The sequence below is a fragment of the Zoogloea sp. JDB1 genome, assembly GCF_056724025.1.
Map to the genome: position 1 here is coordinate 3,680,064 of NZ_CM161496.1, position 53,239 is coordinate 3,733,302.

The window sequence follows — 53,239 nt, forward strand, 5'->3', positions numbered from 1 at the left end:
GAGCCTCCCCGTGCAAACACCCAGGGAGGGCAGTCCATGCCCGCGCAGGGTAAGCCGGCGGCAACCGACGTGCACGTCCGCAAGCCCGGTCCGCATACGGGGCACTGAATCCCATTCACCATAGCTCGAACTGAGGAGCCCCATCATGAACAAGACCCTGATCACCGTTGCGGCGCTGGCTGCCGTGGGCGCGGCCTCGGGCGCCGTCGCCCTTTACGCCGGCGCCATCAACATCGCGGCCGATGAGCCGCATCATCCGCTGACCTACCGTTTGCTGGAGTTCGCCCGGGAACGCTCCATCGCCGTTCGGGCAGGAGACATCAAACCGCCCATCGATCTGGTCAATCCCGAACGGGTCCGCCGCGGCTCCGGCAACTACGACGCGATGTGCGTGGGCTGCCACCTGTCTCCGGATGCGGACGATTCGGAAATCCGCAAGGGGCTGTATCCGACGCCGCCCAGGTTGGCTGAGAAGCCGGCTGCCGCGCTCGATCCGCAATTTGCCGAGGCGCGCCAGTTCTGGATCATCAAGCACGGAATCAAAGCCTCCGGGATGCCGGCCTGGTCCAAGGGCGGGATGGAAGATGAGGCGATCTGGGATCTGGTCGCGTTCGTTCAGAAGCTCCCCGGGCTGACCGCTGCCGATTATCGGACCCTGGTTGCTTCCAGCGAGGGGCACAGCCATGGTGGGCTCGATGGGCATCACGATGGGCACGCGCATGGCGACGACCCTGGTCATCATGATCACGACGGTCCTGACCACGCCGACCATGCTGACCCTCGCGCGGAAGCGCCGACATCGGCGCCGCCCACCGAGAAGAAGGGCCACACCCATCCGCCCGGCTTCAAGCATAACCACTGACGCCGCGCCAAGATTACCGAAATGTAATTTTTGGGACAGCTTCCCGTCGGGGAGCGCTTGCCAAAATGAGTCATCCCATCACCCAAGGAATCGCCATGAAACTGCAGACACTGATCGTGTCCTCCGTCCTGAGCTTGATGGCAGGCTCGGTACTGGCTGGAGCGCCGGTCGATGTGTACAAAAGTCCGTACTGCGGTTGCTGCGGGAAATGGGTAGAGCACCTGCGCGCCCGGGGCTTCGAGGTCAGGACGCACGATGTGACCGACGTTCCGGGGCAGCGCAAGAAGCTCGGCATGCCGGAAGCCTACGGCTCGTGCCATACGGCCAAAGTCGGCAACTACCTCATCGAAGGGCATGTCCCGGCTGCTGACGTCGAGCGCTTGCTGAAAGAGAAGCCGCAAGCCATTGGTCTTGCCGTGCCGTCGATGCCGCCGGGCTCCCCAGGGATGGAGAGCGACCGGCCAATGCCCTACGAGACGCTGCTCGTGCGTACCGATGGCTCAAGCCGCGTGTTTGCCCGCCACTGATCATTCAATTGCGTTCATCTGGATCAAATCATGAAAACGACCCTTGGAATCGTCTTTGCCGTCCTTGTCGGCACCGTCAGTCTGCCGGCCTTTGCGGACAACGAAACGCCCGACGCGGCGGCCCACAACCATGCGGGCCACGGTATGGCTGCATCTCAAATGACCGAAGGTCTGGTGAAGAAGGTCGATAAGTCGGCCGGCAAACTCACACTGTCCCACGGCCCGCTGCCGAACGGCATGCCGGGGATGACCATGGTGTTCCGCGTGAAGGATCCGGCCTGGCTGGATCAGGTGAAGGCCGGGGACACAATCCATTTCATGGCAGAGCAGATCAACGGCGCCATGACCGTCGTGCACTTGCAGCGCGACTAAGTTGCTTCGCGATGTCGGAAGCGCGGGGAAGCACCCGCCTTCCAGGCGTCACCGTCCAGGGAGTGGAACATGAGAATACGAGGCAGGCGGATGCGGTGGGCCGCCATCGCGTTGTTGGGCGCATTCAGTTGGGTAGCTCAGGCACAGGAGGCCCCAATCGGCGCCGACGTGGATTCGCTGCTGAACTATGCCCGCAGTCGCAACCCCGACTACGCGGCGATGCGGTTTGAAGCTGACGCCGCCACAGAGCGCATCGTGCCCGCCGGTGCGCTGCCCGACCCGAAGTTCCGTACCGAACTGCGCGACATCACGCGCATGGGCGAACAGAATCCGGCGCTGCTGCCGGCCCAGGTCGGCAGCACGCGCTACCTGCTGATGCAGGACGTGCCCTGGCTCGGCAAGCGGGATCTGAAGCGGGAGATCGCTGAACTCGATGCCCGCGGCGCCGAAGGGCGTGCCAGCGGCACCTGGGCGGAACTGGCCGCCCGCATCAAGACCGCCTATTCGCAGCTCCAGTACGTCTATCGCAACGAGCAGCTGACCCGCGAAATCCTCGACCTGATGGTCCGTCTCGAGAAGATCGCCCAGGTGCGCTACGCCGGCGGACTGGCCGCTCAACAGGACGTGATCCGTGCCCAGGTCGAACAGACCAGCATGAAAAATGAGTTGGTCGCCCTGCAGAACGAACGTCGGCAACTGCAGGCGCGCCTGAATGCCCTTCTTGCAAGGCCGACTTCCTCTCCCTTGGCGGCCCCGGAGCGCCTGCGGACACTGCCCGCGCCCGCTCAACTCGATCCGACGACCCTGGAAGAGCGGGCACGGACGAAGAACCCACAGATCTTTGCCGACGAAGCCCGCATTCGCTCGGCGGAGAAGAGTCGCGAACTCACTTACAAGAACCGCTACCCCGACTTCACGCTCGGTGTCTCGCCAATCCAGTACCAGGGCGCGGTGCGTGAATGGGAATTGATGGTGGAACTGAACCTGCCGCTACAGCAGGGCAGCCGCCGGGCCCAGGAGCGGGAGTCCGAGGCCATGCTGTCTGCCGCCAAGGCCCGCCGCGACGCGACCGCCAATCAGGTGCTGGGTGATCTGGCCGAGAACCTGTCCGGTTTCGATGCGGCTCGCCGGACCGAGAACCTGGCCTCAACGAGCCTCTTGCCGCAATCTGAACTCACTTTCAAGGCGGCCCTCGCCGGGTACGAGACCGGCAAGGTGGACTTCGCCACTTTGCTCGACGCCCAGCGGCAGATCCGGCAGGCCCGACAGTCCCAAATCAAGGCCCAGGCCGAAGCACAGATACGCCTTGCCGACATCGAACGCATTCTTGGAGAAGACCTATGAAAACAGGCGCAGGCATTGCGGTCGGCCTTGCTGTCACGTTGGCTGCCGGCGGCGGTTACTGGTTCGGGCAGCGCCCCATGGCGAGCCATGGGGCGCCGGCAGCCTCAGTCGCAGCGGTCCCCGCGGAGGGCGCGAAGAAGGAGCGCAAGCTGTTGTACTACCGCAATCCGATGGGCCTGCCGGATACCTCACCGACGCCCAAGAAGGACCCGATGGGAATGGACTACATCCCAGTCTATGAAGGCGAGGCGGACGAGACGCCCGCAGCAGCCAGATGGATCAAGATCAGTACCGAGAAAGTGCAAAAGCTTGGTGTGCGTACCGAGGTCGCCGAACTGCGTTCTCTGGACCGCACGGTACGGGCCGCTGGCCGCATTGAGATCGATGAACGACGCAGTTTCGCCATCGCCCCGAAGTTCGAGGGCTACGTCGAGCGTCTGCACGTGAACGTGACTGGCCAGCCGGTCGCCCAAGGCCAGCCGCTGTTCGAGGTCTACAGCCCGGAACTGGTGTCCGCCCAACGGGAATACGCCATCGCCGCCCAGGGTGTCGAAGCGCTCAAGGGGGCCGGCAGCGAAGCGCAGAGCGGCATGAAGCAGCTCGCCGAATCCAGCCTGCTGCGCCTGCGCAACTGGGACATTTCGGAGGAGCAGATCCGCGCCCTCGCCAAGTCGGGCGCGACCAAGCGCACGCTGACCTTCCGCTCGCCGGTGGCCGGTATCGTCACCGAGAAGAAGGCGCTGCAAGGCATGCGCTTCATGCCCGGCGACACCTTGTACCAGGTGGCCGATCTGTCGTCGGTATGGGTCATCGCCGACGTCTTCGAGCAGGACATTGGCCAGGTGCGTAGCGGCGCGCTGGCCAAGGTGCGCATCAACGCCTATCCGGACAAGATCTTCGAGGGCAAGGTGAGCTATGTCTATCCGACCTTGAATGCGGAAACGCGGACCGTGCCCGTCCGGGTCGAGCTCGCCAACCCGGGGCAACTCCTGAAACCCGCGATGTTTGCGCAGGTAGAAGTGCCGGTGGGGGGCAAGGGCCAGGTCGTGACCGTGCCGAATTCGGCGGTGATTGATAGCGGCACTCGCCAGATCGTCCTCGTCGCCCACGGCGAAGGGCGCTTCGAGCCGCGGGACGTGAAGCTGGGTGGGCGTAGCGAGAACCATATCGAAGTGATGGATGGCGTCAAGGCCGGCGAAAAGGTGGTCGTCGCCGCCAACTTCCTGATCGATGCGGAAAGCAACCTGAAAGCGGCGGTCGGTGGCTTTGGTCATTCGGGCCATGGTGGTGCACCGAAGTCCGGAAAGGACGGCGAGAAGCCTGCGGCGGCGCCCCAAGCGGCCGGGCACCGGGCTGAAGGCACGGTGGACAGTGTCGATGCCAAGGACGGGACGGTCAGCTTGAGTCACGGCCCGGTTGCCAGCCTCAAGTGGCCGGCGATGACCATGGAGTTCAAGGTGGCCAATCCGTCGCTGCTCCAGGCCTTGAAGCCGGGCGTTAAGGTGGAGGTTGAATTCGTCGAGCGCCAGCCCGGCGAATGGGTCATCACCTCGGCGGCCCCGGCCGGCAAGGCGGCCGCCTCGGCGCCGGCAGCCAATCCTCACGCCGGCCACTGACACGGGATCCATCATGTTGGCCAAAATCATCGACTGGTCGGGCCGGAACCGCTTCCTGGTTCTGCTCGCCACACTGTTCATTCTCGCGGCTGGGGTGTTTGCGGTGCTGCGTACGCCCATCGACGCGCTGCCCGACCTCTCCGACGTGCAGGTCATCGTCTACACCGAATACCCCGGCCAGGCGCCGCAGGTGGTCGAGGACCAGGTGACCTACCCGCTCACCACGGCCATGCTGTCGGTGCCCAAATCGAAGGTCGTGCGCGGCTTCTCGTTCTTCGGTGCGTCCTTCGTCTACATCATTTTCGAAGACGGCACCGACATCTACTGGGCCCGCTCGCGGGTCCTCGAATACCTCAACTTCGCCGCGGGCCGCATGCCCAAGGGCGTGACACCCCAGATCGGCCCGGACGCCACCGGCGTCGGCTGGGTCTATCAATACGCGCTGATCGCCAAGGAGAAGACCCTTGCCGAGCTGCGTACGATCCAGGACTGGTATCTGCGCTACCAGCTGGCCAAGGCCCACGGCGTCGCCGAGGTGGCCTCCATCGGCGGCTTCGTGCAAACCTACCAGGTCACCGTCGATCCGGTGAAGCTGCGCGCCTACGGCATTCCGCTGATGAAGGTCGCCCAGGTGATCCGCGACTCCAACCGGGACGTCGGCGGCCGCGTGGTGGAGATGGCCGAGACCGAGTACATGGTGCGCGGCAAGGGCTACCTGCGCGGCAAGGCGGACATTGAACGGCTGGTGGTGAAGGCTGACAAGGGCACGCCGGTGCTGGTCCGCGACATCGCCCGCGTCGAGCTGGCGCCGGACGAACGCCGCGGCCTCACCGAGCTGAACGGCGACGGCGAGGTGGTGGCCGGCATCGCCATGGCCCGCTACGGACAGAACGCGCTGGAGGTCATCCACAACCTGAAGGACAAGATCGCCGAGATCGGGCCCGGCCTGCCGGAAGGCGTGTCGGTGCAGACCGTCTATGACCGCTCCGAGCTGATCCACCGGGCCATCGAGACCCTGAAGGGCACGCTGATCGAGGAGTCGATCATCGTGGCGCTAGTCTGCGTGGTCTTCCTGCTCCATGTGCGCAGCGCGCTGGTGGCGATCCTGATGTTGCCGGTGGGCGTGCTGATGGCCTTCATCGCGATGCGCCTGCTGGGCATGAACTCCAACCTGATGAGCCTGGGTGGCATCGCCATTGCGATCGGCGCAATGATCGACGCCGCCATCGTGATGATCGAGAACGCCCACAAGCACCTGGAGCGCCTGCCGGACGGCCACACCACGGCCGAACGTTTCGAAGCCATGCTGGCCGCCTGCAAGGAGGTCGGCCCGGCGCTGTTCTTCTCGCTCTTGATCATCACCGTCTCCTTCCTGCCGGTGTTCACGCTGGAAGGCCAGGAAGGCCGCCTGTTCTCGCCGCTGGCCTACACCAAGACCTTCTCGATGGCCGGCGCCGCGTTCTTGTCCGTCACCTTGGTGCCGGTGCTGATGCTGCTGTTCATCCGCGGCAAGATCATGCCGGAGGCCAAGAACCCGGTGAACCGGGTGTTGATCTGGCTGTACCGGCCCATCATCGCAGCAGTGATGCGCTGGAAGAAGCTGACCATCGTACTGGCAATGCTCGCCTTGGGCGTGTCGATCTATCCGGCCTCGCGTCTTGGCTCGGAGTTCATGCCGACCTTGAACGAAGGCACCTTGCTCTACATGCCAGCCTCCCTGCCGGGCATGTCGATCACCAAGGCTGCCGAGCTGATGCAGACCCAGGACAAAATCATCAAGAGTTTCCCGGAAGTGGAGTCGGTGTTCGGCAAGGCCGGTCGCGCCAACACGGCGACCGATCCGGCGCCGACGGAGATGTTCGAGACCGTCATCAACCTCAAGCCCCAATCCGAATGGCGGCCGGGCATGACCACCGACAAGCTGATCTCAGAAATGGACAAGGCCCTGCAGTTCCCCGGCGTCGCCAATGCCTGGACGATGCCGATCAAGGCCCGCACCGACATGCTGTCCACCGGCATCCGCACGCCGATCGGCATCAAGGTCTTCGGCAAGGATCTCGCTGAAATGGAGAAACTGGCCAAAGAGATCGAGGCGGTCGTCAAAACGGTGCCGGGCACCACCAGCGCCTTCGCCGAGCGCATCACCGGCGGCTTCTACCTCAACATCGAGCCCGACCGGGAGCAACTGGCCCGCTACGGCCTGGCCGTCGGCGACCTGCAGGATGTGATCGGCAGCGCGCTGGGCGGCGAGATGGTGACCACCACCGTCGAAGGCCGCGAGCGCTTCGGCGTCACGGTGCGCTACCCGCGTGAGCTGCGTTCCGACCCGCAGCAGATCGCCCGCGAAGTGCTGGTGCCGACCATGGGGGGCACGATGGTGCCGCTGGGACAGTTGGCGAAGGTCATGGTGGCGAAAGGCACCCCGGGCATCCGCACCGAGAACGCCTTGTTGTCGGCCTATATCTTTGTGGACATCCGTGACCGGGACATCGGCGGTTACGTGGCGGATGCCAAGAAGGCCGTCGCCGCGCAAATCAAGTTCCCGCCGGGCTACTACGTGACCTGGAGCGGCCAGTTCGAGTTCATGGAGCGCGCGATCGAGAAGATGAAGATCGTCATCCCGATCACGCTGCTGACGATCTTCCTGCTGCTCTATCTGAACTTCCGGCGCATCACCGAAACCTTGATCGTCATGCTGTCGGTGCCTTTCGCGCTGGTCGGTGGCGTGTGGCTGATGTGGCTGCTCGGCTACAACCTGTCCGTCGCGGTGGCGGTCGGCTTCATCGCGTTGGCTGGCGTGGCGGCGGAGACCGGTGTGGTGATGCTGATCTACCTGGATCACGCCTGGGAAGCGCTCAAGGCCCGCTGCCGCGAGGAAGGCCGCGCACCCCACGTGGGCGACCTGTACGAGGCGGTGATGGAAGGCGCCGTCGAGCGCGTCCGCCCGAAGATGATGACGGTCGTCGCGATCATGGCCGGCCTCTTGCCGATCATGTGGGGCACTGGCACCGGCTCGGAAGTGATGAGCCGCATCGCCGCACCGATGGTCGGCGGGATGATTTCCTCCACCGTCCTGACCCTCGCCGTGATCCCGGCCATCTACGCGCTGGTCAAGCAATGGCGGCTGGGACGTGGGCTGGAGGGGTAGCCATAAACAAGGAGGCTCAGATGAACGCGCGCACGCAAACCCAACGGGACCCAGTGTGCGGCATGACGGTGAGTGATGGCGCTCACACCACGGTCTACCATGGGGTGACCTTCCATTTCTGCTCGGCCCAGTGCCTGGCGCACTTTCTGGAGGCACCGGCCTTATTCGCCGGTGCAGTCCGCGGGGAGGATATTCGGGCCATGCCCAAGCGCCGCCTGTTGCGCATCGCGACGGGTGCAGCCCTTGACGAGACCTGCCGCCGACTCCAGGCAATGATGGGGGTGAGCGCGATTCGGGCCGAGGCGGATCGGCTGCACATCGACTATGACCTGCGCCGGGTGTCCCTTTCCCAGATCGAAGCCGAAATACAGGCGGCGGGCATCGTCCTGAAAGGTGGCCTACACGCACTGCGCCGTAGCCTGTGGCGCTTCACCGAGCACAATGAACTGCAGAACGCGGCCCGCACCGGGCCCCAGGCTTGCTGCAACCGGCCGCCCACGCCGCGCTGAGTGTGTCCTTCACTTTAGGAGGCCGTGATGATCGACTCCCGTGAATCGTCTCAAACTGGAACGGATGCCCAGGCCCACGTTCATCACCGCCGCGGTCGATGGATGTGGTGGCTGTTTGCCGCGATGGCCCTGTTCTACCTGTTGGCGGAACACCGTGCCCATCTGTTCGGCGTTCTGCCCTATCTGCTGGTGCTGGCCTGTCCCCTGATGCACCGCTTCATGCATGGGCACCATGGCCACAGGCATGACCATGTGGCCGAAGACAAGGGAGATCACCATGAACAGCCATGACGGTGATTATGGATTGTGGGCGCTGGTCGTCATCAATTCGCTTTTCTTCATCCTGTTTGCCGCGAGCTACTTCAAGCCGAAGAGCAAACAGGACTGGCGCACGCTGGGCCTGTTTTCAGCGTTTGTCGTCGCGCTGTTTACCGAGATGTATGGTTTTCCGCTGACCATCTATCTGCTCTCGGGTTGGCTCGCGGAGCATTTTCCCGGGATCAACTGGCTCTCCCATGATGCGGGGCATCTGCCGGAAATGATTTTCGGGTGGAAGGCCAATCCCCACTTTGGTCCTTTCCACATCCTGTCCAGCCTCTTCATCATCGGCGGTTTTTGGCTACTCGCGGACGCCTGGCCGGTGCTCTACGAGGCGCAGAAAGCCGGGAGACTGGCCTCCACCGGTCCCTATGGCCGCATCCGTCATCCCCAGTACGCCGCCTTCATCCTGATCATGATCGGCTTCCTGTTTCAGTGGCCAACCTTGCTGACGCTGATTCTCTTTCCCGTCTTGCTCGTGACCTATGTCCGTCTTGCCAAGCGGGAGGAATCGCAGGCGCTGGAGACTTTCGGCGATGCGTATCGCGACTACATGCGCAGAACCCCCGGATGGTGGCCGGCTTTCAAGGAGCGTCGGTCCCCCAACTGAATTCGACGCACACACATAAGGAGCTGCCATGACCTCCGCCGCTTCCGGGCATCGTCACGACCATGCCCACTCTCATTCCCCCTCTGGTCCCCACGCTACGGGGCCGGAGACAGCGACAGATCCCGTCTGCGGAATGAAGGTCAAACCCGAGTCGGCCTTTCAGAGCGAATTTGCGGGCGCGACCTATCGGTTCTGCAGCAGTCACTGCAAATCCCAGTTCGATTCCGATCCACCGCGCTACGTCCAGCCGCAGGTTGCGGCGCCGAAGGCGGATCCCGAGGCGGAATACACTTGCCCGATGCACCCGGAAGTCCGCCAGATCGGTCCCGGCAACTGTCCGAAATGCGGCATGGCGCTCGAACCGGTGATGCCGGAACTGGCGGCTGAAGACGATACCGGCGAATACCGGGATTTCCGGCGCCGCTTCTGGTCGAGCCTGCCGCTCACCCTGGTCGTGGTCGTGCTGGCGATGGCGGGACATCAACTGACCGATCTATCGCCCGCCTTGCGCAGCAGCCTGGAGATGGCACTCAGCATTCCCGTCGTCCTGTGGGCCGGCTGGCCTTTCTTCGTGCGCGGTGCGCAGTCGATGCTCCATCGCAGTCCGAATATGTGGACGTTGATCAGCCTCGGCACCGGCGCGGCCTTTCTCTACAGTGTCGTCGCCACGCTGGCGCCTGGACTTTTCCCGGAGTCCTTCATGGTCCACGGTCGGATCGGCGTTTACTTCGAAGCGGCGGTCGTCATCATCTCGCTCACGCTGCTGGGGCAGATGCTGGAGCTGCGTGCCCGCTCGCAGACATCGGCGGCGATCAAGTCCCTGCTGGGCCTGGCTCCGAAGACCGCCAGACGCATCCGGGCCGATGGCAGCGAGGAGGACATTCCCCTCAACCACGTCCATGTGGGTGATCTGCTGAGAGTCCGACCGGGCGAGAAAGTCCCGGTGGATGGCGTGGTGGTCGAAGGCGGCAGTGCGGTTGATGAGTCGATGCTCACCGGTGAGCCGCTGCCGGTCAGCAAGCGCGTGGCGGACACGGTGATCGGTGCGACGCTGAACACCTCGGGCAGTCTCGTCATTCGCTCGGAGAAGGTCGGTGCCCAGACCATGCTGGCACAGATCGTCCAGATGGTGGCGCAGGCCCAGCGCTCCCGTGCGCCGATGCAGCGGCTGGCTGACAGTGTGGCCGGCTACTTCGTGCTGGCCGTCGTCACCATCGCCGTTGTCAGCTTCTTCGCCTGGGGGCTGCTCGGTGGTGAGCAAGGTTGGGTCTTCGGGCTCATCAGTGCGGTGTCGGTACTGATCATCGCGTGTCCTTGCGCCCTCGGTTTGGCGACGCCGATGTCGATCATGGTGGCCACGGGCAGAGCCGCCACCCAGGGCATCCTGTTCCGGGATGCGGCGGCCATCGAGCATCTGCGCCGGATCGACACGCTGATCGTCGACAAGACCGGCACGCTGACCGAAGGGCGTCCCGCCTTCGAGCGTGCCATCGCTTTGCAAGGCATGGGCGAGGACGAGATCCTTCGCCTTGCGGCCAGCCTCGACCAGGGCAGCGAGCACCCGCTGGCCGATGCCATCGTGCGAGCGGCCCGCGAGCGGGGACTGACTCTCGATAAGGTCGATGCGTTCGAGTCATCGAGCGGCATCGGCGTCCATGGCATCGTGGGAGGCCGGCGCCTGGCGCTTGGCAATGCGGCGTTGATGGCACAGGAGGGCGTGGCGCTCGACTCCACCGCCGAGCTCGACGCCCTTCGCCACAGCGGTGCCAGCGTGATCCATCTCGCCCGTGACGGGCTCCTTATTGGCCTGCTCGCCGTTTCCGACCCGATCAAGGCGAGCACGCCGGAAGCACTGACGAGCCTGCGGACAGCCGGCTTGCGGGTGGTGATGGCGACTGGCGACGGCTTCACCACCGCACGTTCGGTGGGGGAGCAGTTGGGGATCGAAGAAGTCTATGGAGAGGTCAAACCGGCCGACAAGCTCGCCCTGGTGGCAAGACTGCAGCAAGAAGGACATGTCGTGGCGATGGCCGGCGACGGTATCAACGACGCACCGGCCCTCGCCAAGGCGGATGTCGGCATCGCCATGGGGACCGGCACCGACGTGGCGATGAACAGCGCCCAGCTCACCCTCGTTAAAGGTGACCTGAGAGGCATTGCCCGGGCCCGTGCGCTGTCGGTGGCTACCGTCCGCAATATGCGGCAGAACCTGGCCTTCGCGTTTCTCTACAACGCCCTTGGCGTCCCGATCGCCGCGGGCGTGCTCTATCCAGCCTATGGGCTGGTGCTCTCGCCGATGATCGCGGCGCTGGCGATGAGTTTGTCGTCGGTCAGCGTAGTGGGGAATGCCTTGCGCCTCCGGAGCGCGGAAACAGGCCCGCAGTCTTCCTGACATTTCGAGGACAGCGATGTAATGCTTGGGTCACGCCAGCGTCAGCCGGCCAGTCGCATACTGATCCTGCACATTCATACGGAGGTGACATCATGAAACGCAGTCTTAGCATGACACTCGCGGGTGTCGCACTGGTCCTGTCACTGGGCGCCTGTTCTTCGACGCCGATCACGCCCCCTGTCGCGGAGCTGCCCGAGTTCATCTCGAACGCGTCCACGCCGGCGGATCATCAACGCATCGCCGATTACTTTGCGAAGAAGGCGGCGGGCTACGACGCCGAAGCGAAGCAACACGACAGGATGGCTGTCGCGTATTCGGGGCGTCCCAAGGGCGACGCCGGGCTGTGGGCCTCTCACTGCAGTGCCTTGAGGCTGAAGCTCAAGGAAGCGGCCCAGGAGGCCCGAGTGCTGGAAAAGGCACATCGCGACGCGGCGGCCAGTCTGAGCCAATGAGGGCATGGTGCCCCGGCGGGAGGTGCGGCGGGGTCATCGAAAGCGAGGGGGAAGACCATGCAAGAATCGAATGAAGACCTGCGGGAGCGCCTGCAGGCCCAGTTGGACCTAGCCGCGGGTTTGTGCCGGCTGGGTTTTACTTACGGCGAGCAAGTCGCCACGTTATCCACTGAGGCCGTGCAGAAGTGGGTGCGCCAGGCGGATCACGATGCCGAGGCGCTGATACACGGGGACTTCTCCGTATTCCCGGAAAAGGGTCGGATTGCCGTGGATCACTGGACGGCGCTGCTGTCCTGCACGCTGGAGTTTCAGAAAGCCGTTCTGGCGGCACTTCCAAAGCGCGAGTGAGCATGTGGCGGTCTGGCAACCTGACAAGAATGTAATCGTTGGGTCATGTCTCTGACGGCTAGAAAAGCACACACTGGGCATGTCGGACTCGCCCACCGGCTTCACGAATTTTTTGGATACCCACTTTTGGAGATGCTGTCATGAAACTCAATACCTTCCTTTCGACCGCCCTGATCGCCACCGTCGCAGCCCTGTCCTTTGGCGCGCAGGCCGCAGATGCCGACAAGGCGCCGGCCGAACAAACTGAAAAGCCTGCACCGAAGAAGGTGAAGCCCCATTCCCACATGACCGAGAAGACCGGCGTGCCGGCTCCGACCTCCGAAGCCACGGCTGACAAGCCGGCTCCGGCGAAGGATGCGAAGCGTCACAACCACCAGCGAGACGCTAAGTAAGTTAATCGTTCAGAGGCCCCTCTTTAGGGGCCTCGGTGTTTCCAAAATGAAATCGCACGTCCACGATGAACACGGGAGCCGGTGTTCGTGCCGCATCCTGGCCGAAGCGGTCGGCTGCAAGCCTGAAGCCATCGCCTTTTCGTTCTGCCAGGCGGTGTTGATGAAACGCTGGGTCGTGGAGTGCAACCATGGCTGCATGGACAAGGCGCCGGCACCAAAGCTCAGCAGTAAATGGCACGAGACCGGACCGATCGACCCGGTGAAGGCCATCCTGATCATGAACGAACAGGAGTAAACGGTCATGCCTCTCGTCACTGGCGTCGGGAGTTCTGGATCTGTTCCTGCCGTCGAGAATGGCGGACACAGTGCGCATGGGGCACCGATGAGCGGCGCACCCTCTTTTGCGTCCGCGCTATCCCAGGCATTGGGCCGCGGTACCGTTGGAGCGCCCCCTGCAGGTGCGTCCTTCCCTGTTGCCTCAAGCACGGCGGGGGCCAGTTCGGCTTCGCGCGACACACGGACGGCGCTGGGAACGGGTTTGCAATCCCGACACATTCCCTTGGCAGGTTCGGGGCATCCGAGCCACGACTTTCAACAAGTCGCGATGGGACTGCGAGCGTATCGGCAGCAGATCATCGCGTCGAATATCGCCAATGCCGACACGCCGGGTTACAAGGCCATCGACATCGATTTCCAGGAAGCGCTACGTATTGTCCAGGCATCGGAAACCGTACCTCCGGTTTCCTTGGTTACTACCTCGGCAGGGCATTTGCTTGGGCAAAGTGCCAATCCCCAGGCATCCATCCCGCTCAAATACCATGTGCCCAGCCAGGGCTCGATCGATGGGAACACGGTCGAGATGGATGTCGAGCGCGCCAAATTTGCGGAGAACACGATGATGCTACAGTTTGCAATGGACCGGGTGAGCGGGCACTTCAAGCACGAAATGGAAATGCTCCAGAACCTGAAGTGACACGCTGACGTGAGTACCCCTTTTCCGGAAACCCCCCGTCAGTTGCGCTGGATGCTGGCCATCCGGCTTGGGCTGGCCGCGTTCGTGGTGGCGCTCATCGCCGGCGGTGTTGCCTACTGGATTGGTACCTACCGCGCCGAGCGGGCGGCCTTGGAGCAAGCTACGCGAAGTGCCCGTCATTTCGCGACCCCCGCGATGCAGTTGATCGTCAGTTCCGGTCGGCCCGATGGTCACGACGGGCTGGAGCGTCTGCTCGACAAGAGCCGCTTTGTCGGCCTGCAGGTGTTCGACCGGGCTGGCCGTCAGGTCTATGAGAACTGGGGAACGAGCGCGCCCTCGCTGATCGACGTCCTCCGTACCCAGGCGCTGAAGCGCCCCGAACGCGATCAGATTCACCGGACCTGGCTCGACGTGAGTGCCGAACATCTGATTCACGTGGTTGTCCCGATCACTGACAGCAATGGCCGGCTTGCGGGCTATGTGCGAACGATCAGCCGGCTCGATGCGGAAACCGTCCAGGCCCAGCGGGATCAAGTTCGTACGGGAGCCCTCACTGCCGTCGGGGCCGTGCTGGCCACCGCATTCGTTCTGTACCCGCTGATGCTCGCCATGCTGCGACGCTCCATGGGACTGTCCCGTTCCCTGCTGGACTCGAACCTATCGCTGATCCGCTCCTTGGGTAATGCCGTGGCCAAGAAGGATTCTGGCACCGATGCCCATAACTATCGGGTCACGCTCTACGCGATCGGTCTGGCGGAGGCGCTGAAGGTGTCGGCGGAGGAAATCTCGCATCTGGTCGCCGGCGCCTTTCTGCACGATGTGGGCAAGATCGGCATTCCCGATCACATTCTCCTGAAGGGGGGCGTATTGACGCCCGCTGAACTCCAGATCATGCAGACGCATCCGGTCCTCGGTACGGAGATCGTCACCGGGAACCCCTGGTTGCAGGAGGCCGCGGTGATCATCCGGCACCACCATGAAAGGCTGGACGGCAAGGGATACCCGGACGGTTTGCGAGGTGACGAGATTCCGCTGATTGCTCGCATTTTTGCCGTCGTCGATGTGTTCGATGCGCTGACCTCCGAGCGTTCCTACAAATCCCCGATGGGGTTCGAGGAGGCGATGCAGATCATTGTCCGCGAATCGGGAAGTCATTTTGATCCGCGCATCGTTGGCACCTTCAAGGACATCTCGCCGGCGTTGTACACAACGATCACCGGTGCGGATAGGAAGGGGTTGCAACAGCGCCTGCATGAGGCGCTGTCACGCTATTTCAAGCTGGGTGTAGTGGCATCCGTTGCGTAACTTAAACGAGGGTAGGCTGACACCGGATGCTACGCCATCCCACGGTAGCCTGGTCGTCGCGAGATTTTGGATACACTGTTCAAATGCTTAGATCGGAACTGATGGCTCGACTGGTGTCACGAATGCCGCACGTCGAGTCGGATCGGGTTGAACAGTCGGTCCTTACGATCCTCCGTTCGATGGCCCAGTCGCTCACGGACGGCGGACGGATCGAGATCCGTGATTTTGGGAGCTTCGCCCCCCACCGGCGCGACGCCAGAAACGGGCGCAACCCGAAGACCGGAGACGCGGTGAACATCCCTCCCAAAGTGGTCGTACGATTCAAGGCCGGCAAAGCGCTACGCGAGCGGGTGTAAGAGGCCTTGGAAAAGATCAGGGTCAAGGGTGGGCCCGAGTCCCGTTGCACCTTCGGTTGGTGATACCCTGATTCACTATCCGTTTTGCCTGTCTTGTTCATGTCTGAGACCACCCACCTCTTGATTGACCGCTGGAAGCAAGATCCCAATGGAACGTACCAATCCTGGTTCTTGTGGCCAGAACGCCTGAAGAACTTCCGCTCGATCCGGCGTGGTATCGGCCAGGTCATCAAGGAGATGGACGACGGCTCATTCGGCAATGTCTATCGAGGTTCATCGCTCGAAACCGTCGTCGCCTCGATTGCCGAGCAGCGCCAGATCTTCAAGGGGGCCGATCATGCTTTCCTGTGGAAGCCCAAGCTGCGCATCCCGGACATCTACGAGGACAGGGACAATCAGCGTGCCTTTGGCCGTCTGCTGCATGTGTGCGACTGCTGTACCAAGGAGGCCGACGTGCTTCAGGCAATCCGCACGCTTGAAGCCAAGGGCATCAAGGGCCTTGGCCCCGCCGCGGCCAACCTGCTGTATTTCATCCATCCGACGATCGTCGTTCCGTTCAATACCGCCATCGTGAAGGGCTACAACGCCCTGACCGGTGCGGGGGTCAAGCTCGGGCGTTGGGATCACTATCTGGCGATGCGGCAAGGGCTTATCGAGTTCAACCAGCGTCACCGGGATCGCCTGTCCAATGACCTCGGCGCGGTGGCTGGGCTCATGTTCGATCTGGGCATGGAGCGCTATCCTTTACCGCCTGCGGCGGGGGATGCCAAGGCGACCGACGCCTGGGAAAAGGACCTGGCGGCCGTGCGGGAGGAAACGGCTGCCTTTGCCAAGCAACTGGACAAGAACCGGGTCTCCGACGAGGGGCACACGGAAGTGCAAGGGTGGCTGAGAGATCTCGGGCTGGCCTTGGGGTTCTCGGTGTGGATCGCCAGCAACGATCAGACGCGCCCGTATCGAGAGGGTCGCCTCGGGGATGGCTGTATCACGGTCTTGCCGCCGGCTTTGCAGAGCGAAGGCGCTGAGGCCGTGCGGCTCATCGATGTGATCTGGCTTGAACGGGATTCCGGTGCCGTCGTGGCGGCCTTCGAGGTGGAGCACACGACGTCGATCTATTCCGGCATCGTTCGGCTCCTGGATCTGGCGCTGTCAGGTGGAACGGCACAGCGTCTTCACCTGTTCCTCGTTGCGCCCGATGACCGGGAGGCTGATGTTCGGCAGCAGGTGCTGCGTCCCGCGTTTTCTCAGGTTCGGGAACTGAATATTCGCTATCTGCCGTATGGCGAGCTACGACAGCACCGGGAAGCCATTTCGCGTTTCGGGAGCGGAATCAAACCTGTGGAAGCCATCGCCCGTGCATTCTGACGGGCGCGGCTGAAGCTGAAGCGGCGGCACCAGGAGGACCGCCGCGTTATTCCTCTTATTTACCCTTGGTGGCCTCATAGAGGCCGTGGCCACCTACGCCTTCTTCGTGATTGTCCTTGTCGCGGTCGAGCGACTTCTCGGCCGCCCGCTTCTTGGCTTGGCTCTCCTTGGTGGCCGGGGCCATCTTCTTCACTTCGTGAAGGGCGTGCCCGCCGACGCCTTCCTCGTGATTGCCCTTGTCGCGGTCCAGGTTTTTCTGGCGCTCACGCTCCAGCTTGACGTCTGCGGCCGTGGACTTGTGCTTCTGGACCTCATTCAACATGTGGCCGTTGGCTTCTTCATGGTTGTCGATGCCCGGGTCGGCGTAGGCACTTGCGGCGGTGACCATCAGGGCAGCAAACAGGGTCGAAATCAGTTTCATGATGTATCTCCTTCGGTTCCGTTGTTATGAACTAACTGGCAGACACATCATGCGACTTCGACCCTTACCATTCCCGAACAGGTCGGTTACAATTCTGTCATCTTCTCGTCAGGCACTCTGCAGGTTTGACATCCTCGCCCGGGCTTCATTTCTTGCCCTTGGATTGAGACAACGCACTCCCCGCGGCGGATTTCGACTGGGCGCTGGTTCGACCATCGGTCAAAACCTTCGATGCGGCTTTCGCGGCTTGCGGCGAAGTCTGCTTCTTAGGTGCGTCTTTTTGTGAGAGGGCACTTCCCGCCGCCGTCTTGGAGTTGGCGCCCGTCAACTTGCTTTGCAGGGTCTTGGATGCCGCCGTCGCAGCCTTGTCACCTGTCGTCTTCGTGTTCGGCATTACGAATTCTCCTCATCATTCAAAGGTAAAGGAACGCGCCAGCAGCATACATGACCTCGGGATTTTCCTCCCGAGGTGAAGGCGAACTGTGCCGGGCTGTCGAGAACCCACGTCAAGCGGCTCCTCCCGTGATTCGGTGGCCGTGGCGATGGCGCTGGGCCGATGATGCGTCTGCGTCCGACGCGTCGTTGCCGGTGCCCGCCAAAGTTTCCAGGATCGGGCAGTCGGGGCGATCATTCCCCTGGCAGCAGTGAACCAGATGCTCCAATGCCGATTTCATTGCTTGAAGTTCCTGCAAGCGTTTGTCGAGCGTTTCGAGATGCACAGCGGCCAGCGCCTTGACCTGGCGACTTGGACGGTTGCGGTCCTGCCAGAGACTGAGCAGATCGCGGATCTCGTCGATCGAGAAGCCCAAGTCACGCGCGCGTCGGATGAACTGGAGGCTACGCACGTCGTTCTCCGTGTACTGCCGATATCCGGATTCCGTTCGCTGGGCCGGCGGAAGCAGTTGAACCCCTTCGTAGTGGCGGATCATCTTGGTCGAGATTCCGGAGGCCTTGGCGGCGTCACCGATGTTCATGATGCGTTTCCTTCCAGAGTTGTCGGCGTGCTCGGCAGCTGCGCTGCCGAAGCACCGCGCCAGCGCCGCAAGAGCAATGCGTTGGCGACGACGCTGACGCTGCTGAAGGCCATGGCGCCGCCTGCAACGACGGGATTCAACATGCCCAAGGCCGCCAACGGAATCCCCAGCGCATTGTAGGCAAAGGCCCAGAACAAGCCTTGCTTGATCTTTGAATAGGTTCGCCGGGATACATCGAAGGCGTCCGCCACCAGGCGCGGATCGCCACGCATGAGTGTGATTCCAGCGGCTTCCATCGCCACATCCGTGCCCGTGGACATACCGAGCCCGACGTCTGCAGCCACGAGGCTCGGCGCATCGTTCAGTCCGTCGCCCACCATGGCCACGACGTGGCCTTGCTCGCGCAAGGATTGCACGATGGAGGCCTTGTCCCCGGGCAACAACTCGGCCCGCACGTCGTCGATGCCCAGGGATCTGGCCACGGCTTGCGCACTACCCCGATTGTCCCCGGTGAGCATCACGGTCTTGATGCCCAGGGCCTGCAACCGTTCGATGGCGGCAAAGGACGCTTGCTTGATCGCATCGCCAAAAGCCAATACCCCCAGAGCTTCCCATCCATTGCCCTGGCCACGCAACAACCACGACACGGTCTGTCCTTCAGCCTCCAACTGCTGGGCCTGTGACTGAAGAAGGCCGGCATCGGCACCGCGTTCCGCCATCAGGCGGGCACTGCCGAGCGCAAACACATCGTTCCCGACAACACCCTGGATGCCTCGTCCTGGCAGGGCGGTCGCATCGCGGACTGCGGGAACAGCGACATTGCGCACACGGGCCGCCTCCAGAACGGCATGAGCAAGGGGATGTTCGCTGGTTTGCTGGAGGGCCGCCGCCAGCTTGAGCACGTCGGCCTCATCAAGGCCTTCGGCAGCGATGAGGGTCGTCAGGGACGGTTTGCCTTCGGTCAGGGTGCCGGTCTTGTCAAACGCAGCGGCCGTGACTGCATGGGCGACCTCAAGAGCGGAGGCGTCCTTGATCAGAATGCCATGTCGTGCGGCAACCCCTGTCCCTGCCATGATCGACGTGGGGGTTGCGAGCCCCAGGGCGCAGGGACAGGCAATCACCAGGACTGCGACCGCGTTGAGGATCGCCGTCTCCCAGCTGCCCGACACCAGCATCCAACCCGTGAAGGTTGCCGCGGCAATCAGCAGGACGACGGGCACGAAGACCGCGCTGACACGGTCCACGATCCGCTGAATGGGCGCTTTCGCGGCCTGGGCCGATTCGACCATCCGGATGATGCGCGCCAAGGTGGTTTCGGTGCCGATCGCAGTCGTGCGGACGCGCAGGAGGCCGGCACCATTCATGGCCCCCCCGGTGACCGTTTGGCCGGGTGACTTGGGCGCCGGGCGACTCTCGCCGGTGATCAGCGATTCATCGACTTCGCTCTGGCCTTCCAGCACCTCGCCGTCGACGGGAATCCGCTCGCCCGGGCGAACCACCACGACGTCCGACAGCGACAGTTGCTCGACCGGCGTATCGATCTCTTGACCATCGATCCAGACGCGGGCGATCGTCGGGCGAAGTGCATTCAGCGCACGGATCGCATCGGCGGTTTGCCGTTTGGCCCGGTGCTCCAGCCACTTGCCCAGCAACACCAGCGTGATGACCGCGGTGGAGGCTTCGAAGTAGAGGTGGGGCATCCCGGCGCCAGCCTGCTGGAGCAACATGTACACGGACAGACCGTAAGCCGCGGAGGTCCCGAGGGCCACCAGGAGATCCATGTTGCCGGCGCGGGCCTTCAGCGCCTTCCAGCCGGCAACGTAAAAGCGCCAACCAAGCCAGAACTGCACCGGTGTGGCCAAGGCGAGTTGCCACTCACCGCTGAGCATCCAGTGGTATCCCAAGGCTTGAAGCGCCATGGGCGCGACAAGAGGCAGCGTCAGCAGAGCGCTGATAAGGACCGGCCACCATTCGGGGCGCCGCTGAGGCGGCGGTGCAGATGGCTGAGCCTGCGCAACGGTGGATGCAGTGTAGCCGGCGGCCTCAACGGCGGCGGCAAGCGTGGCATAGGAAATGGAGGTGGCGCTCTCTATCCGGGCTTTCTCAGTGGCGAGATTGACGGTTGCGCTGAGCACGCCGGGCACTTTCAGGAGCGCTTTTTCGAGACGGGACACGCAGGAGGCGCAGCTCATGCCGCCGATCTGCAGTTCAGAAATACGTGTTTCCACCTCGTAGCCCGCAGCACGGACGGCCTCGGCGAGAACAGCAGGCTGGAGTGTCGCCGCGGTACTGACGATGGCCTCTTCAGTGGCGAGATTGACGCTGACTGCCTGGACGTTCGGCAGTTTAGCGAGTGCTTTTTCGATGCGCGTGGCGCACGTCGCACAGGTCATTCCTTTGACGCGGAGGTGATGCTGAACTGGGGAAGGTATCGAGAGGGATGCAGACATGTTTCGCTCCAAAACGAAGATGTGTCTGCATGGTGAAGTTTCCCACGGTGGGAAGGTCAAGGGTCGGCATCACCAGAATTTCTTGCGGCGACGCTTGACCTTACAACGGTGGAAAGGTCCAGAGTGCTTCGTACGAACCGTTTCTCAACCCTCAAAGGAGAACATCATGATCACCTTCCACATTCAAGACATGACCTGCGGTCACTGTGCCAGCACGATCACCAAGGCGGTGAAGGAGGCCGCGCCCGACGCCACCGTCACTATCGATCTCAAGCAGCATCGGGTCTCGATCGAGGCGGATTCGATGACTGCGGCCGAACTCCAGGAGGTGCTTGTCGAATCAGGTTATACGCCTGTTCAAATGGGCGCTGCCGCTGAGAGCTGACGGCCCGCACTGCTGGAACGACTAGACGCTTGAAGACTTACTCGCGATGAAGGTCCGCGGATCGTAAAACCAACGCCGGGTCTTCTTCGCGGTAACACCCTTTGCATCTGGATGGGCAGGATTGATGAGTATCACCGAATCCTCAGGCGCAATGGATGAGGGCAAAAGGATTACGGGCGAGCGCATGGACTGCAGCCAGTCATCCCCGAAATCCAAGCTCACTTTGCCCGGGGGCGCTGCGTCCCAGCCGACTGGCAGCGTAACTTCGGCATGCTCCTCGCGCCGGCCCCAGGCTTGGTCCGGGATCTCGATCTCAACGAGGTAACGATTGAGGGGCAGGCCCCCTGCACCTAAGTGGACCATCGTTTCCAGGCACGCAAGCGATACGGACGATGCGCAATAGAGCATCGGCAACCCTTTGCGATTCCAACGGCCGCCTACAATCTCCGCTCCGGCACCCGTCAGGTCATCTGCCGTATAGTCCGGCGTGTCGGTTGCAATCCGCCATGCGCGCATCAGGCAAAAACCCCAGCCTGGGACTGCACAAGCAGGCGGGAAACCAGTTCTTGTCCTTCTATCGTGTCCATGTAGTCCGCTGGTTTCGCCCCTCCCAGCGCAGGAATGGGCTGTTCAAGCCAATCGCCGACCCATCGGGCCGCATCAAAGCCTGTTGAATCCCCAGAGTCACCGACCATGACAGCGACTTGACCGATCAAGCGCTCCAGTCCCAGTACGCGTTCTGACTGATCAGTCGAAAGCATCTCGCCTTCACGTATTTTTCGCGCAATGGTGGCTCGCCGCAGGTCAAGGATACGAACAAGACGCTCCTTGGGGACAGACGTCACATCAACGATCAGGTCCACGTGGGTGGCCGGAACCTTTCCCCGAATCACCCCGACATACTCAGCTGTGGAGGCTTGGTAGAGATTCTTGGCATAAGCGAGCATGCCGGCGCGAACATGGGAGGTACCTGCAAGCTTCTTGATCACCCCACTTGGGGACTTCTTCGTGGTGCCGATCACCTTGACGCCAGTGGTCACGCCTCCTTTGGCTTGAGCCGTCTGAACCCTCTTGGGACGTGGTGTCTTCGCAATGAATTCCATGATCGCACCTGCTCATTTGAGCTTTCAGTATAGCTCAAATGAGACAACGCCCCGGGTTCGTCCGGGCTGGTAAAGCGTCAATGACGAAGATGCTGTATTGAACGCTCTGCATCCATCGGATCAGGGCCCCTTGTACGCCAGAAGCGAGTCCGTTTACCTCCCTGAAGGGCTTAACATTGAATAACACCCTATTATTGAATGTTAGATTTAACGTAAAAGTGAAAATTCAGTCGCCACTTTTAGTATGTACTATCATGATACGTAATACAGTACGAAATTAGAGGCAGACCATGGCCAGGGCAGGCATCTACAAATCCGAGGTGGTGCGAGCACGGGACAAGCTGATCGCCCTCGGCAAGCACCCGTCGATTGATGCCATTCGGGTAGAGCTGGGGAATACGGGGTCGCGGACCACCATCAGTCGCCACCTGAAGGAGATCGAGGAGGAGGAAGGTCCGGTCACGGGCAGCAAGGTGGCCGTCAGCGAATCCTTGCTGGATCTAGTGGGGAGACTGGCTGAACGCCTCCATGGAGAGGCAAATGCCAGAGTGTCCGAGACCGAGACACGGTACAGCAAACGCCTTCAAGATGCCCAAGCGCAATCAAAGGCCGCCTCTGATGAGGCGGAGTCCTTTCGCCAGCAACTGGAGGCGTGTCAGCTCGCGCTTGTGCGTGAGCGGGAGGCACACAAGGACACGCAAAAGGTGCTGCGCGATGAGACCTTGATCCGCACGCAGCTCGTTCAACAGGTGGCGGATCTTCAAGAGCGTCTGGCGGCCGAGGAAGAGCATCGGCAATCGCTGGAGGAGAAGCACCAAAATTCCCGTGAAGCCCTGGCGCATTTCAGGCAGTCAGTGAAAGAGCAGCGGGATCAGGAGTTACGCCAACATGAACAGCAGGTGGCCTACCTGCAGGGCGAGCTTCGCGCCCAGCAGGAGGCCAGCAACAAGAAGCAGCATGAGCTCATTCACGCTCACCAGGAATGCTCGCGCTTGGCGAGCGAATTGGCGGGATCAGGCACCAGCTTGCGTCAGGCAAAGGCAGAGAATCAGTCGCTCAAGAAGGAGCGGGATGAACTCATCTTTGCCCAGCAACGCCTGCATGAGGTCGAGCAGCAGGCTCTTGAGCGCGAAGCACGCATCGGCGAGCTCGTCGAACGAAATCAGGGCCTCGAAGCCAGTCGCACTGCGCTGGAAGAGCGTCTGCAGCAAATGAGTCTGGATCTGGCAACTTCCAAGGCTACCGCAGCGGCCCTGGAGGCGATCATTGAGCGCATTCAGGGAGATGTTGCCGAGCTGGTCACCGAGCGGCGCAAGAAAATGCAAGGGCCGCAAGCGCATGGCTCGTGACGCAAAGTGAGTGGATCAGTGCAGATGCGACCCGGCCTGGAAGATTTCACTGGCCGTCTTCCAGAGTCCGAGCCGATCGGGCCATCTATGCAGGCGCAGACTCGGCCGCATCACTTAAAGTGAATTCCCGACAAAGCTCGAATTCGGTGTTATCCCGATCATTTTGGATGGAGTAGTACCGGTTTCCATTTGCGACTTCGTATCGGTGAGACCAGGAGTTCGACGGATCTCTCCAAATCCGAACCAGTGGTTCCATCTTCCAGCGCCGTGTGCCATTCAAGTGCGGCGGGCTGACGAGTTGGACGTCGATAACGGTGACGTCATCTTTTCGTTGATCGAGAAACGACAGCAGATCGTGCGAGGGATGGGAGATCAGGATGATCTCCGGGAATTCGCCTTCCGGAGATTTGACCAAGCAATTCAAGTAGAACCATTCATCCAGCGTAGCCAAAGTGGCCGCTCTCCAGACATTCATTCCATCACCATAAAAATGGGAGGCAAATGGATGACGGGCGGCGTTATCGGTAAGAAACATCAGACTCTCTCATGGCAGCGAAGAGCCATCGCACCGGTTATACGGCTCGAATGGCTGGGCGAGGGGATTGGAGCAAACGAGGGGGAACCATCGAATGGAATGTAGATTATATTCCGTGGATTGATAATCCCGCCACCGGCATCGTTCGTCGGTGGTCAAATCTTTCGATGAACTTCGTGCCGACCTTGCCGCCGAGATCAAGCAATCTCGCAAGCGGCTTGGGCTGTCTCAAGAGGCGCTGGCCTTACAGGCCGAGGTGGATCGGACCTACGTCTCGCAACTGGAGCGCGGGGTTGCCAATCCCTCCCTGCTGATTCTTCATCGGATTTCTGTCGTACTGGGCGTGGACTTGTCGGTCAGTTTGAGCCGAACAAGTGATGCGTAACCCTTCCGCCACTGCACCAAATTCCCTCGTTCCCGTATTCATCAACTGCTAGGCATTGCGGGCATAGCAAAGTCCGTTACGACGGACCATCAGCTTACTGAGATCGGTGATCCTGCCTTGGCAGGAGTTGTGCGCGCCGCCAAAGTGAGGCTTGTGAGGTGGATGGGTGAGTCTGCGGCCTCGTGAACTATGCCGAATAAATCAAAAATGGTTATTTTTTAATCCTTTTAAAACATTGACTTCCAGGGGATATGTATATGTTTTCCCTTCATCCCGGTCATACCCCATATAGGCCGTCAGGCCCTTAGGGTCGCCGCCCTCGAGATCCTTTTTCTTCCAATTTCCCCGTCCATCCCACTCAGGATCGACCGGCGAGCGTGACAGCCGGAACAGGCCGTCGTCGTAATCGTGGAAGGCTTGGAGGGGCGTGTATTCGCCATCAAAGCAGTCGTGAGCTACATCGACCCGCGTCAGCTTGGGATTGATCGCCACGCCTTCAAGGAAGGCCCGCAGGCGGTATTCCCAGCCGGGTTTAGCTGCGGCGAGGCCGGAGCCGGAGATCGAGACGAGGAAGGAATGGCGTTGACCGCCATGGCCAACAAATCCGTAACCCTCTTCGCCCAGGGGATAGGAGCGCTTGTAGAAGTTCCGGCCCCGGTCATACTGGCCCGTAACACCAAATCCAAATATCTCGTGCAAGGCAAACGACATGGCCTTAACGACATCGGTATCCGTCAGGGTAGAGCCCGGCCAACCAACGTAGTGAGCCGTGTCTTCATGGACGGTGAAGTTCAGCCAGTCGATAAAGGCCTGCCCGCCGTCAGGGCCGGTGCGTTTCATGACCTGAAGCACCTTGTTCCCGACGAGCACCAGCTCGACCATGGGCACATGTTCCCCTCGTGTTACTGACGAGGGGGCAATCGTCCGCGCCCCCGCGTCAGCGTCCGCGCCTACGGCGCGACCGCTCGCCGCGTTACGCGCTTCCTCTTCGAGCCCGGCAATATCAGCAGCCGACAAGCGGGCCTTCGCTTCGGCTCGCAGGGTTTCCGTCACCGTGGGGAGGAACTGGGGGGTAGTGCGCTTTTTGCGGGTCATGCAAGAAACCCCGTGGCGCGGCACGCATACCAAAAAACGAATGCACCCATAGCCAAAAGCAGAATGTCGTCCATCACCGCACCCCGCCGAACAAATCAGATTGAGCACGACGACGGGCACGCATGCGGCGCATCCGTTCAGCAGCGGGAACTGCGCAACCCGTCACCGGACGGCCGCGTTTCTTAACGGGGGCGACAGGCGCAGCACTCTGCAATAAGGGTGCCCCTGCCCGCACGTCGGCGGTATCCGGCGCGGGGAGGCCGGGCAGGGACATTTGAGCTTTAAGTTCAAACTCAACGCGGTATTCACCACGGAATTCAGACTTGTCGTAACACTTGGCTTTCTTGAAGGACATCACACAGCCTCCTTCAATTGAGCACGCTTATCGAGCAGCAGACGACGGACAACAGCTTGCAAGACCTGCGCATCATCACCAGTCAATTCAAGCGACCCGTAACACGTCTCAAGCGTGACGCAAGACTCCATAGCCGGAACTACACGGCTCAGAGCCCAAGAGATTTGATGTTCATCCATGGCTTAAGACCCCGTAGCCATGGAACGAGCCAACTTCAACCCGAAAACCACACCGCTCAAAGTGCCGTAGAAAAGACACAGGAGCGGCATGCCAATGTCAGTAAAATCCCGAAGCTTCCAAAGAAAGGACTTCTGAGAATGCTTAAGAATCCGTTCGACCTCATATGCACAGCGGGCTACATGGCGGCGCTCGTCGCGAGTGCAATCGTTGCCCTCTTCGCCATCAACAGCCTGCTTGAACAAAGAGACATGAACGACGAGCGACGGCACGACATCATGCAAACGCTCTACCTCTTCACCATCACAGGCTTTGCTGCCCTGCTCTACTTCGCTTTTACGTAACTGGCTCATGGCTTCGACTCCCATCGAATAGTCACAAAATGTGACCAAGCGCAGAGTAGTCACCATTAGTGACCATTGTCAAGTCACCAATAGTGACTAAACTGTCCACATCCAGACAGGAGATAGCACCATGGATATATCGAAAGTAATAGACGAGGCGAAAGAAAAGCTTGGAACATCAAGCGATTACGCGTTCGCACAAAAATCAGGAATCCGCAAGGCGTATATCAGCATGTACCGAAAAGGACAGCGCACGCCCGGCCCTTATGAGTGCGGAAAGCTGGCCGAAATCCTAGACCGCGATCCATGGCAACTGATGGCAGAGATTGAAGCCAGCACGGAGAAAAACGACGAACGTCGCGCCTACTGGCAGAAAATTGCTGGACGCATGGCAGGGGCAACCATGGCCGGACTCTTAGTTTTTACCGCCCTACCACAAAGAGCCGAAGCAGCAGTTAATCCTTTGACATCCTACAAGTTACTGTTTTCAGAAGTTCAATCTTCAGGAAACTCAAGGCCCTGCTGTCGCAGCTGCTCTCGATCCCCTACCAGATCCGACACGGTTACGCCTAACACCTGAGCGTATCGAAACAGTGCAAAGGCCGGCATTCGCCGGCCTTCTCGTATGTACCGGGCCGTCAGCGTGAACTGAACGCCCGACAGATGGGAAAGCCGGTACAGCGTGACGCCCCGGGCCGACATTTCGGCCATCACGCGCCGGGCCAGCCCGGCGTACCAGTCCTCTTGAAGTTCCCAGGGTTTCGGTTTGGCAGCCATAGCAGCAAACCCTATCAAGCCCGCGTGCCGCGCTGCTGCGTGATAGTTCATTGCGTGCCGACCCTTTTCCTGTTCGGCAGCGCGCGGGCCGCTGGACGGCCCGGCGGCTGGCCGATCCCCTCGCAAGATCGACCCATGAAAAAACCCGGCGCGGGCCGGGTTTGATTTTCGTCACAGTTACGAAAATTCAGAGCAGTTTGACCAGGGCGGCGATCAGGGCCGCCTGCCCGAGCAGCAGGCCGGCAACCCACTTGATGATGTCCGCCTTCGCTTCCGCAATCGCGGTGTGCGTGTCGGCCCGCAGCGCCGTGACATCTTCCTTGGTTGCCAGGCTGCGCAGCTCGACCAGTTCGCCCAGGGCATCGCGCAAGGCTTCGGCCTCGGCTTTGGCGTGAGCCTCGGGCATGCCGGCATCCTTCAGGCGTTCCACGTACTTCAGGGTGTCAAAGGTGATCGCGCTCATGATGGCTAATTTTCGTCACTGTTACGGATTATGGACTATGTGAGAGAACAAGGTAAGGCAGGAGAGGCAAGGCGAAGGGGTTGAAGCAGAGGGAACAGGAAAGGCAAGGAAGAAAAGAGAGAGGAAAACAGCAAGGTCAAAAGCAGGAAAGGCAAAAACAATGACTGCAGGAAGGGTAGTGAAAACGAACAACGGACCCGAGAAACGGTAAAAAAACACGGCAAAACAAAGAGATACGGCGCCACGTCGCCGGCGCCCTTCTCCTCAAAATTACGACCTGCAGGAGAGGGCCGAGCCGATTTTGTTTTTCGTCACTGTGACGAATTATGAGCCATCCGCTTGCGGAGTTCAGCCACACACCGCTCAAAGAGGTTTTCTTGGCCTTTGGCGTGGACGCTGGCCAGGAGTTCGTACAGGCCAGTATTGGTCAGGCCGTCGAAATCGTCACCGATGGCCCAACCATTGCGGCGGCGCAGCTCCCGCATCCGTTCGGCCGAGGACTTGGCTTTGCCGGTCGAAGGACGGCCGCGACGCTTCGGAGTGTCGCCGATCAGATCCGCCGTTGCCTTGTCGTTCGCATCAATCATTTTCGTCACTGTTACGTTAATTCGATGAGGTTATTTTACGTCACAGTGACGATAAATCAAACTATGCATTTTGGGATACCGATAGGGAAGGGGCGCCCTACTCCACTCGACGCCAGCGCCCTGCCCTACACGGCGCCGGAGAGGACCAGGCGCCGGGCCTCGGCGAAAGCTTGATCGGCCGGCAGGCTGGCCAGGGCCGCAACCAAGGGCCGCTTGGGCTTCAGGGCCGGCTTGGCGGGCGCTTTGCGCCGCAGGAAGGCCACCAGGGAGGCCAGGAAGGACCGGGGAGGCTTCGGAGCCCAGTAGCCGGGCGGCAGCATGGAGTGGATCGCATGCGGGTAGTCAGAGCGGAACTGCTGATCCGTGTCATACGCATCAAACAAATGGTTGCCGCGGTACATCCACCGATCAGACAGCAGAGCATGCTGATCAATACCGTAACGCACATACGCAATGTGCAGACGCGGAGGCTTGAGGCCGAGAATCGGAATGCGGATGCGGTCAGCACGACGACAAATCACATGGTATTCGACCAAAGCCTCCTTGACCTGCTTATCGATCTGATTCGGATGTTGGGCAAGCAGGTACGTATCCCAGTGCAGCTTGCGAGAGTGCGCCAACCACTCCAACACGCCCAACCGATCCTTGTCCTGAAAAGTTCGACAGTTAAGCCAAGTCGCCAACTCATCAAGCACAAGAACGCCAAACCGACTCTCATCATAACGACCCTCATAAGCCGAGCCGATTACATCCAAGTCGGCACGCGTCGGCTTATCAGGGAGCCGAATGATACGAGCCGTACGATTGTCAGCAGGAAGCAACTTATCCAAGAACAAATCGAGATTGGTAGCAACAGGAGCACCACGCCGAATCGCATCCTGAATGCGAGCCACACACACCAGGCTCTTTCCGTTGCCCTTCTTCCCTGTAACAAGGTAATCAGCCATTTTTCGTCACAGTTACGATAATTAAGTGCTCTGCACGATGTAGCCAAGGTTTTTCATCGACCAGCGATAAAGCGCCACCGTCGTGTCACAAGACAAGATGGCGGCATAGCAGGCCGGCAAATTCGCCGGGCAGGCAACCCACATGCCAATCTGCGCGCCGGGCATATCCGGGATCTGCGTGGCGATACCATTGAGCAGCGCCGACATTGCACCGTAAAACGTAGCCGTCAAAGCCCCAAGCGTCGCCACCGCCGACAGTGCAATAGCCAGCTTCTTCCCGACAAACTGCGCCAACCAGCCGGCGAGCGATCCGAAAAGATTGGTCAGGAGAGTTGCAAGTAATGGCATGGCAAATCCTTAAACAATGTTCATAGCGTCGCGAGCAGAGCGCCAGATATAAAGGCCGGTCATCACATAAATGACATAGCTCCACAAGTCGCGGATATAGCCAAGCGGCTTGCAGATATCAATCGAGAATTTGTGCAAGGACGTGCCATATTGCAATGCAGAGCACGCACCCGCTGGAGGTTGATAAACCCACGTCACGCCCCAGCGCTGAGGACGCGTAACCTCCTCCATTTTTTGGCGCACTTCGTCATACGCCTCCAAAATTTTTTGCTTGGCGCTCTGATCGACAGCAGAAACATCGCTCGATACGCCCGTTTCATCGACCTTGACACCGCACGGAGGCTTTCCCGCTACGCCACATTCGGCGCCCTGCTGCTGCCCATCCTTGACGCCGCCAGTACCAAGACCTGAATTCGGATCAGGCTTGGTAGTAGTCTCAGAGGTAATAGACGTGCCCGTCGCTGAGCCCGAGCTGTTGTATTGCGTCGTGGTCGTGGTCGTGGTGGTCGTACAAACGCCCGATGCGCAAACAGTGCTGTCAGTCTTATTGACCGTCGTCCGAGTTCCATCGGCATTGGTCGTTTGTGTCGACTTGGTTTCGCTGGCCTTCGAGGATGTCTTGGCGACACACTTCACCACATCATTCACATAGCCATAACCCATGCCGCTAGAAACGCAATCGTATTCCGGTGTGTTCTTCGGAATCAGCGCAGGCGTGGTTTTAGGCGTCGCAGCCGCTTGGCCCGATTCACAACTTTGGCCGGAGAATTTGGCAGAAAACTGCCCATAGTAAGAGCCATCCACCGTCATGCCGGCCGATCCGACTTCCCTATCAACCGCCGCCTTGCAACCGCCAGAACAAAACGTCTGGCCGACATAATTGTCATCGGATCGCGTCGGAAATGACATCGAGAGCTTTTTGTTTGACCCGTCGCCGAAATCAAGCGAACCATCATCGACCGATTGACCAGATTTAGATTTGCACGGACCAGCAGTTACGCATTGAGCGCCGTCCCAAGTCGGCGTGGCATCAGGACAATACGAAAAATAAGCAGTCGATAAGCCCCCAACATATGTACTACCCGAATATGTCCAAAGAAATCGAGCGATTTCTTGGCACGTCCCACCGTTTTGATTATCGGGACACGGACCGGACGTGTAATAACACGCCTTTGAAATAGTGTCAGTGCTTTTTGACTGCGCATCCATGCAAAGCTGCATCGCAGTTTTGCCATCAGATGAATGCTTATCACCAGCAAAAGAAAACATCGATACCACAGACAACAAAAAGCCAGCAACAAGAAAAGCGAAAAGCCGTATATGCCTAGTCATTGCAATAAATCCAAGTCATCGATTGCGAACAACACGAACGCAATCATAGCCAGGGCGTAAAAAGCTGCGGCAATCCAAAACATACGTTTCCGGAAACAATACGGATACGTCACGTGAAGGACGGGAATCAGCATGGAGGCAATTGTCTGAATAGACACCGCGAGCGCAACGAAAAGAATCGCGAGGAGCAGAAAGAACGGAATCTGAAGTTCTGCGAACATTTTGAGATCCACCTAAAGACGCCGCTTTGGCCGGTGCAGGAACCGGCAGCGGCGCATTGTCTTCTTGAGCCGCCGCCGACTGGCTCAAGAAGAAAGCGGCCACGAGGGCCGCAATCCTGCATGACAAGGATGTCATGCGCACAGCATTACACCTTGGAGGCGCCGCGCTTGAAGAGGCTGATCAGCACGAAACCGACGGTGATCGCACCGACAACAGGCCACACCAGATCAATGAGCGACAACGCATCGGCCTTGAGATTGGTGAAGGCTTCCGTGGCCGCAGTCGGCAGTGCGGCGTGCGCCTGCACAGCGACCACCGAGGCGCCAGCGGCCACGGCTTGAGCGATACGACGACGGATAGAGCCCTTCTGGGCGACTTGGGTGGTTTGCATTTCATTTACTCCTAAGTGAGCCCTTACGGGCGGGTTATCGGCTGTCTGCTCCCGTCACGGCCGGCCCGGCGGGCCGTCCATTCCGGGATCACACAGCCTGGTCGGCAAGGCGCCGAAAAAGTCTGACCAAGTAGCCAGCGCAGAAGCCAACGGCCCAGGCGCCCAGGTACAGGCCTATCAGTTCGGGGGTGTCGGTGATGTCGGTCATGACCAGAGCCCCGAGAGGTAGCCGGCGGCGAACGCCAGCACCAGAAAACCAGCGTGGAGGTAGGCTTCCATCAGGCAACGGCCCTCAGTTCCGCCCAGGAACGAACCGGCTGAGCGATGCAGATTTCGCGGCGGCGGAACGGCAGGACGTTGCCGGCGCCGATGTCGGCGTCGGAGAGGCCAGCGGCACGCAACATGGCGATATGACGAAACCACGTAGTACGGGGGATCGACTCGCGAGCGAGTTCGTAACCAATGGCCTTGATCAGTGCCCAGGTGCGATGAGCGGCAAGAGCTTGTGACTTGGTCACCTGCACTTGAACACCATTCTTCGTGACCGTGACCTTTTCCAGTTCTTCCAAGAGCATGCCCATGTCCGTGACCTCCTGCTTTCCGATGAAGCGTTCGAAATACTGTTCGTGCTGTTTCTGCAGTTCTTCGGTGGTGAGATCCCACCAGTTACGACCCTCTTCGGCCAGCCGGCGGAACCAGCGGGCGCCGAGAGTCAGTTCCAAACGGGCAAGGCGGTCGGCCAGCTCGAGGAGATCGTCAGAAATCTCGGCTTTGCGATCCTTGACCAGCTTGCGGAGCTGATCGCCCTTGCCGTAGCCCTTGCCCTTGCGCAGGTCCGAGCCCTTGTTCCAATAGACGCTATCCCCTCCTCCGCTGGTCGCTTTGGCGCGGCCGGCATCGGCGGTAATGAGCTGCCGAAGGAACTGCTTCACCTCACGTTTGCTGGAGAGGGCGTAGTTCTCGGTGACATCGATCCGGCGGCATTCCCATTCGTGGGCTGGCGGCAAGATCGACGAGAGGCACTTGGAGGCAAAGCGCGTCAGGACGCCCGCGCACTCGCGGACCTCGGAAGAGCCAAACACGTTGTTGCCGTAGGTGATGAAGGCTGGTGAGGCGCCGATGGTCAAACGCATCTCACCATCGGCGCCGCCGGTAACGGTCCAGCACAGGCCCGGCGTATCGGAGCGCAGCGCATCGAGATCCAGAACCGGCTTTTCCCAGCGGATTTCGCCGTCAGGCGACACGCAGGTGATGCGGCCGAGGGCGGACAGCACACGATCCTGAATGGCGGGCGGCAGCTTCGCCAAGGGGTAACGGAGGGTCATCCAGTCGATCATTCAGACCCCCTCGGCCAGCTCGAAAGTGCCACCGATGGCACTAAGTCCGACCCCCGTCGAAAGCACGGAAAACTGATCAAGAGTCCCACCCATGGGACTAAGTCCGGGTGTTACAACGGACCCGGACTTTTTTTTCGTGCCTTCGAAGACCGGCCGAAAGGACCGAGCACACGGCGGCAGCGGATCGATACGGGCCTCCAGATCACCGCGACCGTTCAGGATCATCTGAACGAACTGGAAGCCGCGACGCACTCGCGTGGCCGCTTCCGTCCGGGCGTCGATGAACGACGAGAACGACGCATCCGCGAATGCGCCGCTCTTGGTCAGGGTGTAGAGGGTGAAGGACATCAGAAGAAAAAGCCGATCGCCAAGCCAGCAGCAATGACGATGAAACCTACAAGGAGCGTGCGAAGCGGAGAAAGCATGCGTTGAGCCTTGCGACGCGCACGCATCTGACGCATGCGTTCGACCGCAGAGAGAGAACGACCAGTGGAGGGGCGAGCCACGATTACTCTTCGACGGCGAACAGGCGGTTGTCGGCGGTCTGGACTTTGGTGATTTCGCCCGTGTCCTTGTCGCGCGAATCATAGCTGCGGCGAAAACCGGCAATGCGGACGCGGACACGGATGTCTTCCTCGGCAGCACCGAGGCGGGACTTTGCGACAACCTCGACGGTGGACGGGGCAGTGAACGGGTCGGGCGCGGGAAGGACCAGGAGGTGAGAGAAGCCGATGGTGCCGGCTTTGCGAACCAGGGAAATGCGACCTTGGAGGACCGCTTCACCGAGGCCGAGGGGACGGCCTTTGGATTGCGTGCTATCGACGGGGGCTACGTTGGACATGAGATATGCTCCGGGGATGGTTGCTAGACGTGAAGAAGGTCAGAAAGCAAAAGCTGAAGTTTTCATGGCTGCAATCCACCAAAAACTTCCTGGAAACGAGCGAAAGCAACTGCGCCAAAGAAGAGGCCGAGGAAGAACATCCCAGATTGACTAAGAGTCCAATACACAGACTCCAACAGCTCAGAGGAGAGCCGTTTGTTATGCAGCCATATGACATGCTCAATTTCGCCGCACAAGTCACGAAGACCTTTGTTACGGGCCTCGTTCCTCTTCTGATCGCCGTGCTGGGCGTCAGCTTCGGGTTGAAAAAAACTCAGCTCGATGCAGGCGAACGGGCGAACGTCAGAAATATCCTGTTTTGGGCTGTCTTCATGGGTTGGGGGTACTACTGCGTCAAGAGCGCCTTGACGGGGTGACGGGGACGTGCGGTTTGCGTGGGACATGACGGGGGGCTCCGATAACTTCAAAATGAAGTGGATCGGATGTAACTTCAAATTGCAGCTACTTGTCAAGCTACAAAATGAAGCTAAAGTGAGCGGGAGCCGACCGGAGACGAGTCATGGATATATCGAAAGTACTAGACGAAGCAAAGCAAGCCCTAAACGTCGATACCGACTACAAGCTTGCAAAACACCTTGAAATATCAAACGGATACATCGCGCAATGGCGCAAAGGAACACGGATACCGGACGCATATGCTTGCGCCCGGCTTGCAGAGATACTGAAGAGAGACCCGTTCGAGCTGCTCGCCCAGGTGGAGGCGGCGACGGAGAAGAATGAAGGCCGGCGGGCCTACTGGACGAAGGTGGCAGCAAGGATGGCCACAACGAGCTTGGCGGTTTTTTTCGTGCTCGCCGTTCTACCCGAAACAAGTAAAGCGGCGCAAAATATCGTTAAAGATCAGGATGTTACTGTTTTCAGAAGTTTATGTGCCCCCTGGTTTAAAACCGGTATCTGCGCGCCTGTGCGCCAGCACTGTTGACATCTGCATGGCCTTTGCTGAAAAATCCTCCCCACTTTCCAACCACCCCTTTCAAAGGAGACATCAATGCCTGCTGCAGCCAACTTGAAGGAAACAACGCGCTGAGACCGTAGGCATTGTGCTGCCCGGAACTCGCGCAAGGCGAATCCGGGCTGGGAAGAAGCTAAACCCCTGGCCATTGCCGGGGGTTTTTGTTTTGGGCTTCCCTTTCCGTCCCGGATTCCATGAAGAGCGGCAAAGCCGCTGCAAGAAATTCAGGAATCACCATGGGCATACAAATTGAGTTGAACAAAAGTCGCGTGCCTGTCAAGGTCTGGACGCGCGATATTGACCCGGAAGCAATCCAGCAACTGCTGAACGTTGCTTCATTGCCGATCGTGCACGGCCATGTGGCCGCCATGCCGGACGTACATGCAGGTATCGGCGCCACCGTCGGTAGCGTCATTCCTACGCTACGCGCCATCATCCCTGCCGCAGTCGGCGTCGACATCGGCTGCGGCATGAACGCCGTACGTACTTCGCTGATCGCCAGTGAGCTTCCTGATAACCTGCGCGGCCTGCGGCTGGGCATCGAAAGCGCAGTACCGGTCGGTTTCAACCAGCACGCGGCCAGTCGTATGCGTGGAAGTGCGCTGCAACGCGTCGGACGGGTGCTGAACGACCGGCTGGATGTGGTCGTCGGCAAGCATCCGGGACTGATGAAGATGCAGCGCCGCTTCAACGAGACCTGGCTCTGCCAGATCGGCACGCTGGGTGGCGGCAATCACTTCATCGAGTTGTGCCTCGACGAGGCGGACCGGGTGTGGATCATGTTGCACTCAGGCTCGCGCGGCATAGGCAATGTGCTGGGGCGCTATTTCATCGCCGCGGCACAGAAGGACATGCGGCGGCATCAGATTCATCTGCCAGACCAGGACCTCGCCTATTTTTCCGAAGGCTCGGACCTGTTCGATGACTACGTCGAGGCCGTCGAATGGGCGCAGGACTACGCGCTGCTGAACCGTAACCGGATGATGGCGGCGATCATCGAGGCTCTGAAGCCGCTTTTGCCACCTTTCAGGCTTGAAGACGAAGCGATCAATTGCCACCACAACTACGTGGCGCGGGAGGAACACCTCGGGGAACGCCTTTTCATCACTCGCAAAGGCGCCATCTCAGCCCAGGCTGGAGAATTGGGCATCATCCCCGGCAGCATGGGGACAAGGTCCTACATCGTCCGTGGGCTGGGCAATACCGAGTCATTTTGCTCGTGCTCCCATGGTGCAGGCCGACGGATGAGCCGCAGTGCGGCCAAGCGCCGATTTAGTCGCTTCGACCTCGAGGCACAGACTGCTGGCGTCGAGTGTCGTAAGGACGGTGGCGTGGTCGATGAAATTCCCTCCGCCTACAAGGACATCGACCAGGTGATGGACAACCAGCGCGATTTGGTGGAGGTCGTCCATGGACTGAAACAGATTCTTTGCGTGAAAGGGTAAATGATGGCCACCAAGAAGACCCTCCTCGTTCTGCCCCGGACCAAGCCACGCAACCCCTTGCTGGTGCCGGGTCTGACACGCCGCGCCGGCGCACACGGCAAGACACGCAAGGCCGTTCGCCAGCAAATGCGACAGCGCACCCAGCAATCCATCGTTGCCCTATTGAACGGCGACAAGACGGAATTTGAAATCGACTGACCCTACCTGCTCCACCTCGGAGCGACCTACTTAAAGGAGAAAACCATGAAGCCACCGATTGCAATGGACCTGTTTCTGTTTTGCATCCCCCCGCGAGGTGCCGGACTTCCTTGCTGAAGACAGGGAGGTCCGGCACCTTCTGCGGCAGTATCCAGAGACGAGTTTTTTTGCTTAAGCCTGACAGGGTCAGTAGCCGGTGATTGGCCCGGTATCCTGACGATTACGCGTTTTGTTTCTTGAGCTGGCCGATTTCGGCCAGCGCTTCAGCCAGCAGGGTTTCTGCACGTTGGGCGCGTGCGGTTTCTGCAAGGCGGACTTCATCGATGACACGTGCCCTGGTTTCGGCGGCGGCTACCGCGGACTCCTTGCCGTGTGCGGCTTCGGTTGCAACCTTGAGCTGTGCCTGCAGGCGTTCGATCCGGCCTTCCGCGGCGGCCAGGGATGTTTCGATCTGGCGCGTCTTGGACAAGGCTTCGCGCAGCGCCGCCTTGGCTTCCTCGGTCTGCTCACGCAGCTTGCTTTCGCGCTCCTCCCGGTTGGCCAGTTGCTGGCGCATTGCCGTGATGTCGCCGAGCTTTTCCTGACGGACCTGATCGATCTGCTTGACCAGCAGTTCGCGCTCGAGTGCGCTGCGATCCTGTTCATCCTTCAAGGACGTGCTGTAACGATCACGATCGGTCTGCAACATTTTGGTCAGCCGCTCGGATTCCGCAGCAAACTTCTGCTCGCGAACCTCTGCCGCATCCTCGAGCTGCTTGATCCGGCCTTCCTGCACATCCTTCTGGCGCTGGGACTCCTGCACCTGCTGCCGCAGTTCCGCGATCGTTGCATCGCGGACGCGTTGTGCCTCGTTCAGGGCTTCGAGTTGTGCGGCTGCCTGCACCGCGGCGGCATCCTGTTGTTCGATCCGCTGCTCGGCGGCCAGCAGACGAACCCGGTAAGCATCCTGCTCCTGCTCCAGCGCCTGGCGCTGGGCTGCAAAGAGTTGCTCCGCGTGATTGAGTGCCAGGGACCAGATCCGGGACATGAAGCCGTCCGCTGAAGAAACCAGTTCATCCGGCATGCCTGGGACGCTGCGCTTCCGGAAGAAGGTCGCGCCCGTCTCACGACGCCATTGGTCGATATAGCGCTGAACAACCTCGCTGGATCCCTTGTTGCCAAGCTCGGCATAGACAAGGTTGAACGACGGGTTTTCGCCTTGGGCGAGCAATTGAAAGCAGATTTGCTCGACGGCTTCGAAGTTGACGCTGCTGCTGCGTGCCATGGACTGTTCCCCTCTGCACAAACACGACTGAATATAGAGATGGTCTGGAAGATAACATACGTTTAAATCCGGTTACCGTTATATTTATAACGGTATAGGTGTGCAAAATTAAAGTCCCATCTGGTACGCATTTCACTGCGACTGTTCGCCGCCGTACGCTGTCGTTTCCGTGCCCATACCCAGCTGCGGCGCGGGATGCGGCTGGCACTCATATTGCCAGGTCATGGAGGGCTTGGCCCGCCTCTTGCCTGCCCATGGGGTAAATCCTCATTCAGGTATGCCATGAATCAGACCACGCCTGCGCCCTCCTCCGGCTCCCCGCATCAAGTTCCCTGCAACGCTGACGGAGCTTCGGCTCGTATCTTCCGACTGGAGCCTTACCACTTCACCCGAAACTTCCCTCCGGATGTTCGCGACAGACTGAAGGACATCTTTGCCAACTGGTCCGACGACGCTTATACGGAGGCGCGCGTCCAGGAGATCATCGAGCAGGCGCCGGATTCGCTCGGAATCCGGATCGTGGCGTACCGCTTTTATTTCTATCGTCGCCGCTCGAGCGATGCAGCACAGTGGGCATTGGCCTGCCTCGACTGGTTGTCGGCGCGTCTGGAATTGCCCATCGACTGGCGTCATGTGACTCAGGACATGGCGGATTTCAGTGAATGGCATGCATTTCCGCGCCTGTGGTTGCAGTCGCTGACCGCGTATGCCTACAACCTTGCACGCCTGCAACGCATGGATGAGTCCCTGGCCGCGCTGGCGAAGGTCGAGGAACTGGACCCCAGCGGCCGCCTCGGTGCGGCCAGCCTGCGCGAAGTCTTCATCGCTCCCGATCCCAGCGCAGGCATGGTATTTCCGAAACCCTTCGAGGCATGATCGTCCGCAAGACCCGGCCCGGCAGCGCCGCAACGCTGATCCGGGCTCAGGCTAATGGCGCGGGCACGGCTGATCAAGGGCCTAGCGGAAATCCTTATGGTTCAGCTTGTATTTGCTCAGACGCAATCCGAGGATCCTGCGGGTCAGACCCAGCTGGATGGCGGCCTCCGTCGTATTGCCGTGACTGGCTTTCAGAGCATCCACGATCATCTCGTACTCGATCGCATTGAGTTTGGCGTCCAGGGAGCCGAGCACCGAAGACTCGGAAACTACCGGCGTCTGCAGCGAGGGCGGCAGGTTATAGCCGTGGATCACGCCGTCCTCAGCAAGGATGATCGCCCGCTCGACGACGTTTTCCAGTTCCCGCACGTTGCCCGGCCAGTGGTAACTCAGCAACATGTTGATTGCAGGTGTTGAAATGCGCTGGATGTCGACACCCATTTCACGGGAAAACTTGGATACGAAATGGTCGGCCAGGGCGACCACGTCGTTGCCCCGTTCGCGCAGCGGCGGAATGGTGATCGGGAAGACATTGAGCCGGTAATACAGGTCTTCGCGGAACGTACCCTTCGTGACCATCTCGACGAGATCCCGGTTGGTGGCCGCCAGGATCCGGATGTCCACGCTGATCGGCACATTGCCGCCGACCCGTTCGAAGGTCTTTTCCTGCAGGACCCGCAGCAGCTTGGCCTGCATCGGCAACGACAGTTCGCCGACTTCGTCGAGGAAGATCGTGCCGCCGTCGGCCTCTTCGAAGCGCCCTTTGCGCTGGCTCGCCGCGCCAGTGAACGAGCCTTTCTCGTGGCCGAACAGCTCGCTCTCGATGACGCTTTCGGGCAGCGCCGCGCAATTGAACTTGATGAAGGGGCCGGATGAGTTCGGGCTGTTGTAATGGATCGCGCTGGCCACCAGTTCCTTGCCGACGCCGCTTTCGCCGAGAATCAGGACCGTCGTCTTGGAACGCGTGATGCGCTCGATCATCCGGTAAACCTCTTCCATCGGCTTCGAATTGCCAATGATGTTGGCCGGCTTGAACTTCTCCTTAAGGGCGGTACGCAGCCGCTGGTTCTCGTCCTCCAGCGCCACCTTCTTGACGTTCTCGAGCAGGTACAACTCGACGGCCTGGGCCGTGGTGGCGGCCAGGATGGACAGAACTTCAACGTCCAGCTTCAGCAGCCGGCGGTTGTCGTAGATCCGCTCCGCGCTGATCGTGCCCATGACCTTCTTGCCACGCAGAATCGGCACGCACAGGAAGGACAGGCGGGTGTCGCCGATGTTGCTGCGGCTGCCGGTACGGTTCAGGAAATTCGGCTCGTCGCTGATCTTCGGCACCACGATGGGCTGGCCGGTCTCCACCACCCGGCCGGTGATGCCCTCCCCGAGGCGATAGATCCCCCTCGCCTCCTCCTCCTCCGTCAGGCCGAAACTCTCGTGGATGAATATCTTGCCGGAGTCCGTGTCGTAGAGGCTCACCATGCCGCGGATCACCTTCATGTGACGCTTCATCAACTGCAGCAGGATGTTGAGGATCTGCGAGAGATTGCCCGTCTCGGTGACGATCCGGCTGATCTCGTATAGCAGCGGCAGCAGGTCGGTACGGCATTCTCCGAGGTTGCATTCGCACAGATGGGGTAGCACGTCTCGGTCCGCAAAGTCCGAAATGCCGGGCGACGGCTTTGCGGTGCTGCCGGCCGGTTTCGCTTCGGACCCGATGCCGGATCCCTTTTCGACCACACGATCACTCATTTCCATGCTCCTTCACTGTCCATTCGTGAACAGGGCGAAAACGCCATCGCAGCACTCGGTGCTCCAGCGTTACGGGCTATCGGGCTACATCAAAATATAAACAAGTATATAGCGCTAGCTGCTCATCATTCATGGATAACCATTATTACGGTATGGCTATCTAGTCGATGGGGACAGGCACGATACGGACCGGTTCGTTCAGGGCCGCCATCAATTCGCGCCGGACGCCGCCCAGGGTCTGGCCGGCCAGCGTGCAGCTGACACAGGCTCCGGACAGGCGGACGCGGACGAACAGGCCGTCCACTGCAATCAGCTCTATGTCGCCGCCGTCTTTTTGCAGGCGGGGGCGAACGCTCTGGATGGTTTCGGCAATCAGCTTCAGGCGCGCTTCGTCACTGGAGGCTGTAGTAGGTGCATCCGTGGAAAATTCGGTAGTCATGGCAGCGGTGCCCGGAATGTGGTGCCTTCCGTGGCAGCAAGCCGCGTGCCGGAAGCGTGTTGGGGCGCCCATGAAGCATAGCGCCACAGCCTGAACGTGCCCTACTCCCGCCGCCGCCTGCCGTATCCGATGAGGATGGGGCACACGAAAGCGTACCGCGGCGTACGCGACCGATATTGCATCGCACAAGAAAGAACGGTCGCCCTCTTTGCGAATGGGGCATCGAGCGGCGTCGAAACGTCCCTTTCCGTTCATCTCGCCCGGAACGTACTTTCCCGAACCCCACCGGCATGCGCCCCGGACCCAGTCCGTTCTCCCGCCGTATCCTGCGTGCAGCAAGGCTTGCGAGCCTGTGGCCGCAGCGATCCTGGGCACATCACTGCAACAGGGCGCCAGGCAGGCTGCTCCCTTGGCATAGCGCTTGCCATTTCCTCCCCATACGGCAGCCGCACTGTGCTGTCTGCCAAGCCCAGTGGGAGTTCCACCATGACCAGTCTTGTTGTCGGATCCGCCTTCATCTCGCGCCTGTGTTCAGTGCTGTCCCCACGGCGCAAGCCCCTCCTTCCCTCCCGTGCCATGGCTGCCGATGGGGCCACGGTGGGTGGGCTGTGCCTGGAGCATGTCACCGTCCAGCGCGGGCAGAGATGCATCCTCACAGACGTTTCCATGCCGATCCGGGAAGGCGGTGTGACCGCTATTGTCGGCCCGTCCGGTGCAGGCAAAACGACCCTGCTCGGCGTGCTTAACGGCCTCATCCGGCCGACGGCCGGGCAGGTCGTGCTGAACGGAATGGGCTGCCTGTCGTCGCCGGAAACACTGCAGATCCACAGACGGCGGACTGCCACGGTGTTCCAGGAACACGCCCTGATCGATCGCATCAGCGCCCTCGATAACGTATTGCTCGGCCTGGCCGACCGCCGTCATCCCCTCAGCCCCCTGCCCTGGCCAGCCGAGCTTCAGGAACAGGCCGCCGCTGCTCTGCAGGAAGTCGGCCTGTTGCCCCACGCTCATGCTCGCGCGGCGAATCTCAGCGGCGGCGAGCGCCAGCGTGTCGGCATCGCCCGTGCCATGGTGCGGCAGCCGCGCCTGCTGCTCGGTGACGAACCCTTCTCGGCGCTGGACCCCGGGCTTGCAGCATCGCTCGGCAGCCTGCTCAAGGGATATGCACAGGCTTCGGGCGTCACCGTCGTGCTCGTCTTGCACCAGTTGGACATGGCCCGCCGCCTGGCCGATCGCATCGTCGGATTGCGGGATGGCCGGGTCTGCTTCGATGGCCCGGCGTCGGATTTCGACCTCGCCGTGCAGCAACGCCTCTTTGCATCCACACCTTCCCTTTCCGGAGAACCGATATGATCAAGCTCGCTCAAGGGGCGCGTCTTCTTTGCGCCTTCATCCTTCTTTGCATCGGCATTTCCGCCGGCGCCGCCGAAACCGCCGCACGGCCCGACAAGCTGGTGCTCGGCCTGCTGCCAGGCGAATCCGCGCCCACTGTGATGCGCCTGAACGAAGCCCTGCGGGCCCACCTCGAAAAACGCCTGGGCCTGCCTGTGGAGCTGATGGTCGGCGCGAGCTACGCCGCCACCGGCGAGGCCTTGCGCTTCGGGCGTATTGACATCGCCTATCTTGGGCCCGTCACCTACATCCTGCAAAGTCGGCGGGCCAAGCTGGAGCCGTTCGCCCGGCCCTCCCACCCGCAGGTTGGCCCGTCCTTCCAGGCCGTGATCATCGTCCCGCAGGACAGCCCCGCGCACGTGCTCGCCGACCTCAAGGGCAAGGACATCGCTTTCGGCGACCCAGCCTCGACCTCGGGCACATGGGTGCCGCGTTACCAGTTGCTGGACTCCGGTCTGGTGGCCGGGCGCGACTACACCTTGCGCGTTCTCGGTGCCCACGATGCAGTCGCACTGGCGGTGGCGAACAAGCAGGTTGCCGCCGGCGGCCTGTCCCTGCCGATCTATCAGCGCCTGTTGAAGGAAGGACGTATCGACGCTGGACGCGTGCGCATCCTGGCGGAGTCCCCGGCGATTCCCGAATACATGTGGACCTTCCGTGAGGGCCTCCCTCCTGCCCTGAAGGACGAGATTCGCCAGGCATTCCTTGACATGCACGACGGTGCGGCCCTGGCAGTGTTCCGGGCCGAGGCCTTCGTACCGGCCGCGGATGGCGATGTGGACAAAGTCCGCGGCTGGATCGAGGCGATCCGGAAGAGTTCTCCCGACGCTGTGCCCGCCGCCCGCTGACATCATGCAGCCCAATCGCCCAATTCCGCTTCGGGACGTCGATCCGGCCATCGAAGCCGTGCTGTGCTGCGGTCACCAGCAACACCGGCGCAGGCTGCTCCTTGCCAGCCTGCTGGCTTGCGCCGTCGTGCTACTGGCGGTGTTTGGTGGCGCCTTCGACCTGCCCCGTTATCGCGACACGCTGCCCACCATCGTCCAACTGCTGGGGGACGCTTGCCCGCCAGACTTCAGCCGCTGGCCCCGGTGGGGACGCCCCTTGCTGGATACCTTGAGCATGAGCGTCGTCGGCACCTGCTTCGGCCTGATCGTGGCCATCCCGCTGGGCGCGCTGGCGGCCCGCAACATTGCACCGAGCTGGCTGGGCAGCCCTGTGCGTCTGGCGCTTAACGCCATTCGCTCCATTCCGGGGTTGGTGTGGGGAATCATGTTCGTCGCCGCGGTGGGTTTCGGCCCGCTGCCCGGTATCCTGGCCCTCGCCAGCCACTCAACGGGCATGCTCGGCAAATTCTGCGCCGAAATCCTCGAGCACGTGGACGCCGCGCCGGGCAACGCGCTGCGTGCCCAGGGCGTTTCGCCGCTGGGTGTGCTGCGTTTCTCGGTGCTGCCGCAGATCCTGCCGCGTCTGGTGGATGTCACGTTGTACCGCTGGGAGCACAACCTCCGCGCTGCCACGACCCTGGGCGTCGTCGGTGCCGGCGGGATCGGGCTGGAGATCGTCACCGCCTTCCATCTCTTCGAATACCGGGAAGCCAGCGCGCTGATCCTGCTGTTGCTCGGCCTGGTTTCGGTGATCAATGTCCTTGGCGGCCGCCTGCGCCGCCATTTCGTCGACGGACTCGCACAGCCATGAGCACACCCCTGCGCTGTGGCCTGCTGCCAGGTGAGTCGCCCCCCGTCGTGCTGGCCCGCAATGCGCCGCTGCAAGCCTATCTGGAAGAGCAGCTGGCGATGCCGGTCGAGCTGATCGTCGGCGAGACCTATTCCGCCACCGGTGAGGCGCTACGCGCCGGGCGGCTCGACATCGCCTATCTGGGCCCCGTCACCTACATCCTGCAGAGCCGCAAGGCCGAGCTGGAGCCCTTCGCGCGGCCGACGCACGACGGCAGCACCGGCCCAACCTTCCAGGCCGTCATCGTCGTTCCCCATGCCAGCCCCGCCACCTGCCTCTACGACCTGCGGGGCAAGGAGATCGCGCTGGGCGACCTGGCTTCCACGTCCGGCAGCTGGGTGCCCCGCCACCTGCTGTTGGAGGCGGGGCTGGTCGCCGAGCGGGATTACCGCAGGCGGCACTTCGGCGGCCACGACCAGGTGGCCAGCGCCGTAGCGGAAATGCGCGTCCCGGCCGGTGGCATGAGCAAGGAGGTTTATACGCGGCTGCTCGGCGAGGGGTTCATCGCGCCGGACAGCCTGCGCGTGTTGGCCACATCCCGGCCGATCCCCGAATACATGTGGACCTTCCGCGCCGGGCTCGACCCTTATCTGAAGGAAGACCTGCGCCAGGCTTTCGTCCGTCTGCGCCTGCCCGCACCCTTACGTGCCTATCGCGCCGACGCCTTCATCCCGGCCGTGGATGCGGACGTGGACCGGGTACGCCAGTGGATGGAAGACATCCTGCAGGCACGCCTCGTCCCCGGCAGCGTACCGCAGGCCGCCTCCCCTTTCACCCATCCCTTCACCATCGCTTCACAACCGGAGATCCTTTCATGTCCGTAGATTCCGCCCTGTCCTATATCCGCCGCATGCGTTCCGACGCCGACTTCCGCGAGGCCGTGCAAGCCCTGTCCGAGGACGAGCCGGCCTCCTGGGCTTTTCTCAAGGAAAGCGGCTATGCCTTCTCGATGGAGGAGTTCCGCCTCGCCCAGGACGAGATCTACAAGGAGTACGGCATTACGCCGATGTAGCCTGCCGTCGCTGCGCCCAAGCCGGGGGCAGCAAAGAGAGAAGGGCCCGCTCCGGGAGGAACGGGCCCTTCTCATACGGGAGGTCGCTGGAAAACAGGCGGACGTCAGCGCGGCGGCGTGCCGAACAGGGTCACTTCCAGCTCCAGCACCGCCTTCACTACTTCGCCATGGCGTTCGTCGGCGGTCGAGGCATCGCCCAGGCCGGCACGTTCCATCCACACGCGCGCCTGTTCCAGGGTTTGCCGCGCCTCCCTTTCCGCCTGGGCCAGCAGCGTCATGCTGCCGAACTTGCGGGCGCCCTTCAGGCGATTGATTGCATTCTGCAGACCACGGGTCTTCATCGTCGTCTCCTCAGCAGGTTTCCGCGTATTTGGCCGGCGCCTCGACGCCCAGCGCGCGACGCATCCACAAGGGCGGACGCTCCAGCATGCGCTGCACGTATTCGACGACCTCGGTGATGTCCCGGCTGTTCTCCATCTTCACCGGATATACGCCCATGTTCTTGACCGTCACCGCGTGCAGATCGGACAAGCCCTTGCTGAACAAGATCGCGCAGCCGCGTACCGCCTCGATGCGGGCCGTCATGTGCTCCGCGCTGGCGCCGCCACTCGGGTCGCCCATCGAACAGCCCATGCCGCCGCCGGGCCCCTTGCTGCCATTGCCCTTGCCGGCAGCCGCGCCGCGGAACTGGATGCTGTCGACGAACTCGCCGCCCTGCAGGCCGACTTCGTAGATGACAAGCTGCCGCGCCGCGGCGAAGTTGGCATTGACCTGCAGCAGATCGTTGGTGGCGATGGCGATCCTGAGCAAACCGTTCTTTTCCATGATGCGCTCCTAGAAGTTGGGGACGATGTGGGATCGGGTCAGGTCATCGGCAGGCCGACGACGTTCACTTCGCGTCCGAAGCGGGCCCGGAAGCGCTCCGGCAGGTGCACGCCATCCGCAATGCGGGCGCGCCACAGGGATAGCCGGTTCAGGGCCAGCCGACCTTCCTTGAGCGCCTCCACGGGGATGATGTGCAGCACGTTGTCGAAGACGAGGTAGAAATCCACCGGGTAGCGCGCCGGGTCGGCAAAGCGCTTGCCGATCTCGATGCACAGCAGCTCCCCGTCGATGCGGAAGCCCGGGTTGTCGTTGTCGAAACGGAAATGCCGGTTCATCGGCAGGGTCTGGTTGAACTGGTAGAGGATGCGGTCCTCATCGTTGAAGCCCTTGATCTCCGCGACGATGTCGGTGAAGTACTGGGCCAGCATGGCCTCGACGTAGGCTTGCCCGTGGGGCTGGTTGAAGGAGTCGAGGTAGAACAGCACGAAGGATTCGAGCAGTTCCAGCCCCATCGTGGACAGGGTGATGAACTGGGCGCAGCGTCCATGCACGCAGCGGATGCGCACCAGGCCGTCGTCCAGTTCGATATGGCCGTCCGGCAAGACCCAGGCCAGGTGGCAGATGCGCAGGATGCGGTAGACCTCCGCCACGACCTTCTCCAGCGTGCCATGCCTGGGCAGGGCCTGGTATTTCCTCCAGCTGGGCAGGTCCTCGATGTCCGGATGGGCCGAGGTCAGCAGCCCTTCTAGCAGGGAAAAAGCCATTTCCGTGGCCAGCAGCCCCGGAAGCTGCGAGTGGCTGTCGGCCTCCGGGGTGCCGAAGGAGAGCTTCTTCTTCTTGCTGCAGAACTCCACCTGGCGATACTCGGGCAGGTGGTGGCGGCGGCCAAAACAGGCGGCGAAGTCCTTCGCCAGATCGTCGTGCGAGAGCATGGGGGCGTCTCCGCAGTGGGTTGAGGGCGGAAACGGGGCGTGGCCCCGTTCCGTTCCAGCCGGCTCCGCCTGCACGGAACCGGCGCCTGACAAGGCCGTGGCTGGATTACCAGGTGTTCAGGATCCATTCGCGATCCCTGGTGTACTCCATGTGCGCGAACATCGCGTTGGCGATGGACTCCGCCAGCTCCATCGCGCCCTTGTAGCCCACCGTGGGCTTGCGGTAGAGGCCCGCCCGGTCGAAGGTCGGGAAGCCGACCCGGACCATCGGGATGTTGGCGTCGATGGCGATGTAGCGGCCCTTCGAGTGCCCCATGATCAGGTCGAGCTTCACCTCGCCCTTGGCGATCTTCTTCTCCAGGTCCCACAGGTCGGCGTTATGGATGATCTCCATGTCAAAGTGGGCGGAGGCCTTGAGCTCGGCGATGCGCGGGTCCTTCTTGTACTTGCTGCCCTGGTCGTCGCCGATCAGCAGCAGCACCGGCTCCAGCTCCACTTCCATGCAGAACTGGGCGAGGCCCAGCACCAGGTCCGGGTGGCCGAAGATGGCGACCTTCTTGTTGGCGAAGAACATGTGGGCCAGGTCGGCCAGCGCATCGAGGGCGATGCCGCGCTCGCGTACCAGCGACTCGGGGATCTCCTTGCCGGTGATCTCGCTGATCTTGCGCAGCATGTCGTCGGTGTTCTTGATGCCGTAGGGCGTGTTCACCAGGTTGTGCGGCACCTCAAAGGCATCCTGCAGGTACTCGCTGGTGGTGGCACCTTCATAGCGGGCCAATGCCACGGTGGCGACCGCGTTGGCACTTTCCTGAATGTCCTCGACGGTGGTGCGACCGTGAGTGTCGATGACCTTGTTGGGCATCATCGGGGAGTCGAAATCCTCGGTATCCACCAGGATGTTGGCGTCGACGCCCATCTCCTTCATGTAGTACTTGAGGAGTGTGATGTCGCCCGGATTGACCCAGCCGGGGATCAGGTTGAGCTTGCCGTTCGGCGCACCCTTGGTCTTGGCGATAGTCTTCACCATCGACTTCAGGCACTCGGCATAGCCGCTCACATGGCTGCCCTTGAAGCTGGGCGTATGCACCGGCGCCAGGTAGATCTGGCGATCCGGGAACTCGGCCTTGAGAGCCCGGTTGCAGTTGTTGATGGTGCCTTCGATGTCGTCGCCGATCACTTCCGTCGAGCAGGTGGTGATGATCGGGATCACCCGCAGGTTCGGATAGCGCTTGGCCAGCACCATCACGCCCTCCTCCACCCGCTTGGTTCCGCCGAACACTGCCGACTCCTCGTGCAGCGAGGTGGAGGCGATGTCGAAGTTCTCCTTGAAATGCTGGGCGAACAGCAGGCGCACGAACATCGTGCAGCCCTGGCCGCCATGGACCAGCGGAATGCAGTCCTTGACGCCGATCCCGGCGAACTGGGCGCCGGCCGGCTGGCAGTCGTACATCGGGTTGATGATGCCGCCCCGGTCCTTCGGGACGAGTTTCACTTCGGCCGGCTTCACGGCGGCCGTATCACATGCACTCATGAGAATTCCCCTTGGCTGCGGGCAGGTGCCGAGGCCTCCGCCCGGTGGTGCCTCAATAAAGGTGGTGATTGAGTTCGCGGTTGGTGGAGCGGGCGATCGTGGTGTCGAGCAGGCGGGCCTTGAGGCTCTCCATCACCTGGGTGATCTCCTCTTCGCCGGCTTCGCGCACCCACGGATAGCGCTCCCGCAGGTCGTCGGCCATGATCCGGCCGTCGGCGTAGTGCAGACGCTCCATCGGGGTATCGCGCTTGGGCGGCTTGCCGGTGAGCAGGGCCGTGGCCTGATCGACGACGCCGTGGATGTTTTCGGTGCGGTCCCAGGTACGGGAGAAGAACTGCCACAGGCAGCGCTCCTCCGTGTAGCTGAAGACGTCCTCGAGCTTGTCTTCCAGCATCACGCAGCCTCCCGCATGATCACCGGCGTGCTCTGGGCCTTGTCGCGGATATCGACGGCGGCCAGGTGGCGCAGGGGGTTGTACACCGCGTTGTAGGTGTCGCGGGCCAGATTCACGAAACCCTCGAAGCCCATATAGGGGCCGTTGTGGTAGCCGTGGCCATTCACGTACGGGATGTGCAGCTTCTTGACCAGCTCGCCGACCCGCGGGCCGGTGAAGATCACGTCCGGTTTGACCAGGTCGATGATCTCGAAGAACTCCAGCTCGTTGCCATCGTCAATGTAATACGTGCCTTCGCGGCCGCGGGCGATGACCTTCTCGAAGTCCTCTTCATGGCCGAACTTGGACGACATGGCCACCACTTGGATGCCCAGGTCGTCCTCGACCGACTTGGTCCAGTGCCACAGGCGCGGGCCGCCGGTCCAGATCGCCATCTTCTTGCCCTGCAGGCGCTCCTTGTACCAGTCGAGCTTGGGCTTCCACTTGGCCTCCTCCTCGGCGATCAGCGCCTCGCCGCGCTCCTCGATGCCGAAGAAGGCGCAGATCTTGCGGATGCCCTCGGCCATGTAGCTGAAGCCCCAGGAGTCGATGTCCAGGCGCGGAATGCCGTAGCGCTTCTTGAGTTCGTTGGCGATGTAGCCCGACGAGCGGGCGCAATTCACCACGTTGAGCTTGGCCTGGTGCATGCAGCGCAGGTCGTCGTAGGTGCCGTTGCCGGTGAAGTGGGCGACCACCTGGATGCCGAGCTTGTCCCAGTAGGTCTGCAGCAGCTGGGTATCGCCCTGGATGTTGAAGTCGCCGATGAAGTTCATCGTGTATTCACTGGTGATTTCCTTCTCCAGCGTCTCGACCTTCTCATTGATCCAGCCGATATTGAGCACGTGGTGGCCCTTGGACTGGGACACGCCGGAGAAGCCCGGACATTCGACGGTGAAGATGTCCACATCCGGCCGCTCCTTCATGACCTTCTTGGCCACCGCCTTAATGTCGTCGCCGATCAGCGCCGTCGGGCAGGTGGTATAGACGATCATCCGCTTGATGTCCGGCATCTCGTCGAAGGCCTCGTTCATGCTCTGTTCGAGGCGCTTCTCGCCGCCGAACACGATGTGGCTTTCCTTCATGTCGGTGGACCACACGTACTTCATGTTGAAGTGGCCGTTGTCCGTCGGGTAGCGCTTGGTGTGCCAGGTGTCGTAGGCGCAGCCGAGCGGGCCGTGGATCATCTGGATGGTGTCCTTCAGCACACCGCCGATCACCAGCTTGGCGCCACAGAAGGCGCAGCCGCGCTCGGACAGGGTGCCGGGAATCGTCGCCGCGTTGGCAATAGGCAGGTATTCACGAGTGTCCTCGTCGGGCGCCTTGAGGTAAATGTGTTTCTGGCGCTCGGGAATGTCCTTGTCGCATTCGAGCAGGACCATGGGCATGGCATTTCTCCTTGCAATTGATTCCGGATTGACCGGAGTGGAAACGAAAAAGCTTTTCGATCAGGAAGGCAATTCCATTTAGCATCGAGCGTGCCACGTCATTCAAATAAATCCAGAAAAAAAGAATTTACAGGCAAATCAAGGTATTGAAGACCTTGTTCGTAAAACTCAATTTCGGCTCCATTTTTTCAAGGCTTTTAAATCCGTTCGCCCACGTACCAAGCACAATTTGGTGTTCGCGATTGTGCGCGCGGCTTTTTCGGATGAAATAAGAAACCCGTCGCGCCAATTCCGGCGGGACGGGTCGATATGAGCTATCGGGAAATTTCTATTGCAGGCTCGATCCGCAATGGATGGCCAGCGGGCGTGGCCGCTCGAGCCTTCCGGCTTTCACGAGCCAGGGCGGCGGCGTGCCCTGCAGGACCAACTGGATCTGATCCAGGGCCCAGGGCGCGTCCATCGGGCTCCCATAACCCAGCGGATGGACGCCGAGGTGCATGAGGCGCGCCGCATTGGATGTGCCCACGCCGACGGTCAGCAGCAGATGGCAATCGGCAATGCACTCCGCCCGCCATCGGTTCCCGTCGTCCGCGGCCTTGGCGGCCGCCGTTCCGCGCACGTCGATCAGCCGCCTTTCCGTCGCGCTCAACTGGAAGATCAGGAAACGCAGGCAGGCGTTGAAGAAGCCGTCCAGCTGCAGCCCCGAGTCGGACGCAATGGCGATGCGGATGGAGCCTGGCATGTCGCCATCCTCATAGCGCTGGATCGGCGGAATCGTGGTGTCGATGATGTTCACGGTCGCCCGGTCCGCCAGAAAGGCCAGCGCCTCCCGCAGCTGCGGCCGCGGCAGCTGCGGGAGGCGTCCGCCGGGTGCGGCCCGCAATTGCGCCACTGTCAGCGAGCGGAGCTTGCGGTCGGTCAGCGGAAACCCCAGTAGCGCGATCAGGGTTTGAACCGCGTCGGCCACCGGCACACCCGGTAACGCGCGGGCCGCCAGGCCGATGCGCAGCGCGAGCTCCGCCGAAAGTCTGGACGTCATACCGCGGCCTACAGCGGCGTAATGGCGCCGGACGCGCATTCGGCGAGGCAGGCCGGATCGCCATCGCATTCGGTGCAGGTTTCGGGGTTGATGGAATAGACGCCGCTCTTCTTCAGCACCGAGCGGGTCGGGCACACCGGCTTGCAGTCGCCGCACAGGCTGCAGGCATCCGGATCGATCATCATGGCCATGGCGAACTCCAGGCTGCGGTCCGGCGCGGCATTCGGGGGCAGTAGCCCCCGTGCCTGCCGGACAGGGTGGGCGGAACGGGCCTCAGGCGACGGCCAGTTCAGCGGCGGTCTTGCCGACGATGGACTCGTCTTCCTGCTCCATGATCCCGAACTCCATCAGCAGTTCTTCGAGGCCGTCCATTTCCAGCGGCGTCGGGATCACCAGCTTGGTGTTGTCGATCACCTTGCGGGCCAGCGCGCGGTACTCGTCGGCCTGCTTCGCGGTCGGGTCGTACTCGATGACGGTCATGCGGCGGATTTCGGCGTGCTGCACGACGTTGTCGCGCGGCACGAAGTGGATCATCTGGGTGCCCAGGCGCTCGGCCAGGGCCATGATCAGCTCGTCTTCACGGTCGGTCTTGCGGCTGTTGCAGATCAGTCCGCCCAGACGCACGCTGCCGGAGTTGGCGTACTTCACGATGCCCTTGGCGATGTTGTTGGCGGCGTACATGGCCATCATTTCGCCGGAGCAGACGATGTAGATTTCCTGAGCCTTGTTCTCGCGGATGGGCATGGCGAAGCCGCCACACACCACGTCGCCGAGCACGTCGTAGAACACGAAGTCCAGGTCTTCGTCGTAGGCGCCTTCTTCTTCCAGGAAGTTGATGGCGGTGATCACACCACGGCCGGCGCAGCCGACGCCGGGCTCCGGGCCACCGGATTCAACGCATTTCACATCGCCGAAGCCGGTCTGCAGCACGTCGTCGAGCTCCAGGTCCTCCACCGAGCCAGCCTCGGCGGCCAGGTGCATCACCGTCGTCTGGGCCTTGCTGTGGAGGATCAGGCGGGTGGAGTCGGCCTTCGGGTCGCAGCCGACGATCAGTACCCGCTTGCCGGCCTCTGCGAGCGCGGCGACCAGGTTCTGGGTGGTGGTGGATTTGCCGATACCGCCCTTGCCGTAAATGGCGCATTGACGCAGTTTCTTGCTCATTTCTATTACCCCTTTTGATTGAATGAAGACTGGCGCAAATTGCTCAGCAAGGGGCATGCCATTATTCTTTAATTGCTTTTTCCTTTTATTTTCGCGCCCTTCTGAATTGGAAATTCAATTTCCGGAAATAAAACCGTTCGTTTGAGTACAACGCCGTCCAACCGGTGTTCGCCTCTGTGCAAGCAGCGCAAAAAGCATCGGAGCCTGAAATGAAAAAGGCCGGATAAATGGACAACCCAAGAGTCCATTTATCCGGCAAGGCTCCGAGCGCTCCCCTGTTGCGGTGGATGGCACGCCCCCCGCGGGAAGACCGGTCAGGCTAAATCGTCCATTGAGGTGATCAGTTGATGAATGACTGTCGGGTTGAGGGCGGTTGACTCCACGTCCCACGTTCCGTCGGCAAGGCTGTCGAAGCACTCGGGTGATTTCTCCTGCCGTGCCACGGCGCGGTCCACCCAGGCCAGTCCGCCGTAATGCAGCGCAAAGCTGACCTCGTTCAGCAAGTCCATGATCTCGTGGCCGTTGTCCACGATGATCGGTTGCACGTCGAGGGCCATCAGGCGGCGTATCGACGATGCGCCGATGGATGCTGCATAGACCGCAGCGCAGCCCTTCAGGAAGTCCAGCTTGGCGATCACCTTGTCTTCCGGCGGTTTGTCCGGTGGGGGCAATATGTCCTCGGGCGCGGGGGCGTAGGGTTGCGACGGCAGGTGGGCCACCCCCTGCAGTTCCCGCGGTAGCCCCTTGTCCTTGTTGCTGCCCTTCATTTCCGCCTTGATGAACTCTCCGATGCCGACGAGGCTGGCCCGCCCGGGCTCCACGTCGAACAGGACGAGGCGATCCGCAGCACCGAAATGGAGATCGACCTTTTGCTGGTCCGTTGAGGCAAATGCAATGCGTAACATGGGATCTCCTTCAACCGAGAAGTGTTGATGCGCCGGACGCGGCGACCGGGACGTGTCCGTCCATTTCCGGAGGGCGCTCCTTTCCGTAGAAGGAGCGGTATGGCGCAATTTCCGGGCGTGCGGCACCGGCGAGATTGGCGAGGTCGAACAGCGCCTGGCGGCTCCCGTCGTAGCCGACCCATTTGCGAGCTGAGCCGCCG

Annotated in this window: 67 protein-coding genes (2 of these 67 only partly in view); 34 read left to right on the forward strand and 33 right to left on the reverse strand. The window is 61.2% G+C overall.

Annotated elements, in window-relative coordinates; translation table 11 throughout:
• From AC1PPK_RS16565 to AC1PPK_RS16655, 19 genes are all read left to right on the forward strand, one after another.
• On the forward strand, window positions 1–108 hold the end of the coding sequence (locus AC1PPK_RS16565; protein ID WP_481114115.1) for a multicopper oxidase family protein. Its footprint begins 1,314 nt before the window's first position; the window shows 108 of its 1,422 coding nt (coding positions 1,315–1,422); its start codon lies off the left edge, out of view; its stop codon occupies window positions 106–108.
• A gap of 37 nt (window positions 109–145) precedes the next feature.
• Entirely contained in the window at window positions 146–862 is a 717-nt protein-coding gene (locus tag AC1PPK_RS16570; RefSeq protein ID WP_481114116.1) for a c-type cytochrome, read from the forward strand.
• Window positions 863–957: 95 nt separating this feature from the next.
• Window positions 958–1,389 (forward strand): DUF411 domain-containing protein, encoded by a 432-nt coding sequence (locus AC1PPK_RS16575; protein ID WP_374487306.1) that lies wholly within the window; start codon window positions 958–960, stop codon window positions 1,387–1,389.
• A gap of 30 nt (window positions 1,390–1,419) precedes the next feature.
• On the forward strand, window positions 1,420–1,761 hold the full coding sequence (locus tag AC1PPK_RS16580; RefSeq protein WP_481114117.1) for a copper-binding protein: 342 nt from the start codon (window positions 1,420–1,422) through the stop codon (window positions 1,759–1,761).
• A gap of 168 nt (window positions 1,762–1,929) precedes the next feature.
• Window positions 1,930–3,105: a TolC family protein gene (locus AC1PPK_RS16585; protein WP_481114118.1), complete on the forward strand. Its 1,176-nt coding sequence runs from the start codon at window positions 1,930–1,932 to the stop codon at window positions 3,103–3,105.
• Window positions 3,102–4,721 carry an efflux RND transporter periplasmic adaptor subunit gene (locus AC1PPK_RS16590; RefSeq protein ID WP_481114119.1) on the forward strand — a complete coding sequence of 540 codons (1,620 nt, stop codon included), beginning with the start codon at window positions 3,102–3,104 and terminating at the stop codon, window positions 4,719–4,721. The genes AC1PPK_RS16585 and AC1PPK_RS16590 overlap by 4 nt, the downstream gene beginning before the upstream one ends.
• Window positions 4,722–4,734: 13 nt before the next feature.
• Window positions 4,735–7,869, forward strand: coding sequence for an efflux RND transporter permease subunit (locus tag AC1PPK_RS16595; RefSeq protein WP_481114120.1), 3,135 nt, complete (start codon window positions 4,735–4,737; stop codon window positions 7,867–7,869).
• 20 nt (window positions 7,870–7,889) lie between these two features.
• Window positions 7,890–8,378, forward strand: a complete 489-nt coding sequence (locus AC1PPK_RS16600) for a YHS domain-containing protein (RefSeq protein ID WP_374486935.1) — start codon at window positions 7,890–7,892, stop codon at window positions 8,376–8,378.
• A gap of 27 nt (window positions 8,379–8,405) precedes the next feature.
• Window positions 8,406–8,669, forward strand: coding sequence for a DUF2933 domain-containing protein (locus tag AC1PPK_RS16605; RefSeq protein ID WP_481114121.1), 264 nt, complete (start codon window positions 8,406–8,408; stop codon window positions 8,667–8,669).
• Window positions 8,656–9,306 carry a methyltransferase family protein gene (locus AC1PPK_RS16610; protein WP_374487300.1) on the forward strand — a complete coding sequence of 217 codons (651 nt, stop codon included), beginning with the start codon at window positions 8,656–8,658 and terminating at the stop codon, window positions 9,304–9,306. Before AC1PPK_RS16605 ends, AC1PPK_RS16610 begins: the two co-directional genes overlap by 14 nt.
• 28 nt (window positions 9,307–9,334) lie before the next feature.
• A complete protein-coding gene (locus AC1PPK_RS16615; RefSeq protein WP_481114122.1) occupies window positions 9,335–11,698 on the forward strand; it encodes a heavy metal translocating P-type ATPase in 2,364 nt (787 codons plus the stop codon).
• Between the two features lie 92 nt (window positions 11,699–11,790).
• Window positions 11,791–12,150, forward strand: coding sequence for a hypothetical protein (locus AC1PPK_RS16620; RefSeq protein ID WP_481114123.1), 360 nt, complete (start codon window positions 11,791–11,793; stop codon window positions 12,148–12,150).
• Between the two features lie 57 nt (window positions 12,151–12,207).
• Complete coding sequence (locus tag AC1PPK_RS16625; RefSeq protein WP_481114124.1) at window positions 12,208–12,498, forward strand: hypothetical protein; 291 nt, start codon at window positions 12,208–12,210, stop codon at window positions 12,496–12,498.
• A 140-nt stretch (window positions 12,499–12,638) separates the two neighbouring features.
• Window positions 12,639–12,890 (forward strand): hypothetical protein, encoded by a 252-nt coding sequence (locus tag AC1PPK_RS16630; RefSeq protein WP_481114125.1) that lies wholly within the window; start codon window positions 12,639–12,641, stop codon window positions 12,888–12,890.
• Between the two features lie 46 nt (window positions 12,891–12,936).
• Window positions 12,937–13,185 (forward strand): hypothetical protein, encoded by a 249-nt coding sequence (locus AC1PPK_RS16635; RefSeq protein WP_481114126.1) that lies wholly within the window; start codon window positions 12,937–12,939, stop codon window positions 13,183–13,185.
• 6 nt (window positions 13,186–13,191) lie between these two features.
• A complete protein-coding gene (gene flgB / locus AC1PPK_RS16640; RefSeq protein WP_481114127.1) occupies window positions 13,192–13,863 on the forward strand; it encodes a flagellar basal body rod protein FlgB in 672 nt (223 codons plus the stop codon).
• Window positions 13,864–13,872: 9 nt separating this feature from the next.
• Window positions 13,873–15,168, forward strand: a complete 1,296-nt coding sequence (locus AC1PPK_RS16645) for an HD-GYP domain-containing protein (protein ID WP_481114128.1) — start codon at window positions 13,873–13,875, stop codon at window positions 15,166–15,168.
• 83 nt (window positions 15,169–15,251) lie between these two features.
• The gene (locus AC1PPK_RS16650; protein WP_481114129.1) at window positions 15,252–15,524 is read left to right on the forward strand and encodes an HU family DNA-binding protein; all 273 of its coding nucleotides are present in this window, start codon (window positions 15,252–15,254) and stop codon (window positions 15,522–15,524) included.
• A 99-nt stretch (window positions 15,525–15,623) separates the two neighbouring features.
• On the forward strand, window positions 15,624–16,889 hold the full coding sequence (locus AC1PPK_RS16655) for a type II restriction endonuclease (RefSeq protein ID WP_481114130.1): 1,266 nt from the start codon (window positions 15,624–15,626) through the stop codon (window positions 16,887–16,889).
• Window positions 16,890–16,944: 55 nt separating this feature from the next.
• Here the strand turns inward: AC1PPK_RS16655 and AC1PPK_RS16660 are convergent, their stop codons facing one another.
• The 4 genes from AC1PPK_RS16660 to AC1PPK_RS16675 all read right to left on the reverse strand — a co-directional run bounded on the left by AC1PPK_RS16660 (window position 16,945) and on the right by AC1PPK_RS16675 (window position 20,734).
• Window positions 16,945–17,310 carry a hypothetical protein gene (locus tag AC1PPK_RS16660; protein ID WP_374487292.1) on the reverse strand — a complete coding sequence of 122 codons (366 nt, stop codon included), beginning with the start codon at window positions 17,308–17,310 and terminating at the stop codon, window positions 16,945–16,947.
• 145 nt (window positions 17,311–17,455) lie between these two features.
• Window positions 17,456–17,704 carry a hypothetical protein gene (locus tag AC1PPK_RS16665; RefSeq protein WP_481114131.1) on the reverse strand — a complete coding sequence of 83 codons (249 nt, stop codon included), beginning with the start codon at window positions 17,702–17,704 and terminating at the stop codon, window positions 17,456–17,458.
• Window positions 17,705–17,816: 112 nt separating this feature from the next.
• Window positions 17,817–18,284, reverse strand: coding sequence for a Cu(I)-responsive transcriptional regulator (gene cueR / locus AC1PPK_RS16670; RefSeq protein WP_374486922.1), 468 nt, complete (start codon window positions 18,282–18,284; stop codon window positions 17,817–17,819).
• A complete protein-coding gene (locus AC1PPK_RS16675; RefSeq protein ID WP_481114132.1) occupies window positions 18,281–20,734 on the reverse strand; it encodes a heavy metal translocating P-type ATPase in 2,454 nt (817 codons plus the stop codon). The genes cueR and AC1PPK_RS16675 overlap by 4 nt, the downstream gene beginning before the upstream one ends.
• Window positions 20,735–20,900: 166 nt before the next feature.
• Here AC1PPK_RS16675 and AC1PPK_RS16680 point away from each other — a divergent pair, with 166 nt between their 5' ends.
• Entirely contained in the window at window positions 20,901–21,119 is a 219-nt protein-coding gene (locus tag AC1PPK_RS16680) for a heavy-metal-associated domain-containing protein (protein ID WP_374486920.1), read from the forward strand.
• 21 nt (window positions 21,120–21,140) lie between these two features.
• On the opposite strand, the gene AC1PPK_RS16685 is transcribed toward AC1PPK_RS16680, so the two are convergent.
• Entirely contained in the window at window positions 21,141–21,635 is a 495-nt protein-coding gene (locus tag AC1PPK_RS16685; protein WP_481114133.1) for an RES family NAD+ phosphorylase, read from the reverse strand.
• Window positions 21,635–22,222 carry an antitoxin Xre/MbcA/ParS toxin-binding domain-containing protein gene (locus tag AC1PPK_RS16690; RefSeq protein WP_374486918.1) on the reverse strand — a complete coding sequence of 196 codons (588 nt, stop codon included), beginning with the start codon at window positions 22,220–22,222 and terminating at the stop codon, window positions 21,635–21,637. The genes AC1PPK_RS16685 and AC1PPK_RS16690 overlap by 1 nt, the downstream gene beginning before the upstream one ends.
• Before the next feature lie 290 nt (window positions 22,223–22,512).
• Here AC1PPK_RS16690 and AC1PPK_RS16695 point away from each other — a divergent pair, with 290 nt between their 5' ends.
• Window positions 22,513–23,571 (forward strand): DNA-binding protein, encoded by a 1,059-nt coding sequence (locus AC1PPK_RS16695; RefSeq protein ID WP_481114134.1) that lies wholly within the window; start codon window positions 22,513–22,515, stop codon window positions 23,569–23,571.
• A gap of 85 nt (window positions 23,572–23,656) precedes the next feature.
• On the opposite strand, the gene AC1PPK_RS16700 is transcribed toward AC1PPK_RS16695, so the two are convergent.
• Complete coding sequence (locus AC1PPK_RS16700) at window positions 23,657–24,106, reverse strand: hypothetical protein (protein ID WP_481114135.1); 450 nt, start codon at window positions 24,104–24,106, stop codon at window positions 23,657–23,659.
• 151 nt (window positions 24,107–24,257) lie between these two features.
• Between AC1PPK_RS16700 and AC1PPK_RS16705 the strand changes: the two genes are divergently transcribed.
• Window positions 24,258–24,491, forward strand: coding sequence for a helix-turn-helix domain-containing protein (locus AC1PPK_RS16705; RefSeq protein WP_079436153.1), 234 nt, complete (start codon window positions 24,258–24,260; stop codon window positions 24,489–24,491).
• A 201-nt stretch (window positions 24,492–24,692) separates the two neighbouring features.
• Here the strand turns inward: AC1PPK_RS16705 and AC1PPK_RS16710 are convergent, their stop codons facing one another.
• On the reverse strand, window positions 24,693–25,586 hold the full coding sequence (locus AC1PPK_RS16710; RefSeq protein WP_481114136.1) for a hypothetical protein: 894 nt from the start codon (window positions 25,584–25,586) through the stop codon (window positions 24,693–24,695).
• 73 nt (window positions 25,587–25,659) lie between these two features.
• Window positions 25,660–25,941, reverse strand: coding sequence for a hypothetical protein (locus AC1PPK_RS16715; protein ID WP_481114137.1), 282 nt, complete (start codon window positions 25,939–25,941; stop codon window positions 25,660–25,662).
• 17 nt (window positions 25,942–25,958) lie between these two features.
• Between AC1PPK_RS16715 and AC1PPK_RS16720 the strand changes: the two genes are divergently transcribed.
• Complete coding sequence (locus AC1PPK_RS16720; RefSeq protein WP_481114138.1) at window positions 25,959–26,462, forward strand: hypothetical protein; 504 nt, start codon at window positions 25,959–25,961, stop codon at window positions 26,460–26,462.
• 130 nt (window positions 26,463–26,592) lie between these two features.
• Window positions 26,593–27,042, forward strand: coding sequence for a helix-turn-helix domain-containing protein (locus tag AC1PPK_RS16725; protein WP_481114139.1), 450 nt, complete (start codon window positions 26,593–26,595; stop codon window positions 27,040–27,042).
• 384 nt (window positions 27,043–27,426) lie between these two features.
• Here AC1PPK_RS16725 and AC1PPK_RS16730 read toward each other — a convergent pair whose 3' ends face one another.
• The 10 genes from AC1PPK_RS16730 to AC1PPK_RS16775 form a co-directional block, all read right to left on the reverse strand.
• Complete coding sequence (locus AC1PPK_RS16730; RefSeq protein WP_481114140.1) at window positions 27,427–27,702, reverse strand: hypothetical protein; 276 nt, start codon at window positions 27,700–27,702, stop codon at window positions 27,427–27,429.
• Window positions 27,703–28,013: 311 nt separating this feature from the next.
• Window positions 28,014–28,289 (reverse strand): hypothetical protein, encoded by a 276-nt coding sequence (locus AC1PPK_RS16735; RefSeq protein WP_481114141.1) that lies wholly within the window; start codon window positions 28,287–28,289, stop codon window positions 28,014–28,016.
• A gap of 125 nt (window positions 28,290–28,414) precedes the next feature.
• Window positions 28,415–29,236: a zonular occludens toxin domain-containing protein gene (locus AC1PPK_RS16740; protein WP_481114142.1), complete on the reverse strand. Its 822-nt coding sequence runs from the start codon at window positions 29,234–29,236 to the stop codon at window positions 28,415–28,417.
• Between the two features lie 21 nt (window positions 29,237–29,257).
• Window positions 29,258–29,584, reverse strand: a complete 327-nt coding sequence (locus AC1PPK_RS16745; protein ID WP_481114143.1) for a DUF5455 family protein — start codon at window positions 29,582–29,584, stop codon at window positions 29,258–29,260.
• 9 nt (window positions 29,585–29,593) lie between these two features.
• Complete coding sequence (locus AC1PPK_RS16750; protein WP_481114144.1) at window positions 29,594–30,916, reverse strand: hypothetical protein; 1,323 nt, start codon at window positions 30,914–30,916, stop codon at window positions 29,594–29,596.
• Window positions 30,913–31,137 carry a hypothetical protein gene (locus tag AC1PPK_RS16755; RefSeq protein WP_481114145.1) on the reverse strand — a complete coding sequence of 75 codons (225 nt, stop codon included), beginning with the start codon at window positions 31,135–31,137 and terminating at the stop codon, window positions 30,913–30,915. The genes AC1PPK_RS16750 and AC1PPK_RS16755 overlap by 4 nt, the downstream gene beginning before the upstream one ends.
• A gap of 146 nt (window positions 31,138–31,283) precedes the next feature.
• Window positions 31,284–31,529 carry a major coat protein gene (locus tag AC1PPK_RS16760; RefSeq protein ID WP_481114146.1) on the reverse strand — a complete coding sequence of 82 codons (246 nt, stop codon included), beginning with the start codon at window positions 31,527–31,529 and terminating at the stop codon, window positions 31,284–31,286.
• A gap of 278 nt (window positions 31,530–31,807) precedes the next feature.
• Window positions 31,808–32,866: a phage/plasmid replication protein, II/X family gene (locus tag AC1PPK_RS16765; RefSeq protein ID WP_481114147.1), complete on the reverse strand. Its 1,059-nt coding sequence runs from the start codon at window positions 32,864–32,866 to the stop codon at window positions 31,808–31,810.
• Window positions 32,867–33,214 (reverse strand): hypothetical protein, encoded by a 348-nt coding sequence (locus AC1PPK_RS16770; RefSeq protein ID WP_481114148.1) that lies wholly within the window; start codon window positions 33,212–33,214, stop codon window positions 32,867–32,869.
• A gap of 160 nt (window positions 33,215–33,374) precedes the next feature.
• The gene (locus AC1PPK_RS16775; protein WP_481114149.1) at window positions 33,375–33,707 is read right to left on the reverse strand and encodes a hypothetical protein; all 333 of its coding nucleotides are present in this window, start codon (window positions 33,705–33,707) and stop codon (window positions 33,375–33,377) included.
• A gap of 29 nt (window positions 33,708–33,736) precedes the next feature.
• On the opposite strand from AC1PPK_RS16775, the gene AC1PPK_RS16780 reads away from it, so the two are divergent.
• From AC1PPK_RS16780 to AC1PPK_RS16795, 4 genes are all read left to right on the forward strand, one after another.
• Window positions 33,737–34,123 carry a hypothetical protein gene (locus AC1PPK_RS16780; RefSeq protein ID WP_481114150.1) on the forward strand — a complete coding sequence of 129 codons (387 nt, stop codon included), beginning with the start codon at window positions 33,737–33,739 and terminating at the stop codon, window positions 34,121–34,123.
• 143 nt (window positions 34,124–34,266) lie between these two features.
• A complete protein-coding gene (locus AC1PPK_RS16785; RefSeq protein ID WP_481114151.1) occupies window positions 34,267–34,689 on the forward strand; it encodes a helix-turn-helix domain-containing protein in 423 nt (140 codons plus the stop codon).
• Window positions 34,690–34,913: 224 nt separating this feature from the next.
• Window positions 34,914–36,164, forward strand: coding sequence for an RtcB family protein (locus tag AC1PPK_RS16790; RefSeq protein WP_481114152.1), 1,251 nt, complete (start codon window positions 34,914–34,916; stop codon window positions 36,162–36,164).
• On the forward strand, window positions 36,165–36,362 hold the full coding sequence (locus AC1PPK_RS16795) for a hypothetical protein (RefSeq protein WP_481114153.1): 198 nt from the start codon (window positions 36,165–36,167) through the stop codon (window positions 36,360–36,362).
• A gap of 220 nt (window positions 36,363–36,582) precedes the next feature.
• Here the strand turns inward: AC1PPK_RS16795 and AC1PPK_RS16800 are convergent, their stop codons facing one another.
• On the reverse strand, window positions 36,583–37,626 hold the full coding sequence (locus tag AC1PPK_RS16800) for a DNA-binding protein (RefSeq protein ID WP_481114154.1): 1,044 nt from the start codon (window positions 37,624–37,626) through the stop codon (window positions 36,583–36,585).
• A 282-nt stretch (window positions 37,627–37,908) separates the two neighbouring features.
• Between AC1PPK_RS16800 and AC1PPK_RS16805 the strand changes: the two genes are divergently transcribed.
• Window positions 37,909–38,502, forward strand: coding sequence for a hypothetical protein (locus AC1PPK_RS16805; RefSeq protein ID WP_481114155.1), 594 nt, complete (start codon window positions 37,909–37,911; stop codon window positions 38,500–38,502).
• A gap of 81 nt (window positions 38,503–38,583) precedes the next feature.
• Here the strand turns inward: AC1PPK_RS16805 and AC1PPK_RS16810 are convergent, their stop codons facing one another.
• Window positions 38,584–40,248: a sigma 54-interacting transcriptional regulator gene (locus AC1PPK_RS16810; protein ID WP_481114156.1), complete on the reverse strand. Its 1,665-nt coding sequence runs from the start codon at window positions 40,246–40,248 to the stop codon at window positions 38,584–38,586.
• 160 nt (window positions 40,249–40,408) lie between these two features.
• Entirely contained in the window at window positions 40,409–40,687 is a 279-nt protein-coding gene (locus tag AC1PPK_RS16815) for a NifU family protein (RefSeq protein ID WP_481114157.1), read from the reverse strand.
• Between the two features lie 486 nt (window positions 40,688–41,173).
• On the opposite strand from AC1PPK_RS16815, the gene AC1PPK_RS16820 reads away from it, so the two are divergent.
• The 5 genes from AC1PPK_RS16820 to AC1PPK_RS16840 are packed head-to-tail and all read left to right on the forward strand — an operon-like array spanning window position 41,174 to window position 44,828.
• The gene (locus AC1PPK_RS16820) at window positions 41,174–42,040 is read left to right on the forward strand and encodes a phosphonate ABC transporter ATP-binding protein (protein WP_481114158.1); all 867 of its coding nucleotides are present in this window, start codon (window positions 41,174–41,176) and stop codon (window positions 42,038–42,040) included.
• Window positions 42,037–42,927, forward strand: coding sequence for a phosphate/phosphite/phosphonate ABC transporter substrate-binding protein (gene phnD / locus AC1PPK_RS16825; RefSeq protein ID WP_481114159.1), 891 nt, complete (start codon window positions 42,037–42,039; stop codon window positions 42,925–42,927). Before AC1PPK_RS16820 ends, phnD (AC1PPK_RS16825) begins: the two co-directional genes overlap by 4 nt.
• 4 nt (window positions 42,928–42,931) lie before the next feature.
• The gene (phnE, locus tag AC1PPK_RS16830; RefSeq protein ID WP_481114160.1) at window positions 42,932–43,777 is read left to right on the forward strand and encodes a phosphonate ABC transporter, permease protein PhnE; all 846 of its coding nucleotides are present in this window, start codon (window positions 42,932–42,934) and stop codon (window positions 43,775–43,777) included.
• Entirely contained in the window at window positions 43,774–44,640 is an 867-nt protein-coding gene (gene phnD / locus AC1PPK_RS16835) for a phosphate/phosphite/phosphonate ABC transporter substrate-binding protein (RefSeq protein WP_481114161.1), read from the forward strand. The genes phnE and phnD (AC1PPK_RS16835) overlap by 4 nt, the downstream gene beginning before the upstream one ends.
• Window positions 44,631–44,828 carry a Nif11-like leader peptide family natural product precursor gene (locus AC1PPK_RS16840; protein WP_481114162.1) on the forward strand — a complete coding sequence of 66 codons (198 nt, stop codon included), beginning with the start codon at window positions 44,631–44,633 and terminating at the stop codon, window positions 44,826–44,828. Before phnD (AC1PPK_RS16835) ends, AC1PPK_RS16840 begins: the two co-directional genes overlap by 10 nt.
• 104 nt (window positions 44,829–44,932) lie before the next feature.
• Here AC1PPK_RS16840 and AC1PPK_RS16845 read toward each other — a convergent pair whose 3' ends face one another.
• The 11 genes from AC1PPK_RS16845 to nifN all read right to left on the reverse strand — a co-directional run.
• Complete coding sequence (locus AC1PPK_RS16845) at window positions 44,933–45,169, reverse strand: hypothetical protein (RefSeq protein WP_481114163.1); 237 nt, start codon at window positions 45,167–45,169, stop codon at window positions 44,933–44,935.
• A 10-nt stretch (window positions 45,170–45,179) separates the two neighbouring features.
• Complete coding sequence (locus tag AC1PPK_RS16850) at window positions 45,180–45,653, reverse strand: NifB/NifX family molybdenum-iron cluster-binding protein (RefSeq protein ID WP_481114164.1); 474 nt, start codon at window positions 45,651–45,653, stop codon at window positions 45,180–45,182.
• Window positions 45,654–45,691: 38 nt separating this feature from the next.
• The gene (locus tag AC1PPK_RS16855; protein ID WP_481114165.1) at window positions 45,692–46,585 is read right to left on the reverse strand and encodes a hypothetical protein; all 894 of its coding nucleotides are present in this window, start codon (window positions 46,583–46,585) and stop codon (window positions 45,692–45,694) included.
• 106 nt (window positions 46,586–46,691) lie between these two features.
• Window positions 46,692–48,116, reverse strand: a complete 1,425-nt coding sequence (gene vnfK, locus AC1PPK_RS16860) for a V-containing nitrogenase subunit beta (protein WP_481114166.1) — start codon at window positions 48,114–48,116, stop codon at window positions 46,692–46,694.
• A gap of 52 nt (window positions 48,117–48,168) precedes the next feature.
• A complete protein-coding gene (gene vnfG, locus AC1PPK_RS16865) occupies window positions 48,169–48,510 on the reverse strand; it encodes a V-containing nitrogenase subunit delta (RefSeq protein ID WP_481114167.1) in 342 nt (113 codons plus the stop codon).
• Window positions 48,510–49,934, reverse strand: a complete 1,425-nt coding sequence (gene vnfD, locus AC1PPK_RS16870) for a nitrogenase vanadium-iron protein, alpha chain (protein ID WP_481114168.1) — start codon at window positions 49,932–49,934, stop codon at window positions 48,510–48,512. The genes vnfG and vnfD overlap by 1 nt, the downstream gene beginning before the upstream one ends.
• Window positions 49,935–50,262: 328 nt before the next feature.
• Window positions 50,263–50,973 (reverse strand): dinitrogenase iron-molybdenum cofactor N-terminal domain-containing protein, encoded by a 711-nt coding sequence (locus AC1PPK_RS16875; protein ID WP_481114169.1) that lies wholly within the window; start codon window positions 50,971–50,973, stop codon window positions 50,263–50,265.
• Window positions 50,974–50,981: 8 nt separating this feature from the next.
• The gene (locus AC1PPK_RS16880) at window positions 50,982–51,164 is read right to left on the reverse strand and encodes a 4Fe-4S dicluster domain-containing protein (RefSeq protein WP_481114170.1); all 183 of its coding nucleotides are present in this window, start codon (window positions 51,162–51,164) and stop codon (window positions 50,982–50,984) included.
• 82 nt (window positions 51,165–51,246) lie between these two features.
• Window positions 51,247–52,134 (reverse strand): nitrogenase iron protein, encoded by an 888-nt coding sequence (gene nifH, locus AC1PPK_RS16885; protein WP_481114171.1) that lies wholly within the window; start codon window positions 52,132–52,134, stop codon window positions 51,247–51,249.
• A gap of 314 nt (window positions 52,135–52,448) precedes the next feature.
• Window positions 52,449–53,039 (reverse strand): NifB/NifX family molybdenum-iron cluster-binding protein, encoded by a 591-nt coding sequence (locus tag AC1PPK_RS16890; RefSeq protein WP_481114172.1) that lies wholly within the window; start codon window positions 53,037–53,039, stop codon window positions 52,449–52,451.
• Between the two features lie 10 nt (window positions 53,040–53,049).
• Window positions 53,050–53,239, reverse strand: partial view of a nitrogenase iron-molybdenum cofactor biosynthesis protein NifN gene (nifN, locus tag AC1PPK_RS16895; protein WP_481114173.1) — the end only. It continues 1,217 nt past the right edge of the window; the window shows 190 of its 1,407 coding nt (coding positions 1,218–1,407); its start codon lies off the right edge, out of view; the stop codon is at window positions 53,050–53,052.

Bases quoted from the DNA above. Each gene is read 5' to 3' on its own strand.
- vnfD (WP_481114168.1), bottom strand. From the start codon at position 49,934: ATGCCCATGGTCCTGCTCGAATGCGACAAGGACATTCCCGAGCGCCAG.
- AC1PPK_RS16775 (WP_481114149.1), bottom strand. From the start codon at position 33,707: ATGTCCAACGTAGCCCCCGTCGATAGCACGCAATCCAAAGGCCGTCCC.
- AC1PPK_RS16695 (WP_481114134.1), top strand. From the start codon at position 22,513: ATGGCCAGGGCAGGCATCTACAAATCCGAGGTGGTGCGAGCACGGGAC.
- AC1PPK_RS16590 (WP_481114119.1), top strand. From the start codon at position 3,102: ATGAAAACAGGCGCAGGCATTGCGGTCGGCCTTGCTGTCACGTTGGCT.
- AC1PPK_RS16815 (WP_481114157.1), bottom strand. From the start codon at position 40,687: ATGACTACCGAATTTTCCACGGATGCACCTACTACAGCCTCCAGTGAC.
- phnD (WP_481114159.1), top strand. From the start codon at position 42,037: ATGATCAAGCTCGCTCAAGGGGCGCGTCTTCTTTGCGCCTTCATCCTT.
- AC1PPK_RS16665 (WP_481114131.1), bottom strand. From the start codon at position 17,704: ATGCCGAACACGAAGACGACAGGTGACAAGGCTGCGACGGCGGCATCC.
- AC1PPK_RS16625 (WP_481114124.1), top strand. From the start codon at position 12,208: ATGCAAGAATCGAATGAAGACCTGCGGGAGCGCCTGCAGGCCCAGTTG.
- flgB (WP_481114127.1), top strand. From the start codon at position 13,192: ATGCCTCTCGTCACTGGCGTCGGGAGTTCTGGATCTGTTCCTGCCGTC.
- AC1PPK_RS16600 (WP_374486935.1), top strand. From the start codon at position 7,890: ATGAACGCGCGCACGCAAACCCAACGGGACCCAGTGTGCGGCATGACG.
- AC1PPK_RS16810 (WP_481114156.1), bottom strand. From the start codon at position 40,248: ATGAGTGATCGTGTGGTCGAAAAGGGATCCGGCATCGGGTCCGAAGCG.
- AC1PPK_RS16730 (WP_481114140.1), bottom strand. From the start codon at position 27,702: ATGAGCGCGATCACCTTTGACACCCTGAAGTACGTGGAACGCCTGAAG.
- AC1PPK_RS16580 (WP_481114117.1), top strand. From the start codon at position 1,420: ATGAAAACGACCCTTGGAATCGTCTTTGCCGTCCTTGTCGGCACCGTC.
- AC1PPK_RS16845 (WP_481114163.1), bottom strand. From the start codon at position 45,169: ATGAAGACCCGTGGTCTGCAGAATGCAATCAATCGCCTGAAGGGCGCC.
- AC1PPK_RS16620 (WP_481114123.1), top strand. From the start codon at position 11,791: ATGAAACGCAGTCTTAGCATGACACTCGCGGGTGTCGCACTGGTCCTG.
- AC1PPK_RS16750 (WP_481114144.1), bottom strand. From the start codon at position 30,916: ATGACTAGGCATATACGGCTTTTCGCTTTTCTTGTTGCTGGCTTTTTG.
- AC1PPK_RS16805 (WP_481114155.1), top strand. From the start codon at position 37,909: ATGAATCAGACCACGCCTGCGCCCTCCTCCGGCTCCCCGCATCAAGTT.
- AC1PPK_RS16575 (WP_374487306.1), top strand. From the start codon at position 958: ATGAAACTGCAGACACTGATCGTGTCCTCCGTCCTGAGCTTGATGGCA.
- AC1PPK_RS16610 (WP_374487300.1), top strand. From the start codon at position 8,656: ATGAACAGCCATGACGGTGATTATGGATTGTGGGCGCTGGTCGTCATC.
- AC1PPK_RS16690 (WP_374486918.1), bottom strand. From the start codon at position 22,222: ATGGAATTCATTGCGAAGACACCACGTCCCAAGAGGGTTCAGACGGCT.
- AC1PPK_RS16850 (WP_481114164.1), bottom strand. From the start codon at position 45,653: ATGGAAAAGAACGGTTTGCTCAGGATCGCCATCGCCACCAACGATCTG.
- vnfG (WP_481114167.1), bottom strand. From the start codon at position 48,510: ATGCTGGAAGACAAGCTCGAGGACGTCTTCAGCTACACGGAGGAGCGC.
- AC1PPK_RS16745 (WP_481114143.1), bottom strand. From the start codon at position 29,584: ATGCCATTACTTGCAACTCTCCTGACCAATCTTTTCGGATCGCTCGCC.
- AC1PPK_RS16875 (WP_481114169.1), bottom strand. From the start codon at position 50,973: ATGACGTCCAGACTTTCGGCGGAGCTCGCGCTGCGCATCGGCCTGGCG.
- AC1PPK_RS16740 (WP_481114142.1), bottom strand. From the start codon at position 29,236: ATGGCTGATTACCTTGTTACAGGGAAGAAGGGCAACGGAAAGAGCCTG.
- AC1PPK_RS16685 (WP_481114133.1), bottom strand. From the start codon at position 21,635: ATGCGCGCATGGCGGATTGCAACCGACACGCCGGACTATACGGCAGAT.
- AC1PPK_RS16595 (WP_481114120.1), top strand. From the start codon at position 4,735: ATGTTGGCCAAAATCATCGACTGGTCGGGCCGGAACCGCTTCCTGGTT.
- AC1PPK_RS16760 (WP_481114146.1), bottom strand. From the start codon at position 31,529: ATGCAAACCACCCAAGTCGCCCAGAAGGGCTCTATCCGTCGTCGTATC.
- AC1PPK_RS16755 (WP_481114145.1), bottom strand. From the start codon at position 31,137: ATGTTCGCAGAACTTCAGATTCCGTTCTTTCTGCTCCTCGCGATTCTT.
- AC1PPK_RS16660 (WP_374487292.1), bottom strand. From the start codon at position 17,310: ATGAAACTGATTTCGACCCTGTTTGCTGCCCTGATGGTCACCGCCGCA.
- AC1PPK_RS16650 (WP_481114129.1), top strand. From the start codon at position 15,252: ATGCTTAGATCGGAACTGATGGCTCGACTGGTGTCACGAATGCCGCAC.
- AC1PPK_RS16770 (WP_481114148.1), bottom strand. From the start codon at position 33,214: ATGTCCTTCACCCTCTACACCCTGACCAAGAGCGGCGCATTCGCGGAT.
- AC1PPK_RS16615 (WP_481114122.1), top strand. From the start codon at position 9,335: ATGACCTCCGCCGCTTCCGGGCATCGTCACGACCATGCCCACTCTCAT.
- AC1PPK_RS16765 (WP_481114147.1), bottom strand. From the start codon at position 32,866: ATGATCGACTGGATGACCCTCCGTTACCCCTTGGCGAAGCTGCCGCCC.
- AC1PPK_RS16880 (WP_481114170.1), bottom strand. From the start codon at position 51,164: ATGGCCATGATGATCGATCCGGATGCCTGCAGCCTGTGCGGCGACTGC.
- AC1PPK_RS16820 (WP_481114158.1), top strand. From the start codon at position 41,174: ATGACCAGTCTTGTTGTCGGATCCGCCTTCATCTCGCGCCTGTGTTCA.
- AC1PPK_RS16735 (WP_481114141.1), bottom strand. From the start codon at position 28,289: ATGATTGATGCGAACGACAAGGCAACGGCGGATCTGATCGGCGACACT.
- AC1PPK_RS16840 (WP_481114162.1), top strand. From the start codon at position 44,631: ATGTCCGTAGATTCCGCCCTGTCCTATATCCGCCGCATGCGTTCCGAC.
- AC1PPK_RS16655 (WP_481114130.1), top strand. From the start codon at position 15,624: ATGTCTGAGACCACCCACCTCTTGATTGACCGCTGGAAGCAAGATCCC.
- AC1PPK_RS16725 (WP_481114139.1), top strand. From the start codon at position 26,593: ATGGATATATCGAAAGTAATAGACGAGGCGAAAGAAAAGCTTGGAACA.
- nifH (WP_481114171.1), bottom strand. From the start codon at position 52,134: ATGAGCAAGAAACTGCGTCAATGCGCCATTTACGGCAAGGGCGGTATC.
- AC1PPK_RS16635 (WP_481114126.1), top strand. From the start codon at position 12,937: ATGAAATCGCACGTCCACGATGAACACGGGAGCCGGTGTTCGTGCCGC.
- AC1PPK_RS16630 (WP_481114125.1), top strand. From the start codon at position 12,639: ATGAAACTCAATACCTTCCTTTCGACCGCCCTGATCGCCACCGTCGCA.
- vnfK (WP_481114166.1), bottom strand. From the start codon at position 48,116: ATGAGTGCATGTGATACGGCCGCCGTGAAGCCGGCCGAAGTGAAACTC.
- AC1PPK_RS16675 (WP_481114132.1), bottom strand. From the start codon at position 20,734: ATGTCTGCATCCCTCTCGATACCTTCCCCAGTTCAGCATCACCTCCGC.
- phnD (WP_481114161.1), top strand. From the start codon at position 43,774: ATGAGCACACCCCTGCGCTGTGGCCTGCTGCCAGGTGAGTCGCCCCCC.
- AC1PPK_RS16855 (WP_481114165.1), bottom strand. From the start codon at position 46,585: ATGCTCTCGCACGACGATCTGGCGAAGGACTTCGCCGCCTGTTTTGGC.
- AC1PPK_RS16680 (WP_374486920.1), top strand. From the start codon at position 20,901: ATGATCACCTTCCACATTCAAGACATGACCTGCGGTCACTGTGCCAGC.
- AC1PPK_RS16785 (WP_481114151.1), top strand. From the start codon at position 34,267: ATGGATATATCGAAAGTACTAGACGAAGCAAAGCAAGCCCTAAACGTC.
- AC1PPK_RS16890 (WP_481114172.1), bottom strand. From the start codon at position 53,039: ATGTTACGCATTGCATTTGCCTCAACGGACCAGCAAAAGGTCGATCTC.
- AC1PPK_RS16790 (WP_481114152.1), top strand. From the start codon at position 34,914: ATGAAGAGCGGCAAAGCCGCTGCAAGAAATTCAGGAATCACCATGGGC.
- AC1PPK_RS16570 (WP_481114116.1), top strand. From the start codon at position 146: ATGAACAAGACCCTGATCACCGTTGCGGCGCTGGCTGCCGTGGGCGCG.
- AC1PPK_RS16800 (WP_481114154.1), bottom strand. From the start codon at position 37,626: ATGGCACGCAGCAGCAGCGTCAACTTCGAAGCCGTCGAGCAAATCTGC.
- AC1PPK_RS16605 (WP_481114121.1), top strand. From the start codon at position 8,406: ATGATCGACTCCCGTGAATCGTCTCAAACTGGAACGGATGCCCAGGCC.
- AC1PPK_RS16710 (WP_481114136.1), bottom strand. From the start codon at position 25,586: ATGACCCGCAAAAAGCGCACTACCCCCCAGTTCCTCCCCACGGTGACG.
- AC1PPK_RS16795 (WP_481114153.1), top strand. From the start codon at position 36,165: ATGATGGCCACCAAGAAGACCCTCCTCGTTCTGCCCCGGACCAAGCCA.
- phnE (WP_481114160.1), top strand. From the start codon at position 42,932: ATGCAGCCCAATCGCCCAATTCCGCTTCGGGACGTCGATCCGGCCATC.
- AC1PPK_RS16715 (WP_481114137.1), bottom strand. From the start codon at position 25,941: ATGTCCTTCAAGAAAGCCAAGTGTTACGACAAGTCTGAATTCCGTGGT.
- cueR (WP_374486922.1), bottom strand. From the start codon at position 18,284: ATGAACATCGGTGACGCCGCCAAGGCCTCCGGAATCTCGACCAAGATG.
- AC1PPK_RS16700 (WP_481114135.1), bottom strand. From the start codon at position 24,106: ATGTTTCTTACCGATAACGCCGCCCGTCATCCATTTGCCTCCCATTTT.